Source organism: Sphingomonas crocodyli (assembly GCF_004005865.1).
GTDB lineage: Bacteria > Pseudomonadota > Alphaproteobacteria > Sphingomonadales > Sphingomonadaceae > Rhizorhabdus > Rhizorhabdus crocodyli.
Genome location: NZ_SACN01000001.1, coordinates 2,541,005 through 2,597,114, shown reverse-complemented (window position 1 = coordinate 2,597,114; position 56,110 = coordinate 2,541,005). Strand labels below are relative to the sequence as shown.

56 protein-coding genes and 1 tRNA gene (2 of these 57 cut by a window edge) are annotated in these 56,110 nt (G+C 65.1%); 38 read left to right on the top strand and 19 right to left on the bottom strand.

Annotated features, from left to right (window positions below):
- Positions 1-129: the 3' end of an EF-hand domain-containing protein gene (locus EOD43_RS12420; protein ID WP_127744170.1), read on the top strand. It extends 231 nt beyond the left edge of the window; 129 of the gene's 360 nt are visible here — the last part of the coding sequence; its start codon lies beyond the left edge, outside the window; its stop codon occupies positions 127-129.
- Here the strand turns inward: EOD43_RS12420 and EOD43_RS12415 are convergent.
- Positions 100-780, bottom strand: a complete 681-nt coding sequence (locus EOD43_RS12415; RefSeq protein ID WP_127744169.1) for a cistern family PEP-CTERM protein — start codon at positions 778-780, stop codon at positions 100-102. The genes EOD43_RS12420 and EOD43_RS12415 overlap by 30 nt on opposite strands.
- Positions 781-1,051: 271 nt before the next feature.
- A tRNA-Pro gene (locus tag EOD43_RS12410) sits at positions 1,052-1,128 on the bottom strand.
- 140 nt (positions 1,129-1,268) lie between these two features.
- Between EOD43_RS12410 and yajC the strand changes: the two genes are divergently transcribed.
- The 5 genes from yajC to EOD43_RS12385 are packed head-to-tail and all read left to right on the top strand — an operon-like array spanning position 1,269 to position 5,493.
- A complete protein-coding gene (gene yajC, locus EOD43_RS12405) occupies positions 1,269-1,607 on the top strand; it encodes a preprotein translocase subunit YajC (RefSeq protein ID WP_127744168.1) in 339 nt (112 codons plus the stop codon).
- A gap of 7 nt (positions 1,608-1,614) precedes the next feature.
- On the top strand, positions 1,615-3,216 hold the full coding sequence (gene secD, locus EOD43_RS12400) for a protein translocase subunit SecD (protein WP_127744167.1): 1,602 nt from the start codon (positions 1,615-1,617) through the stop codon (positions 3,214-3,216).
- 12 nt (positions 3,217-3,228) lie between these two features.
- Positions 3,229-4,194 (top strand): protein translocase subunit SecF, encoded by a 966-nt coding sequence (secF, locus tag EOD43_RS12395; protein WP_127744166.1) that lies wholly within the window; start codon positions 3,229-3,231, stop codon positions 4,192-4,194.
- A gap of 16 nt (positions 4,195-4,210) precedes the next feature.
- Complete coding sequence (locus EOD43_RS12390; protein ID WP_127744165.1) at positions 4,211-4,579, top strand: MTH938/NDUFAF3 family protein; 369 nt, start codon at positions 4,211-4,213, stop codon at positions 4,577-4,579.
- Between the two features lie 20 nt (positions 4,580-4,599).
- Positions 4,600-5,493, top strand: coding sequence for a DMT family transporter (locus tag EOD43_RS12385; RefSeq protein WP_127744164.1), 894 nt, complete (start codon positions 4,600-4,602; stop codon positions 5,491-5,493).
- Between the two features lie 87 nt (positions 5,494-5,580).
- Here the strand turns inward: EOD43_RS12385 and EOD43_RS12380 are convergent, their stop codons facing one another.
- On the bottom strand, positions 5,581-6,747 hold the full coding sequence (locus EOD43_RS12380) for a glycosyltransferase (protein WP_127744163.1): 1,167 nt from the start codon (positions 6,745-6,747) through the stop codon (positions 5,581-5,583).
- A gap of 46 nt (positions 6,748-6,793) precedes the next feature.
- Here EOD43_RS12380 and EOD43_RS12375 point away from each other — a divergent pair, with 46 nt between their 5' ends.
- The 4 genes from EOD43_RS12375 to EOD43_RS12360 all read left to right on the top strand — a co-directional run bounded on the left by EOD43_RS12375 (position 6,794) and on the right by EOD43_RS12360 (position 10,956).
- Positions 6,794-7,573 (top strand): outer membrane protein assembly factor BamD, encoded by a 780-nt coding sequence (locus EOD43_RS12375; RefSeq protein WP_127744162.1) that lies wholly within the window; start codon positions 6,794-6,796, stop codon positions 7,571-7,573.
- A 240-nt stretch (positions 7,574-7,813) separates the two neighbouring features.
- Entirely contained in the window at positions 7,814-8,101 is a 288-nt protein-coding gene (locus EOD43_RS12370) for a GIY-YIG nuclease family protein (protein WP_127744161.1), read from the top strand.
- Between the two features lie 247 nt (positions 8,102-8,348).
- Positions 8,349-10,010 (top strand): DNA repair protein RecN, encoded by a 1,662-nt coding sequence (recN, locus tag EOD43_RS12365; protein ID WP_127744160.1) that lies wholly within the window; start codon positions 8,349-8,351, stop codon positions 10,008-10,010.
- A 187-nt stretch (positions 10,011-10,197) separates the two neighbouring features.
- Positions 10,198-10,956 carry a hypothetical protein gene (locus EOD43_RS12360; protein WP_127744159.1) on the top strand — a complete coding sequence of 253 codons (759 nt, stop codon included), beginning with the start codon at positions 10,198-10,200 and terminating at the stop codon, positions 10,954-10,956.
- Between the two features lie 180 nt (positions 10,957-11,136).
- Here EOD43_RS12360 and radC read toward each other — a convergent pair whose 3' ends face one another.
- Positions 11,137-11,826: a RadC family protein gene (gene radC / locus EOD43_RS12355; protein ID WP_127744158.1), complete on the bottom strand. Its 690-nt coding sequence runs from the start codon at positions 11,824-11,826 to the stop codon at positions 11,137-11,139.
- 108 nt (positions 11,827-11,934) lie between these two features.
- Here radC and EOD43_RS12350 point away from each other — a divergent pair, with 108 nt between their 5' ends.
- The 9 genes from EOD43_RS12350 to EOD43_RS12305 all read left to right on the top strand — a co-directional run bounded on the left by EOD43_RS12350 (position 11,935) and on the right by EOD43_RS12305 (position 19,216).
- Positions 11,935-15,090, top strand: coding sequence for an intermembrane phospholipid transport YdbH family protein (locus EOD43_RS12350; protein WP_164857220.1), 3,156 nt, complete (start codon positions 11,935-11,937; stop codon positions 15,088-15,090).
- Positions 15,091-15,154: 64 nt separating this feature from the next.
- The gene (locus tag EOD43_RS12345) at positions 15,155-15,337 is read left to right on the top strand and encodes a YnbE family lipoprotein (RefSeq protein WP_127744156.1); all 183 of its coding nucleotides are present in this window, start codon (positions 15,155-15,157) and stop codon (positions 15,335-15,337) included.
- On the top strand, positions 15,334-15,705 hold the full coding sequence (locus EOD43_RS12340) for a YdbL family probable chaperone protein (RefSeq protein ID WP_127744155.1): 372 nt from the start codon (positions 15,334-15,336) through the stop codon (positions 15,703-15,705). The genes EOD43_RS12345 and EOD43_RS12340 overlap by 4 nt, the downstream gene beginning before the upstream one ends.
- A gap of 272 nt (positions 15,706-15,977) precedes the next feature.
- Positions 15,978-16,298 (top strand): AtpZ/AtpI family protein, encoded by a 321-nt coding sequence (locus EOD43_RS12330; protein ID WP_127744153.1) that lies wholly within the window; start codon positions 15,978-15,980, stop codon positions 16,296-16,298.
- A 39-nt stretch (positions 16,299-16,337) separates the two neighbouring features.
- Positions 16,338-17,123 carry a F0F1 ATP synthase subunit A gene (locus EOD43_RS12325; protein WP_127744152.1) on the top strand — a complete coding sequence of 262 codons (786 nt, stop codon included), beginning with the start codon at positions 16,338-16,340 and terminating at the stop codon, positions 17,121-17,123.
- 42 nt (positions 17,124-17,165) lie between these two features.
- A complete protein-coding gene (locus tag EOD43_RS12320; RefSeq protein WP_127744151.1) occupies positions 17,166-17,393 on the top strand; it encodes a F0F1 ATP synthase subunit C in 228 nt (75 codons plus the stop codon).
- A gap of 67 nt (positions 17,394-17,460) precedes the next feature.
- Positions 17,461-17,952, top strand: coding sequence for a F0F1 ATP synthase subunit B family protein (locus EOD43_RS12315; RefSeq protein ID WP_127744150.1), 492 nt, complete (start codon positions 17,461-17,463; stop codon positions 17,950-17,952).
- A 14-nt stretch (positions 17,953-17,966) separates the two neighbouring features.
- A complete protein-coding gene (locus tag EOD43_RS12310) occupies positions 17,967-18,527 on the top strand; it encodes a F0F1 ATP synthase subunit B family protein (RefSeq protein ID WP_127744149.1) in 561 nt (186 codons plus the stop codon).
- A 188-nt stretch (positions 18,528-18,715) separates the two neighbouring features.
- Positions 18,716-19,216, top strand: a complete 501-nt coding sequence (locus EOD43_RS12305; protein WP_127744148.1) for a GNAT family N-acetyltransferase — start codon at positions 18,716-18,718, stop codon at positions 19,214-19,216.
- A gap of 131 nt (positions 19,217-19,347) precedes the next feature.
- Here the strand turns inward: EOD43_RS12305 and EOD43_RS12300 are convergent, their stop codons facing one another.
- From EOD43_RS12300 to tyrS, 3 genes are all read right to left on the bottom strand, one after another.
- Complete coding sequence (locus EOD43_RS12300; protein WP_127744147.1) at positions 19,348-19,707, bottom strand: PilZ domain-containing protein; 360 nt, start codon at positions 19,705-19,707, stop codon at positions 19,348-19,350.
- A 128-nt stretch (positions 19,708-19,835) separates the two neighbouring features.
- Positions 19,836-21,113 (bottom strand): hypothetical protein, encoded by a 1,278-nt coding sequence (locus EOD43_RS12295; RefSeq protein ID WP_240653167.1) that lies wholly within the window; start codon positions 21,111-21,113, stop codon positions 19,836-19,838.
- Entirely contained in the window at positions 21,110-22,336 is a 1,227-nt protein-coding gene (tyrS, locus tag EOD43_RS12290) for a tyrosine--tRNA ligase (protein ID WP_127744146.1), read from the bottom strand. The genes EOD43_RS12295 and tyrS overlap by 4 nt, the downstream gene beginning before the upstream one ends.
- Before the next feature lie 41 nt (positions 22,337-22,377).
- Between tyrS and EOD43_RS12285 the strand changes: the two genes are divergently transcribed.
- From EOD43_RS12285 to EOD43_RS12275, 3 genes are all read left to right on the top strand, one after another.
- Complete coding sequence (locus EOD43_RS12285; RefSeq protein WP_164857219.1) at positions 22,378-22,917, top strand: DOMON-like domain-containing protein; 540 nt, start codon at positions 22,378-22,380, stop codon at positions 22,915-22,917.
- An 11-nt stretch (positions 22,918-22,928) separates the two neighbouring features.
- Positions 22,929-24,122 (top strand): exo-beta-N-acetylmuramidase NamZ family protein, encoded by a 1,194-nt coding sequence (locus EOD43_RS12280; protein WP_127744729.1) that lies wholly within the window; start codon positions 22,929-22,931, stop codon positions 24,120-24,122.
- Between the two features lie 265 nt (positions 24,123-24,387).
- The gene (locus EOD43_RS12275; RefSeq protein WP_127744144.1) at positions 24,388-25,983 is read left to right on the top strand and encodes an isocitrate lyase; all 1,596 of its coding nucleotides are present in this window, start codon (positions 24,388-24,390) and stop codon (positions 25,981-25,983) included.
- 99 nt (positions 25,984-26,082) lie between these two features.
- On the opposite strand, the gene EOD43_RS12270 is transcribed toward EOD43_RS12275, so the two are convergent.
- From EOD43_RS12270 to EOD43_RS12255, 4 genes are all read right to left on the bottom strand, one after another.
- Entirely contained in the window at positions 26,083-26,643 is a 561-nt protein-coding gene (locus EOD43_RS12270) for an OmpA family protein (RefSeq protein ID WP_164857218.1), read from the bottom strand.
- A 204-nt stretch (positions 26,644-26,847) separates the two neighbouring features.
- Positions 26,848-28,023 (bottom strand): vWA domain-containing protein, encoded by a 1,176-nt coding sequence (locus EOD43_RS12265; RefSeq protein ID WP_127744142.1) that lies wholly within the window; start codon positions 28,021-28,023, stop codon positions 26,848-26,850.
- Positions 28,023-29,300: an MFS transporter gene (locus EOD43_RS12260; RefSeq protein ID WP_127744141.1), complete on the bottom strand. Its 1,278-nt coding sequence runs from the start codon at positions 29,298-29,300 to the stop codon at positions 28,023-28,025. Before EOD43_RS12260 ends, EOD43_RS12265 begins: the two co-directional genes overlap by 1 nt.
- Positions 29,301-29,527: 227 nt before the next feature.
- Positions 29,528-29,956, bottom strand: coding sequence for a glycine zipper 2TM domain-containing protein (locus tag EOD43_RS12255; RefSeq protein ID WP_240653166.1), 429 nt, complete (start codon positions 29,954-29,956; stop codon positions 29,528-29,530).
- Between EOD43_RS12255 and EOD43_RS23670 the strand changes: the two genes are divergently transcribed.
- From EOD43_RS23670 to EOD43_RS12230, 6 genes are all read left to right on the top strand, one after another.
- Positions 29,943-30,176: a hypothetical protein gene (locus tag EOD43_RS23670; RefSeq protein ID WP_164857047.1), complete on the top strand. Its 234-nt coding sequence runs from the start codon at positions 29,943-29,945 to the stop codon at positions 30,174-30,176. The genes EOD43_RS12255 and EOD43_RS23670 overlap by 14 nt on opposite strands.
- A gap of 228 nt (positions 30,177-30,404) precedes the next feature.
- Positions 30,405-32,306 carry a ribonucleoside-diphosphate reductase subunit alpha gene (locus EOD43_RS12250; RefSeq protein WP_127744139.1) on the top strand — a complete coding sequence of 634 codons (1,902 nt, stop codon included), beginning with the start codon at positions 30,405-30,407 and terminating at the stop codon, positions 32,304-32,306.
- Positions 32,307-32,318: 12 nt separating this feature from the next.
- The gene (locus EOD43_RS12245) at positions 32,319-32,558 is read left to right on the top strand and encodes a hypothetical protein (RefSeq protein ID WP_127744138.1); all 240 of its coding nucleotides are present in this window, start codon (positions 32,319-32,321) and stop codon (positions 32,556-32,558) included.
- Between the two features lie 16 nt (positions 32,559-32,574).
- The gene (locus EOD43_RS12240; RefSeq protein WP_127744137.1) at positions 32,575-33,624 is read left to right on the top strand and encodes a ribonucleotide-diphosphate reductase subunit beta; all 1,050 of its coding nucleotides are present in this window, start codon (positions 32,575-32,577) and stop codon (positions 33,622-33,624) included.
- 18 nt (positions 33,625-33,642) lie between these two features.
- Positions 33,643-34,902, top strand: coding sequence for a hypothetical protein (locus EOD43_RS12235; protein ID WP_127744136.1), 1,260 nt, complete (start codon positions 33,643-33,645; stop codon positions 34,900-34,902).
- Between the two features lie 106 nt (positions 34,903-35,008).
- Positions 35,009-36,574: an alkaline phosphatase D family protein gene (locus EOD43_RS12230; protein WP_240653165.1), complete on the top strand. Its 1,566-nt coding sequence runs from the start codon at positions 35,009-35,011 to the stop codon at positions 36,572-36,574.
- On the opposite strand, the gene EOD43_RS12225 is transcribed toward EOD43_RS12230, so the two are convergent.
- On the bottom strand, positions 36,575-37,243 hold the full coding sequence (locus tag EOD43_RS12225; protein WP_127744135.1) for a TetR/AcrR family transcriptional regulator: 669 nt from the start codon (positions 37,241-37,243) through the stop codon (positions 36,575-36,577).
- 144 nt (positions 37,244-37,387) lie between these two features.
- On the opposite strand from EOD43_RS12225, the gene EOD43_RS12220 reads away from it, so the two are divergent.
- Entirely contained in the window at positions 37,388-38,107 is a 720-nt protein-coding gene (locus EOD43_RS12220) for a sterol desaturase family protein (protein WP_127744134.1), read from the top strand.
- On the opposite strand, the gene trmFO is transcribed toward EOD43_RS12220, so the two are convergent.
- Entirely contained in the window at positions 38,104-39,423 is a 1,320-nt protein-coding gene (gene trmFO, locus EOD43_RS12215) for a methylenetetrahydrofolate--tRNA-(uracil(54)-C(5))-methyltransferase (FADH(2)-oxidizing) TrmFO (RefSeq protein ID WP_127744133.1), read from the bottom strand. The genes EOD43_RS12220 and trmFO overlap by 4 nt on opposite strands.
- Positions 39,424-39,558: 135 nt before the next feature.
- On the opposite strand from trmFO, the gene EOD43_RS12210 reads away from it, so the two are divergent.
- Positions 39,559-41,178: a methyl-accepting chemotaxis protein gene (locus EOD43_RS12210; protein WP_164857217.1), complete on the top strand. Its 1,620-nt coding sequence runs from the start codon at positions 39,559-39,561 to the stop codon at positions 41,176-41,178.
- A gap of 148 nt (positions 41,179-41,326) precedes the next feature.
- Here EOD43_RS12210 and EOD43_RS12205 read toward each other — a convergent pair whose 3' ends face one another.
- Positions 41,327-42,742, bottom strand: coding sequence for a cytochrome P450 (locus EOD43_RS12205; RefSeq protein ID WP_127744131.1), 1,416 nt, complete (start codon positions 42,740-42,742; stop codon positions 41,327-41,329).
- Positions 42,735-43,862, bottom strand: coding sequence for a hypothetical protein (locus EOD43_RS12200; RefSeq protein ID WP_127744130.1), 1,128 nt, complete (start codon positions 43,860-43,862; stop codon positions 42,735-42,737). The genes EOD43_RS12205 and EOD43_RS12200 overlap by 8 nt, the downstream gene beginning before the upstream one ends.
- A 20-nt stretch (positions 43,863-43,882) precedes the next feature.
- On the opposite strand from EOD43_RS12200, the gene EOD43_RS12195 reads away from it, so the two are divergent.
- The 3 genes from EOD43_RS12195 to EOD43_RS12185 are packed head-to-tail and all read left to right on the top strand — an operon-like array spanning position 43,883 to position 45,037.
- On the top strand, positions 43,883-44,167 hold the full coding sequence (locus EOD43_RS12195; protein WP_127744129.1) for a hypothetical protein: 285 nt from the start codon (positions 43,883-43,885) through the stop codon (positions 44,165-44,167).
- Between the two features lie 58 nt (positions 44,168-44,225).
- The gene (locus EOD43_RS12190; protein ID WP_127744128.1) at positions 44,226-44,660 is read left to right on the top strand and encodes a host attachment family protein; all 435 of its coding nucleotides are present in this window, start codon (positions 44,226-44,228) and stop codon (positions 44,658-44,660) included.
- Positions 44,660-45,037, top strand: a complete 378-nt coding sequence (locus EOD43_RS12185) for a VOC family protein (RefSeq protein ID WP_127744127.1) — start codon at positions 44,660-44,662, stop codon at positions 45,035-45,037. The genes EOD43_RS12190 and EOD43_RS12185 overlap by 1 nt, the downstream gene beginning before the upstream one ends.
- Positions 45,038-45,185: 148 nt before the next feature.
- On the opposite strand, the gene EOD43_RS12180 is transcribed toward EOD43_RS12185, so the two are convergent.
- The 3 genes from EOD43_RS12180 to EOD43_RS12170 form a co-directional block, all read right to left on the bottom strand.
- On the bottom strand, positions 45,186-46,559 hold the full coding sequence (locus tag EOD43_RS12180) for a class II 3-deoxy-7-phosphoheptulonate synthase (RefSeq protein ID WP_127744126.1): 1,374 nt from the start codon (positions 46,557-46,559) through the stop codon (positions 45,186-45,188).
- A 263-nt stretch (positions 46,560-46,822) separates the two neighbouring features.
- Positions 46,823-47,938: an acyl-CoA dehydrogenase family protein gene (locus EOD43_RS12175; RefSeq protein WP_127744125.1), complete on the bottom strand. Its 1,116-nt coding sequence runs from the start codon at positions 47,936-47,938 to the stop codon at positions 46,823-46,825.
- A 14-nt stretch (positions 47,939-47,952) separates the two neighbouring features.
- Positions 47,953-49,155, bottom strand: coding sequence for an acyl-CoA dehydrogenase family protein (locus EOD43_RS12170; protein ID WP_127744124.1), 1,203 nt, complete (start codon positions 49,153-49,155; stop codon positions 47,953-47,955).
- Between the two features lie 131 nt (positions 49,156-49,286).
- On the opposite strand from EOD43_RS12170, the gene EOD43_RS12165 reads away from it, so the two are divergent.
- The 3 genes from EOD43_RS12165 to EOD43_RS12155 are packed head-to-tail and all read left to right on the top strand — an operon-like array spanning position 49,287 to position 53,925.
- Positions 49,287-50,894 (top strand): GMC family oxidoreductase, encoded by a 1,608-nt coding sequence (locus EOD43_RS12165; RefSeq protein ID WP_127744123.1) that lies wholly within the window; start codon positions 49,287-49,289, stop codon positions 50,892-50,894.
- 11 nt (positions 50,895-50,905) lie between these two features.
- Positions 50,906-52,738, top strand: a complete 1,833-nt coding sequence (locus tag EOD43_RS12160) for a class I adenylate-forming enzyme family protein (protein WP_127744122.1) — start codon at positions 50,906-50,908, stop codon at positions 52,736-52,738.
- Positions 52,739-52,755: 17 nt separating this feature from the next.
- On the top strand, positions 52,756-53,925 hold the full coding sequence (locus EOD43_RS12155; protein ID WP_127744121.1) for a glycosyltransferase family 87 protein: 1,170 nt from the start codon (positions 52,756-52,758) through the stop codon (positions 53,923-53,925).
- Here the strand turns inward: EOD43_RS12155 and EOD43_RS12150 are convergent.
- Positions 53,907-54,761, bottom strand: coding sequence for a helix-turn-helix domain-containing protein (locus EOD43_RS12150; RefSeq protein WP_164857216.1), 855 nt, complete (start codon positions 54,759-54,761; stop codon positions 53,907-53,909). The genes EOD43_RS12155 and EOD43_RS12150 overlap by 19 nt on opposite strands.
- 267 nt (positions 54,762-55,028) lie before the next feature.
- On the opposite strand from EOD43_RS12150, the gene EOD43_RS12145 reads away from it, so the two are divergent.
- Positions 55,029-55,895, top strand: coding sequence for a beta-keto acid cleavage family enzyme (locus tag EOD43_RS12145; RefSeq protein ID WP_164857215.1), 867 nt, complete (start codon positions 55,029-55,031; stop codon positions 55,893-55,895).
- A gap of 18 nt (positions 55,896-55,913) precedes the next feature.
- A protein-coding gene (locus tag EOD43_RS12140) for an N-acyl-D-amino-acid deacylase family protein (protein ID WP_127744118.1) crosses the window boundary here: on the top strand, positions 55,914-56,110 show its 5' portion. It continues 1,528 nt past the right edge of the window; the window shows 197 of its 1,725 coding nt (coding positions 1-197); the start codon lies at positions 55,914-55,916; the stop codon falls past the right edge of the window.

Here is a 56,110-nt window from a genome sequence, read left to right as displayed (position 1 = left end):
CGCACCGAATTGCTCAACCGCACCTCGGACGAGTTTCGGGAGGCCGATGCCGACGGCAATGGCCGCGTCTCGCCGGGCGAGATCGCCGATCTCCTCGCCTCACGCGCGGCGCGGATGAACCGGACGTAGCCCTCGCCGCATCGCCGCGCCGACCAGCGCGAAGCCCAGCAGCATCGTCAGCCACGTCGTCGGCTCGGGCGCGGCGGAGACTTGCCCGACCACCGATGTGATGTCGCCGGTGCCCGTCGCGCCATAAAGGCCCAGCACCCCGGTATAATTCACCCGGAAATCGTCGAGCGCGATCGATTCCATCGCATTGGCGAAGGTCAGCGCGAAGCTGCCCGTGCCCGTCTGCCCCATCGTCACGCTGCTATTGCCGACAAGCCCGCACGTGCCGAACGATGTCGGCGTGAAGCACAGGTCGCTGCCGATCAGCCCGGATAGCGGGTTGATGTAATTGGTCGCAAACGCGCCGGTCGACGTCACCGTCTGTACGGCCGCGCCCACCACGTCGAGCCCGAACGATCGCACTTGTGAGGCGACCGTGGAATCGTTGGTCAGCGCATAGGTGAAGTTATACGTCTTGCCCGCATTGCTCGCGCCAGCGAAGGTGAAGCGGCCCAGCGCGCCCAGATTGGGCTGGTTGATCAGCCCCAGTACCGCGCCGCCGAAATCGACCTCGAAACTCGTTCCCGCCTGCGCCTGGCTGATCACCAGCGCCGCCTCGCCCGGCACCGGCGCCAACGCCAGCCCGACCGCAATCGCCCACGAAGCACGCATCGCAACACACCCCGACAGTTTCGGAGATGGCAACGCGAACCCGCTGTGATGTTTCGTTTAAATCCGCGATCGGAGTCGATTCCGTCCAACCCCTCGCTCGTCCCGCTCCCTCGTCATTGCGAGGAGCCGTAGGCGACGCGGCAATCCAGGCCCGTATGTGAGTGGGTCGCGAGCCTCTCCAGTGCGGGCCTGGATTGCTTCGCTCCGCTCGCAATGACGAGCGGGTGAGGGATGTCAGATGGATCCGCTGGGGGTTCGGATCATTTAAGGCTGGTCGGGGCGACAGGATTCGAACCTGCGACCCCTTGACCCCCAGTCAAGTGCGCTACCAGGCTGCGCCACGCCCCGACCAAGGTGGCGGCCTCTAGAGGGGTGAATCGGTCTTGGCAAGCGCCCGGTTGCACCTGTCCCTGAGAACGTGATAGGCGGCGCGCCACTTTGAGGCCGCAGCGTTGCGGCTTTCGCTTATATCCCGGGACGCAAAAAACATGTTTTCGACCCCCGCTTATGCCGCCACGGGCGCTGCGCCCTCGGGCAGCGGCCTCGCGATGATCATGCAGTTCGCGCCGCTGATCTTCATCTTCGTGATCTTCTATTTCCTGCTCATCCGCCCGCAGCAGAAGCGCGCGGCCGATCATCGCAAGACGATCGAAGCGGTGAAGAAGGGCGATCTGGTCGTCACCGCCGGCGGCGTCCGCGGTAAGGTGACCAAGGTCGAAGACAATGAGGTCGAGGTCGAAATCGCGCCGAACGTGCGCGTGAAGATCGTCCGCGCGACCCTGTCGGACGTGACCCCGTCGGGTTCGTCCAAGCCCGCGAACGACTGATCGCGCGATGCTCGATTTCCCGCGCTGGAAGGTTCTGAGCATCGTCATCGCGCTGGCGATCGGCGTGCTGCTGGCGATTCCCAGCCTGATCCCCGAAGGTGACGCTGCCCGCTACGGCCTGGGCGGCATGCCGCGCATCAATCTGGGGCTCGATCTTTCGGGCGGCAGCCATCTGATGCTGGAGGCCGACACCGTCGATCTGGCGAAGAACAATGTCGCCCGCATGGAGGAGCAGGTTCGCGCCGAAATGCGCCGGGGCGACACCAAGATCGCGATCGGCGACATTTCGACCACCGGCGGCCGTCTCTCCTTCTTCGTGCGCGATGGCGCGCAGGTCGATGCGGCGGTGGAACGGCTGCGCACGCTCACCCAGCCTGCGGGCATGACCGGGCAGCGCGACTGGAACGTCGCGGTCGTCGATTCGACCCGCATCGTGCTGACGCCCACCGATTCCGGCCTCAAGGCCGCCACCAACAGCGCGATGGACGTCGCGACCGAGGTGGTTCGTAAGCGCATCGACGAACTGGGCACCAAGGAACCGACGATCATCCGCCAGGGCGCGGATCGCATCATCGTGCAGGTGCCGGGCCTTCAGGATCCCTCCGCGCTCAAGGCGCTGCTGGGCAAGACCGCGAAGCTCGAATTCAAGCTGGTCGATCAATCGGCTTCGCCCGAACAGCTCGCATCGGGCCGTGCGCCGGTGGGCAGCGAAATCGTGCCCTATCCGGACAATCCCGGCGGCACCCCCGTCATCGCGCTCAAGCGTCGCGTGCTGATCAGCGGCGATGAACTGATCAATGCCCAGCAGGGCTTCGATCAGCAGACTAACGAAGCGATCGTCAATATCACCTTCAACAGCGAAGGCGGCCGCAAGTTCGCGCGCGTGACGCAGGAAAATACCGGCAAGCCGTTCGCGATGGTGTTGGACGGCAAGGTCATTTCCGCGCCGAACATCAACGAACCGATCCTGGGCGGGCAGGCGCGCATTTCGGGCCGCTTCACCGTGGAGAGCGCCAATCAGCTCGCGATCGCGCTGCGTTCGGGCAAGCTGCCCGTCGCGCTGAAGGTGGTCGAGGAACGCACGGTCGGCCCCGAAATGGGCGCCGATTCGATCAAGGCGGGCACGGTCGCCTCGGCGATCGCGGTTCTTGCGGTCGTGCTGTTCATGTGGGCCGCTTATGGCCGCTTCGGCATCTACGCGAACCTCGCGGTGATCATTAACGTGTTCGTGATCGTCGGCGTGATGGCGCTGCTCAACGCGACGCTGACGCTGCCGGGCATCGCCGGCTTCGTGCTGACGATCGGCGCTGCGGTCGACGCCAACGTGCTGATCAACGAACGCATGCGTGAGGAATATCGCCGTGGCCGCACCCCGGTCCAGGCGGTCGAACTCGGCTATAAGGAAGCGTCGCGCACGATTTTCGAAGCGAACGTGACCCACGCGATCGTCGGCCTGATCATGTTCGTGCTCGGCTCGGGCCAGATCAAGGGCTTCGCGATCGTGCTGCTGATCGGCATCGCGACCTCGGTGTTCACCGCCGTGGTCTTCACGCGGATGCTCGTCGCCCTCTGGCTGCGCAAGGCGCGGCCGACCACGCTGAACGTGTAAGGGGCTGCTCAGATGCCTTTTCTCAAGCTCGTCCCCGACAACACCAATATCGGCTTCGTCCGGGTCCGCCACATCGCCTTCATCCTGACGGCTTTGCTCACGGTCGCGTCGATCGCCGCGGTCGGCCTGCGCGGCCTCAATCTGGGCGTCGACTTCGTCGGCGGCCTGATGGTCGAGGCGAAATTCACCGGGCCGCCGCCGCTCGAAGCCGTCCGTGCGAATGTCGACAGCCTCGGCGTTGGGCAGACCACGCTGCAGCAGTTCGGCGATCCCAAGAGCGTTTCGATCCGCCTGCCGCTTCCCGAATCGAGTGATGAGGGCGCCACCAACAAGGTCGTCGCCAAAGTCTCGGATTCGCTGAAGAAGGAATATCCCGGCGTCACCTTCCCCCGCTACGACACCGTCTCGGGCAAGGTTTCGGACGAACTGATCCAAAACGGCCTGCTCGCCGTGGTGCTCGCGGTGCTCGGCATGGCCGTCTTTTCGTGGTTCCGCTACGAATGGCAGTTCGGCGTGTCGACCGCGGTCGCCGTCGTCCACGACGTGCTGATGACGCTCGGCTTCTTCGCGATCACGCAGATGGAGTTCGATCTCAACATCGTCGCCGCCGTCCTCACGATCATCGGCTATTCGATCAACGACAAGATGGTGATCGACGATCGTATCCGCGAAAACATGCGCAAATATCGGCAGATGGATATGAAATCGCTCATCGATCTGTCGGTGAACGAAACGCTGCCGCGCACGGTGATGACCTCGGTCACGATCATGCTGGCGCTCGGCGCGCTGCTGATCTTCGGCGGGCACGTGCTGCGCGGCTTCACCGCCGCCATGCTGCTCGGCATCATCGTCGGCACCTATTCGTCGGTCTATGTGTCGTCGTCGCTGCTGATCTCGCTGGGGCTGGAGCCGCAGAAGTTCGACAAGAAGGCGTCGTCCAAGTCGGCGGGCGCCGAACGCGTGGGGCCGCGCTCCTAAGGGCGCGGACCTTCAGATGGTCAGCTTCGAACGCGAACAGCCCTCAACCGGGCCGATCATCCGCGGCTTTTCGGGGACGGCGTTTCGGATCGAGGATCGCATCGTTCCCGGCGGGGTGCTGCTGACCCCGACCAGCGCGGTCGACTGGAATCCGGCGGGCGTCGATACGCTCAGCGTCGATGATCTGCAGGGCGTCCTCTCGGGCGATCCGACCCCCGAATTCCTCCTGCTCGGCACCGGGCCGACCCTGCGCCGCCCGTCGCCCATATTCATCGATGCGGTCGGCATCGGTGTCGAGGTGATGGACAGCCGCGCCGCTGCGCGCATGTGGAATGTCCTGCGTGCCGAAGGCCGCTGGTTCGTTGCTGCGTTGATGGGGCTCTGACGGGCCTTCGCCCGGCCGTGATGGAACAGACCTCTCCGCTGCGCACCTATGCGATGCTGGTGCTCGTCACCCTGCTCTGGGCGGGCAATTCGATCGTCGCGCGCGCGATCCACGCCGATATCCCGCCCTTCACGCTGGCGTTCTGCCGCTGGACCGGGGCCTGCCTAATCCTGCTCGCGATCGGCCATCGCCGTCTGGTGGCGGACTGGCCGGCGGCGCGGCGTCACTGGCGGCCGATCTTGCTGCTGGGCACGATCGGCGTCGCCTCGTTCAACGCCTTTCTCTATTCGGGCCTGCGCTACACCACCGCCACCAATGCATTGCTGATACAGGCGGCGATCCCGGCACTGGTGCTGCTGTTCGATCTGATGTTGTTCCGCGTGCGCCCGCGCCTTGCCCAGATCGTCGGGGTGACGCTGGCGGCGGCGGGCGTAATGCTGATCATCATCCGCGCCGATCTGGCCGCGCTGCTGGCGCTCAGCTTCGGGCGCGGCGACGTGCTGGTGCTGGGCGGCGTGGTCGCCTGGGCGCTCTACACTGCCTTGCTGCGCAAACGCCCGCCGATCGATCCGGTCAGCCTCGTCATCCTCACCTTCGTGATCGGCGCGATCTGCATGCTGCCCTTCGCGATCGTGGAGTGGCGGACGGAAATCGTGCGGCTGACCCCGGCGGTGCTGGGCGGGATCACCTATGTCGCGATCTTCCCCTCGGTGATCGCCTATTTCCTGTTCAACCGCGCCGTCGCCGAAATCGGCCCCGCGGCCGCCGGCCAGACGATCAGCCTGCAGCCCCTGTTCGGCGCCGTTCTGGCCGCGATCCTGCTGGGCGAGGCGCTCCACGGCTTTCACTTCGCCGGCATGGTCCTGATCCTCGCGGGGATCATCATCCCCCTGCTGGGCGCGCGGCGCACCTAATTCGTCATTGCGAGGAGCCGTCGGCGACGAAGCAATCCACTCCGCAGTTCGGAATGGATTGCTTCGCTTCGCTCGCAATGACGAGGATTAGGGGAGGGCCACCAACCCCCGCAAATGCGCCTCCAGCGCCTCGCCATTGCGCTCCCACGTAAAACGCCGCGCCGCCTCCGCCACGTCCGCCTGCGCCGGTGGCTCTGCGATCAGCGCGCGGATCGCCGCCGCCACCGCATCGGGCCCGCGCGCCACGATCCGGCCCGCCGCCGCCCGATCGACCACTTCGTCCGCACCGCCGATATCGCCCACGACGATCGGCGTCCCGCACGCCAGCGCCTCGACCCACACGTTCGCCAGGCCCTCAGACGCGGAGGGCAGGGCCATCACGTCCGCCGCCGCCAAAATGCCAGGCAAAGCCTCATGCGGCTTCGGCCCGACCAGATGGACGCGTCCCTCCAGCCCCAGCGCCGCAATCTCGGCGCGCAGCTTCGCCTCGTCCGGCCCTTGCCCCACGATCCAGCAGGTCGCGCCCGGCACCTGCGCCATCGCCGCGATCGTCAGGCTCTGCGCCTTGCGCGGGATCAGGTGGCCGATCGTCACCACGAACGGGCCGGACACGCCCAGCGCCGCCTTCGCCGCCGCACGATCCACCGGCCGGAACGCACTCTGATCGACCCCCGTATGATGCACCCGGATCCGGTCCCCCGGCATCCCCAGCGCGATCATCTCGTCGCGCAGCGCGCCCGACACCGCCAGCATCCCGCCTGCCGCACGCCCCGCCGCCAGCACCTGCCCGCCGCAGCCGCGCCGATGCCCCCAATAGGAAATGTCCGCCCCGCGCGCCTTGATCGACACCGGCACGCCGAAACGCCGCCCCAGCGCCACCGCCGCCGGCCCGTCAGGATAGAAGAACTCGGCATCGATCACGTCGAACGCGAAATCGCGCCGAATCTCTGCCAGCAAAGGCGCGATCGCGCGGGCCATAACCCACGGATTGATCGCCCCGCCGACGATCGGCAGCGCGGTGAATCGCGGCCGCCAGACCTCCAGCCCCTTCCAGCTTTCGCGGGCGGGCAGGGCGGCCAGCGCCTTGTAGGCCGCATCGCGCATCGGCGCGGGCGGCAGGCCGATCGGCGCGACCACTTTCACCTCCACGCCCCCGCGCGCCGCCAGCCCCATAGTCTGCCGCTCGACGAACACGCCGAAGGTCGGCCGGGTGGCATCGGGAAACAGCGTCGAAAGCGTCAGTACTTTCAGCATCCATCCCCCATTGGACTTCCCCAAACGCTCGGCTAAGACAGCGCGCATGTTGCGCAAAGCCCACCGTCCGATCGCCCTTCTGATCGCAGCCGCCCTTATCGCTCCTTTGGCCGGTTGCGCCACGGGGAAGAACAAGGGTGACACCAAATATGTCGCCCGCGATGTGGACACGCTCTACAATGCGGCGAAGGAACGGCTCGACAAGCGCCAGTACAAGCTGGCGGCGGCCTTGTTCGATGAAGTCGAGCGCCAGCATCCCTATTCGCCGTGGGCGCGCCGTGCGCAGCTGATGAGCGCGTTCAGCTATTATCTCGCCCGCGAATATACGGATTCGATCAGCTCGGCGCAGCGCTTCATCTCGATCCACCCGGGCAACCGCGACGCACCTTACGCGCTCTATCTGATCGCGATGGATTATTACGAACAGATCCAGGATGTGACGCGCGACCAGAAGCTGACCCAGCAGGCGCTCGACGCGATGCAGGAACTGATGCGCCGATATCCCGATTCGCGTTACGCGGCCGATGCGCGCGTGAAGGTCGATCTGATCAACGATCACCTTGCGGGCAAGGAGATGGAGGTCGGCCGCTTCTATCAGCGCCGCGCCGACTGGCTCGCCGCCACCCTGCGCTTCCGCGTCGTGGTCGATAAGTACCAGACGACCAGCCACGCGCCCGAGGCGCTGATGCGCCTGACGGAAAGCTACCTGGCCCTCGGCGTCCCGCAGGAAGCGGAAAAGGCGGCCGCCGTCCTGGGCGCCAACTATCCGGGCTCGAAGTGGTACGAGCACGCCTACGAACTGCTCCGCAAGAAGCGGGCGGCGTAAGGGGGCGTTCGCCCTTCTCCCCACCGCGTCATTGCGAGGAGCCGCAGGCGACGCGGCAATCCACCGCGAGAGTCGCCGAACCTCGCCCCAAATACCTCGTCATTGCGAGCGTAGCGAAGCAATCCATCTCCCGCGCAGGAGATGGATTGCCGCGTCGCCTGCGGCTCCTCGCAATGACGAGTTCTGGCTTGACAATGTTCTCGGTTTGTTCTAATGGCGAATTCCAGCTCGGAGTCCGTCATGATCGAACCCGCCGTCTATATCATGGACAACCGTCGCCAAGGCACTTTGTACACCGGCGTCACCTCCAACCTCCCGCAACGCGCCTGGCAGCATCGTGAAGGCGTCGTCGAAGGCTTCACCACCCGTCACGACTGCAAACGCCTCGTCTGGTACGAACTCCACGCTACGATGGAATATGCCATCACTCGCGAGAGGCAGCTGAAAGGCGGCTCGCGTACTTGCGAACTTCGCCTGATCGAATCCACGAACCCGGTCTGGGATGACCTCTTCCCGTCTCTCGTCTGAAGCGTCGCAACTGGATTGCTTCGCTACGCTCGCAATGACGAGTGGGAGGAATGAAGTCGTCTCCATTACCTCGTCATTGCGAGGAGCCGCAGGCGACGAAGCAATCCAGGCCCGCACTGGAGAAAAATGGGCATCGAACGCCCCAAATTCCGAAAGCCACAAAAGCCACGACCATTGTGGCCTTCGCCTCCCCACTGAATACGAAGCCCCCTCGCACCCCGCCGCATCTCCCGTTAAGCAGGGCGCGATGCTGACCGCTCTGGCCATTCGTGATGTCGTCCTGATCGAGGCGCTCGATCTCGAATTCGGCCCGGGCCTCGGCACGCTGACGGGGGAGACGGGCGCGGGCAAATCGATCCTGCTCGACGCGCTCGGGCTCGCATTGGGCGTGCGCGCCGATAGCGGGCTGGTCCGCAACGGCGCCGATCAGGCGGTCGTGACCGCTAGTTTCGATCTCCCCGCCGATCATCCCGCCCACATTTTGCTCGCCGAAAACGGGCTGGATGGCGAACCCGGCGAACCGCTCGTCATCCGCCGCATCGTCAAAGCCGATGGCGGCAGCCGCGCCGCGATCAACGGACAGCCCGCGCCCGCCGCCACCTTGCGCGAACTGGGTGCGATGCTGATCGAGATTCACGGCCAGCATGACGATCGCGGCCTGCTCAACCCGCGCGGTCACCGCGCCCTGCTCGACGCCTTCGGCCGCATCGACACCCGCCCCGCGGCTGATGCCTTCCGCACCTGGCGCGACGCACAGACCGCGCTCGTCACGGCGCGCGAGGATCTGGATGCCGCCGCGCGCGATCGCGAATGGCTCGATCATGCCGTCGCCGAACTCGACGCCTTCGCCCCCGAACCGGGCGAGGAAGCGACCCTGGCCGGCGAACGATCGGACATGCAGAAGGGCGCGAAGCTCGCCGAGGATCTGACCGCTGTCGGTGCGCATCTCGACGGCTCCGAAGGCGCCTTCGCCCAGTTGCGGCAGGCCGCGCGCCGGCTCGATCGGATCGGTGCCGAACATCCCTTGCTCGCCGACGCGCTCGCCGCGCTCGATCGCGCGATCATCGAGGCGGGGGAGGCGGAGGATCGTCTTGCCGCCGCCGGCAACGCGCTGTCATTCGATCCCGCACGGCTCGAAACGGTCGAAGCGCGGCTGTTCGATCTGCGCGCTCTCGCCCGCAAGCATCGCGTTGAACCCGACGGCCTCGCCGCGCTGCGCGACGAATTGTCTGCCCGCCTCAACCGGATCGAGGCAGGGGAGGGCGGCATCGCCGCGCTCGAAAAACAGGCCGCCGCCGCCCGCGCGACCTATGCCGCCGCCGCAGAGGCGCTCACTACTGCGCGCACCGCCGCCGCCGCCCGGCTCGATGCGGCGGTCGCGGGCGAACTCACGCCTCTCAAGCTCGATGCCGCGCGGTTCAAGACCGTCGTCGACGCGCAGGACGAGGGCGGGTGGAGCGCCGCCGGCCGCGATCGGGTCGAGTTCGAAATCTCCACCAATCCCGGCGCGCCCTTCGCGTCGCTGATGAAGATCGCGAGCGGCGGCGAACTCTCGCGCTTCATCCTCGCGCTCAAGGTCGCGCTCGCCGAAGAGGGGGGGGCGGCGACGATGATCTTCGACGAGATCGATCGCGGCGTCGGCGGCGCGGTCGCCAGCGCGATCGGCGAGCGTCTGTCGCGCCTCGCCAAGAAAGCGCAACTCCTTGTCGTCACGCACAGTCCGCAGGTCGCGGCGCGCGGGGACAGTCATTGGTTGATTGCCAAGAGCCACGACGGCCTCGTCACCCGCACCGGCGTCCGCCCGCTCGATTCGGACGAACGGCGCGAAGAGATCGCCCGCATGCTTTCGGGCGCTGAAATCACCCAAGAAGCGCGCGCGCAGGCGGCAAGATTGCTCGAAGTCGTCTGAAGTCGTTCGGCTCGGCTGGTCGCTATAATCCTTCGGTTCGCATTGTTACGCCGCCGGAATCGCAACTTCATACAAGGTCATCGGTTTGATCGACAGTTCCGGCCATTTGGTCGGCGACGCAACGATATTCAAACCCCTCGCGGGTCAGGCCTCGAAACGCATCTGACCCCGGCCGAAGGAGAGACAGATGACCAAGATCATGCTTCTGGGCGGTGCCGCCCTGCTGGCCCTTTCGGGCGCCGCCGTCGCGCAGGAGGCCGCCCCGGCCGCCGTGCCCGCGCCCGAAATGACGACGCCGGCCCCGGCCGAAACCCCGGCTCCGGCCGCCGCCCCGACGACGGAAACCCCAGCGACTACCACGGCCGCAGCGACGCCCACGCCGCAGACGACCGCACCTGCCTCCGATGCCGCCGCAACCGCCAGCGCGGCACCCGCGCCCGCCGCTGCGGCCCCGGCTGCGGAGACCACCGCCACCGCCAATGCTGCACCGGCCCCGGCTGCTCCTGCTGCTGATGCGACCGCCACGGCCAATGCCGCGCCCGCGCCTGCTGCAGCCGCTCCGACAGATGCCGCCCCGGCCGCGACCGCCAGTGCGGCTCCGGCGCCTACTCCCGCCCCTGCGGCTGCGCCGACCGCGACGGCCGATGCCGCCGCCGGCACGCCGACCCCGGTCAACGCGGACGCTGCGGCCAAGGTCAATGCCGAGTGGGCGAAATATGACGCCGGCAACAAGGGCAAGCTGACCGCGCTCGAATTCGGCAACTGGATCATGGCGTCGAAGGGCCAGGATCAGACTGCCGAGGTCGACAAGACCAAGGCCAGCAAGAAGGCCGATCTCCCCGCGATCAAGGTGCTGAACGCGACCGCGGGCGACTTCGCCAAGGCCGATACCGACAAGGACAAGGCGATCTCGCCGAACGAACTCGCCGCATTCCTGTCGGCCTAAGTTCCCAGGCTCTCACGCGAGAGGAGAGGCGGTCCCGCTCGGGGCCGCCTCTTTCCTTTCCTCGTCATTGCGAGAAGCCGCAGGCGACGAAGCAATCCAGGCCCGCAATGGAGTTGGGTCGCGAGCCTCTCTCATGCGGGCCTGGATTGCTTCGCTACGCTCGCAATGACGAAGGGGGAGCTAGATCAGTCCCTGCGCCCGCAGACTCGTCTGGCCGGACGTGCCGACGATGATGTGATCGTGGACAATGATGCCCAGCGGCTTGCCCGCCTGCGCGATCTCCTTGGTCAGCGCGATATCCTGCCGGCTCGGCTGCGGATCGCCCGACGGGTGGTTGTGGACGAGGATCAGCGCGGAGGAACTGAGTTCGAGCGCGCGTTTGATCACCTCGCGCACATGCACCGCCGCCTGATCGACTGATCCTTCGGACACCAGCTCGTCGCGGATCAGCATATTCTTCGAATTGAGGTGCAGCACGCGCACCCGCTCGACCGCGCGATGCGCCATGTCGGCATGGAGATAATCGGTCAGCGCCTGCCAGCTCGACAGTAGAGGACGATCAGTGATTTGCGTGCGGAGTAGGCGCAGCGCGGAAGCTTCGGCGATCTTGATTGCTGCTATGGCAGCTTCAGACACGCCGGCGCGATTCAAGGATTCGACATCGGCTGACAACAATCTGCCGAGGCCACCAAATTCCGCGAGCAGTCTGCGCGCTATGGGCTTGGTGTCGATGCGTCGAATGGTGAGCATGAGCAGATATTCGACCAGCTCATGATCGAGCAAAGCCTCGGGGCCACCTTCGAACAGCCGCTTGCGCAGGCGGGCGCGGTGGCCGCTGGCGTCGGTGCCGGGATCGGGTGCATCGCTCATCGTCGCGCAGCCTAGCGTATCGGTTCGGCTCCGCAACCGATCCGCCTGTCGCGTCGTTGATGATAGGTGCCGTTCCCTTCCCGAAAAGAGACGCTAAGAATCCCGCCGATGGCACGCCCCTCCAGATTGATAATTGTTGGCGGGGCGAGCGGCGCGGTGATCGCCGCCGCACTGGGCTGGCTGTGGATCGAGCGTATGCCGATCGCGCAAAGCTATATCGACGATGCGCTCAGGGCGAAGAACGTGCCCGCCAGCTATCGCATCACGCAGATCGGCTTCCGCACCCAGCGGATCGAAAATATCCGCATCGGCGATCCGAAGAACCCCGATCTCGTCGCCGACTGGGCCGAGATCGCGATCGGCATGGGGCTGACGGGTCCGTATGTCCGCGCGGTCGATGCGGCCGGCGTGCGGCTGAAGGGGCGGATCGTCGGCGGCAAATTGTCGCTGGGCGCTATCGATCGGCTGCTGCCGACGACGGCCAGCGACGAGCCTTTTGCGTTGCCCGATATCGCACTTGCCGCGCGCGACATGCGCTTCGATCTCGATACGCCGGCGGGCGCGCTCGGCCTGCGGCTGACGGGCGGCGGCGGGCTGAAGGACGGGTTCAAGGGCATTGCGCAACTGGCCTCGAACAAGCTCGCCGCGGGCGGTTGCGCGGTCGACGGCGCTCAGGCGAAGCTGCGGATCGCGGTGACGAACGGCAAGCCGCGAATCGACGGGCCGCTATCCGCGACGCGAATCGACTGCGGTGCGCAGGGGCGGCTGACCGCGCCGTTGATCGATTTCGACATCACCGGCGATGCGGATCTCGCGCGCTGGCGCGGTGCGGCGGTGGTGCAGCGCGGGGCGGTTGCGGCCGGCGACGCACGGGCGGCGCGGATTGGCGGACGCATCACGATCGACGCGACGATGAAGGAGGTGCGCGGCGGCGGCACCCTCTTCGCTGATGGCGCGACCGCGGCCGGGTTCAGCGCGGCGCGGGCCGGCTTCGAAGGCGATTATCGCTATGCCATCGGCAGCAGCAGAGCGTCGCTGACGGGCGAAGTCGCGCTGACCGAGGCGAGTGTCGATGGAGGCCGGATCGATCAGGTCCGCGCGATGCTCGCATCGACCGATTCGACGCCGATCGGCCCCGTTGCCCAGGCATGGGGCAGGGCGGTCGCGGCGGCGGCGCGCGGCGTGGACGCGCGCGCCAGCCTGTCGGTGAACGCCGATTCGCGCGGTGTGGAGGCGCGGATCGACCGGCTCGATGCCGATGCCGAAAGCGGCGCGCGCCTGCTCGTCCGTGCCGAACGGGCGGAGGGGCTGGGCTGGCGCTCCGGGGGATCGGGCGCATCGGTGAACGCCAGTATCGAATTGGGAGGCGGCGGCCTGCCCGATGTGCGCGCCAGCCTGCGTCAGGCGGTGCCGGGCGGCCCCGTCGGCGGATCGGCGACGATCGCGCCCTATCGCGCCGACAATGCCCGCGCGGCCTTCGATCCGGTCAGCTTCGGCCCCGCGCGCGGCGGCGGCACCGCGATTTCGACGCGCGCGCATCTCGATGGTCCGCTGGCCGACGGGCGGATCCAGGGGCTCGACGTGCCGATCAACGTCGCGATCGATCGGCGCGGCGGCTTCACCGTCAACCGGGAGTGCGCGACGCTCGGCTTCACCCTGTTGGAGGCGGCGGGGACGCGAATCGGCAAATCGCGCCTGCCGGTCTGCCCGGTCGGCGGCGCGATGGTCGGTCGAACGGCGGGCGGGGCGCTTTATGGCGGCGCTGCGATCACGGCGCCCCGTCTGCGCGGCGCGATCGGCGATCAGCCGCTGGCGATGGAGGCGCGCCGCCTGTCGGTTTCGGTCGGCAAGCCCGGCTTCGCGCTCGATGCCCTGCGGGTGCGTTTGGGCACGGGCGAATCGCCAACGCGGCTCGATGCGGAGACAATCGCGGGCCGGATCGACAATCAGGGGATCGGCGGCACTTTCGCGGGCACCAGCGGACAGATCGGCGTGGTGCCGCTATTGTTGAGCGGTGCTGCGGGCGACTGGACGCTGCGCGGCGGCATCCTCGACCTGAAGGGCGCGCTGGCGATCGACGATGCGCAGACCGCCTCGCCGCGCTTCCACACGCTGCGCATGCCCGACGCGAAGCTCACGCTCCACGGCGGCTATATCACGGCGGACGGCACGCTGGCCGAGCCGGCGACGGGCAAGTCGGTCGCACATGTCGAGATCCGCCATTCGCTGCAGAGCGGGCGCGGCGACGCGAATCTCGACGTCGGCGGCCTGCGCTTCGGCAAGGGGTTCCAGCCCGAACGGATCACGCCGCTGACCGTCGGCATCATCGCCAATGTCGAAGGCGAGATTGCGGGGCAGGGGCGCATCGTGTGGGCGGGCGGCAACGTCACCAGTTCGGGCGTGTTCAAGACCGAGAGCATGAATTTCGCCGCCGCCTTCGGCCCCGTCACCGGGCTGAGCGGCACGATCCATTTCACCGATCTGCTCGCGATGATCACGGCGCCGGGGCAGGAGGTTCGGATCGCGGAGATCAATCCGGGCATCGCGGTGAATGACGGCGTGATCCGCTATCATCTCGACGCGGGGCAGGTGGTCACGATCGAGGACGGTCACTGGCCGTTTGCGGGCGGCACGCTCACGCTCGAGCCGACCGAGATGGACTTCGGCCGCCCGGTCGAGCGGCGGATGCTGTTCCGGATCGACGGGCTCGATGCGGGCGTGTTCCTGCAGCAGCTTGAGTTCAAGAATCTCGACGTCACCGGCAAGTTCGACGGTGTGCTGCCGATCGTCTTCAGCAACGAAGGCGGCCGGATCGAAGGCGGCGAGCTGAAGGTGCGGCCCGAAGGCGGCACGCTCTCTTACGTCGGCGACGTCACCAATGCGGCGCTCGGCCCGATGGCGCGGATCGCGTTCGATGCGCTCAAATCGATGCGCTACAACCGGCTTGCGATCGACCTGAATGGCTCGCTGGATGGCGAGGTGGTCAGCAAGGTCCGTTTCGACGGCACGCAGAATCTGGAGAAGAAGGCGGAAAAGCCGAAAGGTCTGCTTGCCCGCTTCATCGCGCCGATCACGCGGCTGCCCTTCCGTTTCAACATCACGATCACCGCGCCATTCCGCGGCCTCGTCAATTCGGCGCAGACCTTCGTCGATCCGGCGTCGGCGCTGCGCAATGTCGAGATTCGGCCGGAAGCGCCGCCGCCCCCCAATCCGTTGCCGGACAAGCCCGTGGCTTCCGCTCCGGCCCCCATTCAGCCCCAGTAAAGCGAGGTCGTGCGATGAACGACATCAGATTGACGATGAAACGATGCGATGCGAGCCTGATGCCATGAAGAGGACGATCCTTTCGATGGCGATGCTCGCGCCGCTCGGCGGTTGCATCAACGTGACGGCGCCCGAAAAGCCGATCGAGATCAACCTCAACGTCAATGTGAAGCAGGAGGTGGTCGTCAAACTCCAGAAGGACGCAGACGACTTCATCGCCAATAATCCGGAGCTGTTTCCGCAATGAAGACGGTATCGAAGATTGTCGTGGGGCTGATGGTGGCGGGAATCGCGCTATCGCCTGTGCTCGCCGCCGAACCGGTGGTCGAAGCCGCGCTCTCGTCGGGCGCGATCGGCGAACAGTGGGATGGCTATCTGGGCTTCGTGAAGGCGCCGTCGCCCGATCTGAAGGCCGCGGTGGACGCGATCAACATCAAGCGGCGCGCGGGCTATACCAGCATCGCCGCGCAGCGGAACGTCACGGTCGATCAGTTCGCCCAGACCACCGCTTGCTCCACGCTGCGCGCCGTGAAGCCGGGCCAGGCCTATAAGCTGCAGGACGGCGCATGGCGCACCCGCGGCGGCGAAAATGTTGCACCCGATTATTGCGGGTAAGGTTTTTGTTTTAACCCCTCTTCGCACGCCCATCGGAACGGGATTTCGATGGGCGTGTCCGATGTTGCGCAGGGGGCGTTCGCCCGCGCAATAAGCCCGTCCGCGCCTTCGTCTTTGCGGACGATGGGGGCGTCCGTTGCGGTGTACTTTGGGTCGGCGATGCTGAAACCCATTGTGACAATGATTGACTCACCCCCACCCCCTTCCTAAAGGGGCCTCGCCTTGGCGGGGTTGCTCGTCGGCATGGGCGAAACCGTACAAGGGTTAAGGCCATGACGCAGAACGATCCCGGGCAGGACCCAGCCAGCGGAGGGGACGATCGCCTGGCATCGCTCGATGAGCGGTTGCAGGCGGCGCGTGACGCTGAAACGGTCAGGACGGCGCCGCAGCATAGGAAGCCCGAAAAGGGTTATTCCCAAGGCAATCGCGTGCTTTCCGAACTGATCGCGGGTCCGGCTGGTGGTGCATTGTTGGGCTGGCTGTTCGACCGCTGGCTTGGCACGGCCCCGTGGCTCCTATTGGGGATGATGGTCCTTGGGATCGTGATCGCCTTCAGGAACATCATTCGGATTTCCAACGAGCGCCCGGAATAGCTTCCGGACGCTTTTGGCATAGACAGGGGTAGAGCGAGCGTGGCAGCCGAATCCGGCAGGATCGATCCGATGCACCAGTTCCAGATCGAACCGATGTTCGGTCAGGGGTGGGAGATCGCCGGCCATAATATCGCCTTCACCAATTCCGCGCTGTGGATGGTGCTGACGCTGGTCGCCTTCTGGCTGTTCATGCTGGGCGGGATGAAGCGCGAACTGATCCCCGGCCGCTGGCAGGTGATGGTCGAAGGCGCGGTGAGCTTCATCGGCGATCTGATGAAGGCGAACATCGGGCCGGAAGGCAAGAAGTTCACGCCCTACGTCTTCTCGCTGTTCATGTTCATCCTGATCGCGAACCTGATGGGCATGCTGCCGGTCGGCTTCGGCGGGGTGCATCCATTCACGATCACCAGCCACCTGACCGTCACCGGCGTTCTGGCAGTGCTCAGCTTCGCGATCGTGCTGATCGTCGGCTTCGCGCGGCATGGCTTCCATTTCTTCTCGCTGTTCATTCCGCACGGCACGCCTGGCTACATGGTGCCGCTGATCTTCGTGATCGAGCTGTTCTCCTTCATGATCCGTCCCTTCTCGCTGGGTCTGCGACTGTTCGTCGCGATGACCGCGGGCCACATCCTGATGAAGGTGCTGGCGGGCTTCGTGATCAACGGGATGAACGCCGGCGCCGGCATCGCCGCGATCGTCAGCCTGCCCAGCCTGATCCTGATGGTCGGCATCAGCGTGCTGGAACTGCTGGTGTGCGCGATCCAGGCCTATGTGTTCGCGCTGCTCACGTCGCTCTATCTGAACGACGCGGTCAACCTGCACTGATTTTTAGCCCACCCATTCAACGGTTTAACTAGGGAGTTTATCATGGATCCTGTTGCAGCCAAGTATATCGGCGCTGGTCTCGCTGCCGTCGGTCTCGGCCTCGCCGCGCTCGGCGTGGGCAACGTGTTCGCGCAGTTCCTGTCGTCGGCGCTCCGCAATCCTTCGGCCGCTGACAGCCAGCAGGGCCGTCTCTTCATCGGCTTCGCCGCTGCCGAACTTCTCGGCCTGCTGGCGTTCGTCGTCGCGATGATCCTGCTGTTCGTCGCCTAACAGACTGAATCGGGGCCGGGCATTTGCGTCCGGCCCCGTCGATATTGCCCTGACTAGGGATTCTTCGATGCCTCAGATCGCACAAATCGCAGCGACCTATGCTTCGCAGATCTTCTGGCTGCTGATCACTTTCGGCCTGATCTATTTCGTGATCGGGCGGGGAATGATGCCGAAGATCGAGGCGACCGTCGATGCGCGCGAGCGCAAGATCGCCGACGACCTCGCCGCCGCCCAGGCAGCCCATGCCCGCGCCGACGAACTCGAAGCGGCGCATCGGGCGAAGATGGAGGAGGCGAAGGCCACCGTGCTCGCCGCCACCAACGAGGCGAAGAAGCTCGCCACGCAGGAAACCGAAAAGAGCGTGAAGGCGGCTGACGCCGTGCTCGCCGAAAAGGCGATCGCAGCCCAGGCTTCACTGAACGCGGCCAAGACCGAAGCACTCGGTTCGGTCGAGACCGTTGCCGCGGAAGCGGCGCAGGATCTCGTCGCCAAGGTTGCCGGTCTCACCATCGATGCGTCGGACGCCAAGAAGGCTGTCGGCGCCGTGATGGCGGCGTGAGGGAGATCTAGACGATGGCTCACACCGCGCATACCGCAACCACCGAGGCGCCCGGCGCCGAGGAACATCACGTCGATCCCACCGCGCTGGGCCTGAACGCCACGGCGTGGGTGTCGATCGCGATGCTGATCGTCATCCTGATCATGCTGTGGAAGAAGGTGCCCGCCGTGATCGGCAAGGCGCTCGATTCCAAGATCGCCGCGATCCGCGCCCAGCTCGACGAAGCGACGCAGCTTCGCGCCGACGCCGAAAAGCTGAAGGCCGAATATGAGGCCAAGCAGAAGGCGGTCGAAGGCGAAACCGCCGACATGCTCGCCCATGCCAAGGCCGAAGCCGAGGCGATCGTCGCGCAGGCCCGCGTCGATGCGGCCACGCTGATCGAGCGTCGCGGCAAGATGGCCGAGGACAAGATCGCCGCCGCCGAGCGCGCAGCGATCGCCGAGGTCCGCACCCGCGCGGCCGATGCCGCCGCGGCTGCCGCCGCCAAGCTGATCGCCGAACGCCACGATGCGGGTTCGGACAAGGCGCTTGTCGACAAGGCGATCGGATCGCTGGGCCTTTCCGGCCGCGCCTGATCGGTCTCGATAGAGTAGAAGAAGGCCCGGGGAGTGATCCTCGGGCCTTTTCGTATCTGCTCGTCATTGCGAGGAGCCGAAGGCGACGAAGCAATCCAAGCCCGCATAAGAGATGGTCGCGAGCTTCTCTGGTGCGGGCCTGGATTGCTTCGCTATGCTCGCAATGACGAGTTTTGGGGGATGACCGAATGAGCCTGACGATCGCGACCGATACCGACCTTGCCGAAGTCGTGGCGCTGGCGAACCTCGCCTATCGCGGCGGCGATCATGCGGGCTGGACGCGTGAGGACTATATCGGCGGCGATCGGACGACCGTGGACGAACTGCGCGCCGATATCGCCGCCAAGCCCGAGGCGCGGCTCATGCTGCTGCGCGACGGCGGCACATTGCTCGGCACCGTGTGGATCGAGCCGGCGGGTGAGGGGGCCTGGTATCTCGGCCTGCTGACCGTGCGGCCCGATCTGCAGGCGGGCGGCATCGGCCGCCGGTTACTGGAGGGCGCCGAGGATGCGGCACGCGCGCTGGGCGGTAGGACAATGCGGATGACGGTGGTCCACATCCGCGACACGCTGATCGCCTGGTATCAGCGGCGCGGCTATGCGCTGACGGGCGAAACCTTGCCCTTTCCCTATGGCGATCCGCCGCGGGACGACCTCAGCTTCGTGGTGCTGGAGAAGGCGCTGATCTGATCCTCCCCCGCCAGGGGGAGGTGGCGCTGAAAGCGACGGAGGGGGAGGACGACGACCAACTTGAGTTAGCCGCGTCCTCCCCCTCCGTCAGCTGCGCTGACACCTCCCCCTGGCGGGGGAGGATTGATTTGTCAGCCCATCGGCCAACGCTGGCGGCGCGCTTTCGCGGCGTTCAGCATGGCGGTGTAGGCATATTGATCGATCGGCGTCAGGAACTCGGCGCCGATCCGGCCGCCCAGCGACCAGACCACCTTCGCGGGCACATCGCCCAGGCGCGGAAGCTGCAGCTTCACGATCGAACCCTTTTCGGTCGATCCATATTCGCGGACCATGAAGCCCAGCGGGGAAACGTTGACCAGCAGCACGTCCGCCGCGCGATTCTGCGCGTCGATCATGCGGGTCGGGAGAGCCACCTCGTCACGGGGCGCGCGACGCAGTTCGGCGGGGTCGGCGGCTGGCGTCTGCATCGGCTTCGGCAAGGGCTGGGTCATTCGGGTCATGTCCTTGTGTTAAGGACAGAATCCTTTCGCCGACTTACCAAATGGTAAATCGTTACGCTTAAAACCTACCTAACATCATCTTTTGCGGCCGGCCGTTGGCCAAAGGTCGTAAACCGGTGTCAGTGGCGGAGATCCGCCGGCGTCGTCGGCTCCGATATAATGGCCTCCATCCGCTTCCACCGCGCCTTTCCGGCGCGATTCAGGCTGGCGGCGACCATATCCTGCCCCAGGCCGTAGTTAATGACGTAGCTACGGTAAGAATCGGTGAAGCTGAGGCTCTGTTTGGCCCGTTCGGGGCTGAGCAACTGGTAATTCTGAATCAGGTCGATCGCCTTCGCGCGGTCGATCTTTCCGTCCAGATACATTTCCGCGATCGTCAGCCGCGCGCCCGTCAGCTTGTGGAGCAGGCCCAGCAGCCGATCATAAGGCGCGGCGCTGGCCGGATCGAGGCCGGCGAGCGGATAGAGCTTCGCTGCTTCGAACGCGGCCTTCTGCGCGCCGGGGAAGGCGAGATCGATCCCCGCATTGGCCGATCCTTCGGCGATGAAGCTTTGCGGCGAATAGAGCGGATAGACGGTAAACTCGGTCCAGCCCTTGGCCAGTGCCAGCTTGCGCTCCAGCAGCATGTTGAGCGCGTGATGCCCCGGATAGCCCTCATGGCACCCCAGATCGATCGCGCGATCGATGCGGACGGGCAGATCGGTGTTGATCTGGATCAGGCTGTGCGCGTCGCCCTTATACCAGTTGTAGCCGCTCCACGGTTTGCCGGTGACGAGTTCGAGGTCGAACCGCTCCTGATCGGGCAACGCGATATGCGCGGCGGTGCGCGCACGACATTCGGCGATCGCGGCGCGCATGACGGGCTCCAGCCGATCGGCGGGCACGACGTAGCGATTCTGGAAGGCGTCGACCCGCTTCCACAGAGGCCCTTCGCCGGGCACCAGCTTCTCGATCTCGGCGATGACCGGATCATAAGCCGACAGCGGCTTGAGTTTCGGGCGCACCGAAAACAGCCCCTTAGCCTCGTCGGCGAAGCTGAACTTGGTGCCGGTGAGCATCGCGAGCCGCGTGGTCGCGGCGTGGACCTGCCCCTTCAGGAAGGTCAGGCGACGGCGATCGTCGGGGGTGAGGCCGGTCGGCTTCACCGCCGCCAGCTTCGCCTCGATCGCCTGCGCGCGGGCGAGCAGTTCGGCGGGCGTACCGGGCTTGGCCTTCGCCTCCTCGGCCCAGATCTTCGGGCCATAATAAGCGTCGACATAGCCGGGCTCGCGTTCGCCCGCTTCCAGGCTCAGGTGGACATAATCGGCCGCCAGCCCGTCGAGCGGGGAGGGCGCGCGCTTGGCGGAAATGCTCAGCGCGGCGACCCCGATCAATGCGAGCAGCCGAACCGCCTTCACAGCGTCAGCACCCCATGCGCCTTCTTGCCCGCCGACAGCTTCACGCCGTCGCCGCTGACGGTCACGACCGCATTCTCGTCCGACACCTTCTCGCCGTCGATGCGCGCGCCGCCGCCCTTGATCAGGCGCTTGGCCTCGCCCTTCGATGCGACGAGGCCGAGGTTGACGAGCGCGTCGAGGATGCCGATCGATCCGCCTGGCACCGCGAAGGCCGGCAGGTCGCCGCCCGCCGAACCTTCCTCGAAGGTGCGACGCGCGGTCTCGGCCGCCGCAGCCGCCGCTTCGGCGCCACGGCACATCGCGGTCGCTTCGTTGGCGAGGACGATCTTGGCCTGGTTGATCTCCTGCCCGCCCAGGGCCTCGAGCCGCACGATCTCGTCGAGCGGAAGGTCGGTGAACAGGCGCAGGAAGCGGCCGACATCCTTGTCGTGCGTGTTCCGCCAGAACTGCCAGTAATCATAAGCGGGCAGGGCATCTTCGTTCAGCCAGATCGCGCCCGACATCGTCTTGCCCATCTTGCCGCCATCGGCGGTGGTGATGAGCGGCGTGGTGATGCCGTACACCTCGGTCCCATCCATGCGGCGGGCGAGTTCGATGCCGTTGACGATATTGCCCCACTGATCGGAGCCGCCCATCTGCAGCCGCACGCCCGAACGGCGCGACAGCTCCATGAAGTCGTACGCCTGCAGGATCATGTAGTTGAACTCGAGGAAGCTCAGCGATTGCTCGCGATCGAGCCGCAGCTTCACCGAATCGAAGCTCAGCATCCGGTTGATCGAGAAATGCTGCCCCACTTCGCGCAGGAAGGGGATGTACTCCAGCTTGTCGAGCCAGTCGGCATTGTCGACCATCACCGCGTCGGTGGGGCCGTCGCCGAAGGTCAGGAAGCGTTCGAAGATGCGCTTGATCGACGCGACATTGCTCGCGATCAGATCGGTGGTCAGCAGCTTGCGCGCCTCGTCCTTGAAGCTGGGATCGCCGATCTTGCCTGTGCCGCCGCCCATCAGGACGATCGGCTTGTGCCCCGCCTGCTGCAGCCGCCGCAGCAGCATGATCTGCACGAGGCTACCGACGTGCAGCGAGGGCGCGGTCGGATCGAAGCCGATATAGCCGGGGACGATCCCCTTGGCCGCGAGCGCATCGAGCGCGCTGGCGTCGGTCACCTGATGGATATAGCCTCGCGCGTCCAGAAGGCGCAGCAGATCGGATTTATGTTCGGTCATAGCGCGCGGGCGATTAGCATGGGGTTCGACGATTGAGTAGGGTGCTGGCGAAACGGGCGTTGATCGCGCATCCGGCGTGCGAGGCGCCCGACATCACCGTCGGCGCCAAGGCGACCCTGATGGGCCGCGACGTGCTGAAGATCGAATATGTGATCATCGGCCGGATCGCCCAGTTGCGCCTGCCGCCGCCTGGCGAGCCGGCACGCGCCGACGGCCTGTGGCAGCATAGCTGTTTCGAAGCGTTCGTGGGGCTGGGCGAGGGCTATGCCGAGTTCAACTTCGCGCCGTCGCGCTGCTGGGCCGCCTATCGGTTCGATCGCTATCGCGAGGGGATGGCGATGATGCTGCGCCAGCCCGCGCCCGACATCTTCGTGGACAATGAAGGCAGCCGCTTCGTCCAGGCGGTGTTCGTCGATTGCGCGGCGCTCAGCGGCGACTGGCGGCGGATCGGCCTGTCGGCGGTGATCGAGGATGTGGAGGGGCGCAAATCCTATTGGGCGCTCGCGCATCCGCCGGGCAAGCCCGACTTCCACGATGCCGCTTGCTTCGCGATCGAACTCCCGGCACCCAGCCTCCCATGATTTCTGGCCCCATGAACTTCGGTATCGACCGGCTCCTCGCCGACCCCACGCTCCGCAAACCCCTCGAAGGCAAGCGTGTCGCCCTGCTCGCGCATCCCGCTTCGGTGACGGCGGATCTGACGCACAGCCTCGACGCGCTGGTGGCGAGCGGGCTCAACGTCTCGGCGGTGTTCGGGCCGCAGCATGGCGTGCGCGGCGACCTGCAGGACAATATGATGGAGTCGCCCGACTTCACCGACCCGACCTACGGCATGCCGGTGTTCAGCCTCTATGGCGAGGTGCGCCGCCCGACCGGCCAGTCGATGAACACGTTCGATGTGATGCTGGTCGATCTGCAGGATGTCGGCTGCCGCATCTACACCTTCGTCACGACGCTCCTCTACGTCCTCGAAGCCGCCGCGATGCACGGCAAGAGCGTGTGGGTGCTCGATCGCCCCAATCCCGCGGGCCGCCCGGTCGAGGGGCTGACCCTGCGTCCGGGTTGGGAGAGTTTCGTCGGGGCGGGGCCGATGCCGATGCGCCACGGCATGACGCTGGGCGAGATGGGGCATTGGTTCATCCGCCACTTCAAGCTGGACGTCGATTATCGCGTGATCGCAATGGAGGGCTGGGCGCCCGAGGCCGCGGGCTTCGGTTGGCCGGTCGATCGCCCCTGGATCAATCCCAGTCCCAATGCCGCCAACGTCAATATGGCGCGGGCCTATGCGGGCACGGTGATGCTGGAGGGGACCAACCTGTCCGAAGCGCGCGGCACCACGCGCCCGCTGGAAATGTTCGGCGCGCCCGATCTCGATGCCCGCGCGATCATCGCCGAAATGCGCCGGATCGCGCCGCACTGGCTGGAAGGCTGCACGCTGCGCGATGTCTGGTTTCAGCCGACTTTTCACAAGCATGTCGGGCAATTGTGCGCGGGCGTGTTCATCCATGCCGAGGGCGCGGCTTATGATCACGCGGCCTTCCGCCCGTGGCGGCTCCAGACGCTGGCGTTCAAGGCGATCCGGTCGCTCCACCCCGGTTATGATCTGTGGCGCGATTTCCCGTACGAATATGTGTTCGACAAGCTCGCGATCGACGTGATCAACGGCGGCCCCGCGCTGCGCGAATGGGTCGACGATGCGGGTGCGGAGCCGGGCGATCTCGACGCGCTGACCATTCCCGACGAACAGGCGTGGATCGAGGAACGGCGCGGGCACCTGCTCTACTGACCAAAATTCTCGTCATTGCGAGCGTAGCGAAGCAATCCAGGCCCGCATGAGAGAGGCTCGCGACTAACTCTAGTACGGGCCTGGATTGCCGCGTCGCCTACGGCTCCTCGCAATGACGAAGAAGGGGTGTAAGGACTTTACAACTCTACACCCCTAACCCCGCCCAAATTTTCATCGCTACGCCTTTTTCGCCGCAGCGCACATGCATCGGCGGGCGCTCTCCCGTTATCGGCCCTCGCAGTTCTTAAGCGTCCACGAGGATCCGATGACCTATCAAGACAAGATCGCGCACCACGCCCAGCTCATCAGCGGCTTCAACGGCACCTGGGATGGGATCAGCGCCGAATCGGTCGCGCGGATGCAGCTGCAGAACCGGTTCAAGACCGGCCTCGACATCGCCCGCTACACCGCGAAGATCATGCGCGAGGATATGGCGGCCTATGATCTGAACCCGGCCGACTACACCCAGTCGCTCGGTTGCTGGCACGGCTTCATCGGTCAGCAGAAGCTGATCAGCATCAAGAAGCATTTCGGCACCACCAAGCGCCGTTACCTCTATCTGTCGGGCTGGATGGTCGCAGCACTCCGTTCGGACTTCGGCCCGCTGCCCGATCAGTCGATGCATGAGAAGACCAGCGTTCCCGCGCTGATCGAGGAGCTTTACACCTTCCTCAAGCAGGCCGACGCCCGCGAACTCGGCGGCATGTTCCGCGAACTCGACAAGGCACGTGAGACCGGCAACGAGGTCGAGGCGCAGCGCCTGATTCACGCGATCGACAATTACGAGACGCACGTCGTGCCGATCATCGCGGATATCGACGCGGGCTTCGGCAATGCCGAGGCGACCTATCTTCTCGCCAAGAAGATGATCGAGGCGGGCGCCTGCGCGCTCCAGATCGAAAATCAGGTGTCCGACGAAAAGCAGTGCGGCCACCAGGACGGCAAGGTCACCGTGCCGCATGAGGACTTCCTCGCGAAGGTCCGCGCCTGCCGTTACGCCTTCCTCGAAATGGGTGTCGAGGACGGCATCATCGTCACGCGCACCGACTCGCTGGGCGCCGGCCTCACCAAGCAGATCGCCGTCAGCAATGCGCCGGGCGACATTGGCGACCAGTATAACAGCTTCCTCGATTGCGAAGAGATCGATCCCGCGACCGCGCGCAACGGCGACGTGATCATCAACCGCAACGGCAAGCTGCTGCGCCCGAAGCGCCTGCCGTCGAACCTGTTCCAGTTCCGCGAAGGCACCGGGGCGGATCGCTGCGTGCTCGACTGCATCACCTCGCTCCAGAACGGCGCGGACCTGCTGTGGATCGAGACCGAAAAGCCGCATATCGAGCAGATCGCGTCGATGGTCGATCGCATCCGCGAAGTGATCCCGAACGCCAAGCTGGTCTACAACAACTCGCCGTCGTTCAACTGGACGCTGAACTTCCGCCAGCAGGTGTTCGATGCCTGGGCGCAGGCTGGCAAGGACGTGTCGGCTTATGATCGCGCCAAGCTGATGTCGGTCGACTATGACGCGACCGATCTGGCCGCCGAGGCCGATGAGAAGATCCGCACCTTCCAGAAGGATGCGGCGGCGCGCGCCGGCATCTTCCATCACCTGATCACCCTGCCGACCTATCACACGGCGGCGCTGAGCACCGACAACCTCGCCAAGGAATATTTCGGCGACGCGGGCATGCTCGGCTACGTCAAGGGCGTGCAGCGCAAGGAAATCCGCGAAGGGATCGCCTGCGTGAAGCATCAGAACATGTCGGGCTCCGACATCGGCGACGACCACAAGGAATATTTCGCCGGTGAAGCCGCGCTTAAGGCCGGCGGCGTCCACAACACGATGAACCAGTTTGCGGCGTAAAGCCGCACATGAGTTTCGCGGGCTTAGCCCGCGAATTTCCGGGAGCCTCATGGCCCGGGGGAGCAATCCTCCGGGCCAATTTTTGTCAGTGCCAATTAATCAGTGCTGGTGGCGGAGGATCATCGCGACGCGTTCATTCTTCGCGCGGCCCTCGGCCGTTGCATTGTCACCGATCGGGTCCGCGCCGCCGCGGCTGTGGGCGGTCATGCGGCTCGATGCGATGCCGCCGTCGTGGAGCGCGTTGACCACCCAGTCGGCGCGCGCCTGCCCCAGCTTCAGGTCGGCCGCAGCATCGGCGGTGGCGGCGGTATAGCCGATCACCTCTAGCGAGACTTTGGGATTGGCCTTGAGGATCGCGACGCCGCGTTCGATCCGCACCTTCGATTCCATCGTCGGTTCGATCGACCGCCCGTCAAATTCGCGCCCGCCCAGTTCGAAGCGGCGCTCGGTATCGTCATCGGACGCCAGCCAGTCGACCATGTCGCGGCCTACGCTCCCCTTAGGCGCGGTCAGCACCGATCCGTTGGGCAGCGCCACCACGGCGGAAAGATCGGCGGGCGGTGTCGTTTCCACCGCGGGCGTATCGCTCCACGAATTGATCAGCATCACCAGCGCCACGACCAGCAATAAAGGCAGTGCGAATACGGCAAATCGCGCCATCGGAACCCCCATCCGCAGGCCCGCCGATCGCCCCCGATCGCCGCCTGTCCGCGACAATATGACCCAAAGTCGTCATTGCGAGAAGCCGAAGGCGACGAAGCAATCCAGGCCCGTAGAGGAGGGGTTCGCGACCTTCTCCAGTGCGGGCCTGGATTGCTTCGCTACGCTCGCAATGACGAGTGGGGGGGCGGGAGGCTAGGGCGCCTACTTCTTCCGCCCGAGCGACCGCATCGCGTCGTCGAGGCCGCTCAGCGTCAGCGGGAACATCCGGTTGTCCATCAACTCGCGGATCATCCGGGTCGATTGCGAGGAGGGCCAGTAGCGTTCCTCGACCGGGTTGAGCCACGCCGCCGACGAATAGACGTTGGTCAGCCGCTGGAGCCACAGCGCCCCCGGCTCCTCGTTCATATGTTCGACCGATCCGCCCGCGTGCGAAATCTCATACGGGCTCATCTGCGCGTCGCCCACCAGCACCAGCTTATAATCGTGCCCGAATTTGTGGAGCACGTCCCAGGTAGGCGTCCGCTCGGCGAAGCGGCGGCGATTGTCCTTCCATAGCCCTTCGTAAACGCAATTGTGGAAGTAGAAGAATTCGAGATGCTTGAACTCGGTCGTCGCGGCCGAAAACAGCTCCTCGACCATCTTGATATACGGGTCCATCGATCCGCCGACGTCGAGGAACAGCAGCAGCTTCACCGCATTGCGCCGCTCGGGCCGCATCTGGATATCCAGGAAGCCGCGCCGCGCGGTGCCGTCGATCGTGCCATCGATGTCCAGTTCGTCGGCTGCGCCCTGCCGCGCGAAGCGGCGCAGGCGGCGCAGCGCGACCTTGATGTTGCGCGTGCCCAGCTCGACATCATTGTCGAGATTCTTGAACTCGCGCTTCTCCCACACCTTGATCGCGCGCTTGTGCCGGCTCTCGCCGCCGATGCGTATGCCTTCGGGATTATAGCCCGAATTGCCGAAGGGCGATGTGCCGCCGGTGCCGATCCACTTGTTGCCGCCTTCGTGCCGGCCCTGCTGTTCCTCGAGCCGCTTCTTGAGCGTCTCCATGATCTCGTCCCAGTCGCCCAGCGACTTGATCTCTTCCATCTGCTCCGGCGTCAGGAATTTCTCGGCAACCGCCTTCAGCCAGTCCTCGGGCAGTTCAGCGCCTTCGCCCGCTTCGTCGAGCAAGCCCTTGAAGACCTTGGCGAAGACCCGGTCGAACCGGTCGAGCAGCCCTTCGTCCTTCACATAGGTCGCGCGGGCGAGATAATAGAATTCCTCCGCGCTCCACCCGATCACGTCGCGATCCATCGCCTCGAGCAGCGTCAGATGCTCCTTGAGGCTCGCGGGGATGCCCGCGCTGCGCAATTCGTCGAGGAAGCCGAAGAACATCAGGCGTGCTTACCATCATGGTGGCGCGTCCACCACAGCGCCGCGAGGCTGACGATGGCGGACGCCGACAGATAATAGCCCACGTAGGACAGGCCACCGCGCTCGGCGAGATATTGGGCGACGGCGGGCACCGGCGCGGCGCCCAGGATGCCCGCGATGTTGAAGGTCATCGACGCGCCCGTATAGCGCACGCGCGGCGGGAACAGCGAGGGCAGGAAGGCGCCCAGCGGCCCATAGACGAAGCCCATCATGAACAGGGCCAACGCCAGCCAGAGAAAGATCGGCGTCAGATGCCCGCCCGCGAACAGCGGCCCGAGCAATACGCCGGTCGCAATCGTGCCGATGCAGCCCGCGATCAACACGTAGCGCGGGCTTTTCACGTCGGACCACCAGCCCGCCAGCGCGATGCCACCCGCCATGAACAGGATCGTGGTCAGCTGCACGCCCAGGAACGTCTCCTTGGGAATGCTCAGATTCTTGGTCGCGTAACCCAGCGCAAAGGCGGTCGCGAGATAATAGGTCGCGAAGCACGCGACCGCGGCGAAGGTGCCCGCGATCGTCGGCACCATATGCTCGCGAAACAGTTCGGCGATCGGCACCTTGGCAGGCTCGGCCTCTTCCAGCGCGGCCTTGAACGCCGGCGTTTCGGTCAGCTTCAGCCGCACCCACAGCCCGACGCCGACCAGCACGGCGGAACCGAGGAAGGGCAGGCGCCAGCCCCACGCCATGAACTGCTCCTGCGTCATGGCGACGCCCAGGATCAGGAACAGGCCGTTCGCCGCGATGAAGCCGACGGGCGCGCCCAGCTGCGGGAACATGCCGTATCGCCCGCGCTTGTTCGGCGGCGCATTCTCGACCGCGAGCAGCGCCGCACCGCCCCATTCGCCGCCCAGACCAAAGCCCTGCCCGAAGCGCAGCACCGCGAGCAGGAAGGCGCCCAGCCAGCCGGCGGCCTCATAAGAGGGGAGGAAGGCGATCAGCAAAGTCGATCCGCCCATCACCATCAGCGACGCGACCAATGTGGACTTGCGCCCGATCCGGTCGCCGAAATGGCCGAACGCCCACGCGCCCAGCGGCCGCGACAGGAAGGCGAGGCCGAGCAAGGTGTAGGACCAGATCAGCTGGGTGGAGGGCGCGAAGCCGCCGAAGAAGGTCGGCCCGAACACCAGGCTGGCGGCGGTCGCGAAGATATAGAAGTCGTAGAATTCGACCGACGTGCCCGTCAGGCTCGCCAGCAGGATGCGCCTTGGTGACGGCGGCGCGATGGTGTCGGTCATAATCCCCTCCGGTATGTCGCCGGATTGGCGCGCGGAGGGGCGGGGGTCAAGCTAACGGAACTTCCTTCCGTTAAACCTCTTCCCCCAAAGCTCGTCATTGCGAGGAGCCGGAGGCGACGCGGCAATCCAGGCCCGCACTGGAGATGGTCACGAACCTCTTCTGGTTCGGGCCTGGATTGCTTCCCCCGGATCAAGTTCGGGGTCGCAATGACGAGGAAGGGCTAGGTTTACCGGCAGCGCGCCTCGCCGCGGTCGATCGAGCGGCCGAGCAGGCCGCCGCCCGCTGCACCGATCACAGTGCCCAGCAGCGACGAATTGCCGTTGGTGATGACGTTGCCCAGCACGCCGCCCGCCAGCGCGCCGACGATCAGGCCGGTCGTGCCGTCGTTGCGGCGGCAATAATAGCGGCCATCATCGCCGCGATAGATGCGGTCGTTGCGGGTCAGGCGCCGTTCCTTGTAGCGGCGATCGTCGCGATAATAGCGCGATGCGTCATAATGATCGCGGCCGCCACGACGGTCATAACGGTTCCAGTCGTAATTGCGGCCGTTGCGCCAATCATTGTCCCGGCGGCCATTGTCGCGCCAGTCGCGGCGATCCTGCGCAGCGGCAGAATCGACGGCCACCACAGCGGGGGCGGCGGTGATCACGATCATCGCGGCGAGCACAAACTTACGGATGATTCTTTTTCTCCGTCGGTTGGACGAAGCGAGAACCGTGGAATGTTCACAAGGTTGCATTAAGGAAAAATTACGGCGCGTTCAGCTGTTTGAAAGCTGCGGCTCGCACGCGATGCCCGGTTTTCCGCGTCAAGCGAAACATCTGTGGAAAGAGGAATTTTCCATCTTGCGCCTGCCCGTGGATGCGGCACTATAGATGGTGTTGGCATACAGGGGCTGACGCAAATTGTGGTGGTTCGATCGGGATGGGCGGGGGCCCTCGCGAATCGCTGCAACGAGCCGGAACATGACAGGATTCGTCGATGGACGGGGGTGATATCCCGTCCGGACACCCTATCTATGTCCCACTGCCTCTGCTATGAACGTAACAGGAACAAACCCCGCGAGCGCCTATGCGCTACGGTGTGTGGACGGAGTAAGGGCGGTGGATCTTTCTGGTAGCAGCGAAGTGAGCTCGAACGACGTGGCGACGATGGTGGAAGCAGCGGTGAAGGCCGCCAAGAAGGAAGCGATCGATTCGACCGCGATCCTGCCGCAGCCCTATCCCGTCGAGGTCGATCATGGCCGCGATGCTCTCCTGACCGATTTCGGTAAGGAGACGCTGAAGGATCGCTATCTCCTGCCCGGCGAAAGCTATCAGGATCTCTTCGTCCGCGTGGCGTCGGCCTATGCCGATGATCAGGCGCATGCCCAGCGGCTCTACGACTATATCTCGAAGCTGTGGTTCATGCCGGCCACCCCGGTGCTGTCGAATGGCGGCACGGGCCGGGGCCTGCCGATCAGCTGCTATCTCAACTCGGTCGACGACAGCCTTGAGGGCATCGTCAACACCTGGAACGAGAATGTGTGGCTCGCGGCGCGCGGCGGCGGCATCGGCACCTATTGGGGTTCGGTGCGCGGCATCGGCGAGCCGGTCGGCCTGAACGGCAAGACCAGCGGCATCATTCCCTTCGTCCGCGTGATGGACTCGCTGACGCTCGCGATCTCGCAAGGGTCGCTGCGCCGCGGTTCGGCCGCTTGCTATCTCGACGTCTCGCATCCGGAGATCGAGGAATTCCTCGAAATCCGTAAGCCGTCGGGCGATTTCAACCGCAAGGCGCTCAACCTGCACCACGGCGTGCTGCTGAGCGACGCCTTCATGGAGGCGGTGCGCGACGGGGCGGAATGGGAGCTCAAGAGCCCCAAGGACGGATCGAAGCGCGGTTCGGTCGATGCGCGCGCGCTGTTCCAGAAGCTGGTCGAAACCCGTCTGGCGACCGGCGAGCCGTACATCGTCTTCTCGGACACCGTGAACCGCACGATGCCCAAGCATCACCGCGATCTGGGCCTCAAGGTTTCGACCTCGAACCTGTGCTCGGAAATCACGCTGCCCACCGGGCGCGACCATCTCGGCATGGATCGCACCGCGGTCTGCTGCCTCAGCTCGCTCAACCTCGAAACCTGGGATGAGTGGAACGGCGACAAGCGCTTCATCGAAGACGTGATGCGCTTCCTCGACAACGTCCTGCAGGACTATATCGATCGCGCGCCCGACGAGATGGCCCGCGCCAAGTATAGCGCCAGCCGCGAACGTTCGGTGGGCCTGGGCGTCATGGGCTTCCACAGCTTCCTCCAGGCGCGGGGCCTCGGCTTCGAAGGCGCGATGGCGAAGAGCTGGAATCTCAAGATTTTCAAGCATGTGAACGCCGGCGTTAACGAAGCGTCGATGCTGTTGGCGACCGAGCGTGGCCCGTGCCCCGACGCCGCCGATCAGGGCGTGATGGAGCGTTTCAGCTGCAAGATGGCGATCGCGCCGACCGCGTCGATCAGCATCATCTGCGGCGGCACCTCGGCCTGCATCGAGCCGATCCCGGCGAATATCTACACCCACAAGACGCTGTCGGGCAGCTTCTCGATCAAGAACGTCTATCTGCAGAAGCTGCTCGCCGAAAAGTCGAAGGACAGCGATGCGGTGTGGAGCTCGATCCTCGAACGCGGCGGTTCGGTCCAGCATCTCGATTTCCTGACGCAGGACGAAAAGGACGTGTTCAAGACCAGCTTCGAAATCGACCAGCGCTGGCTGATCGAGCTCGCGGCCGATCGCACGCCCTATATCGATCAGGCGCAGTCGCTGAACCTGTTCATCCCGGCCGACGTGGAAAAGTGGGATCTGCTGATGCTCCACTTCCGCGCATGGGAACTGGGCATCAAGTCGCTCTATTATCTGCGGTCCAAGTCGATCCAGCGCGCGGGCTTCGCCGGCGGCGTCGAGGCCGACAACACGATCGACCTTCGCCAGATCGAGGTCGAGGTGAAGGATTACGACGAATGTCTGGCGTGCCAGTAAAGGCCGGCTGACGTGGACGACCTCAACCTGCCCCTGATCATCGCGGCCGTGACCGCGCTGGTCGGCCTGCTGTGCCTCGGCCTCGCCTTCGCGGCGTACGGCCGGGCGCGCAAGGCCGCCCGCGCGCCGGCGGGCGCGGTGCTGGGGGAGGGTGAGGAAACGCCCGCCCAGCTTCGCGCCTTCGGCGCCCGCAATCTCCTGTCGGCAGCGGTCATGTTCGCGCTCGCCGTCGTCATCATCCTGTTCAGCTGAACGGAAGGCTCACCCCATGTCGCTCCTCTCCGCATCGCGCGCCTACAAGCCCTTCGAATTTCCGTGGGCCTTCGAATATTGGAAGCGCCAGCAGCAGCTCCACTGGCTGCCGGAAGAAGTGCCGCTGGGCGAGGATTGCCGCGATTGGGCGCAGAAGCTCACCGATCATGAGCGCAACCTGCTGACGCAGATCTTCCGCTTCTTCACCCAGGCCGATGTCGAGGTGCAGGATTGCTACCACGACAAATATGGCCGCGTGTTCAAGCCGACCGAGATCAAGATGATGCTGACCGCGTTCAGCAACATGGAAACGGTCCACATCGCGGCCTACAGCCACCTGCTCGACACGATCGGCATGCCCGAGACGGAGTATAGCGCGTTCCTTCAGTATAAGGAGATGCGCGACAAGCACGATTATCTGGCGACCTTCGGCGTCGACAGCGATGAGGATATCGCCCGCACACTCGCCATGTTCGGCGGCTTCACCGAAGGGCTGCAGCTGTTCGCGTCCTTCGCGATGCTGATGAACTTCCCGCGCTTCAACAAGATGAAGGGCATGGGGCAGATCGTCACCTGGTCGATCCGCGACGAGACGCTGCACTGCGAAGGCATCATCCGCCTGTTCCACGCCTTCGTGAAGGAGCGCAACTGCCTGACCCCGGCGGTCAAGGACGACATTCTCGACATGTGCCAGAAGACGGTGCGGATCGAGGACGCGTTCATCGATCTCGTGTTCGAAATGGGCCCGGTCAACGGCATGACGCCCAAGGACATCAAGAAATATGTCCGCTACATCGCCGACTGGCGCCTGGGCCAGCTGGGCCTCAAGCCGATCTACATGATCGAGGAGCATCCGCTCCCCTGGCTCGCCCCGCTGCTCAACGGCGTCGAACACGCCAACTTCTTTGAAACCCGCGCGACCGAATATTCGAAGGCCGCCACCCGCGGCCAGTGGAACGACGTGTGGGACGCCTTCGACAAGCGCAAGGCGGCCAAGGCGGTTCCGGCCGCGAACGAGGACGCGCTCGAGGCGGGCCTGTTCGGGGATGGCGTCGCGGCCGAGTAAATATTTGGACATTCGAGCATGGATCGACAGGTAGTCGACGATATTTTGATCGTTCTTGCTTCTATGAAGCAAAGCATCGATTTGAATATTGTTCGATCAGGCCAGAGTGATGTTCGAAACCGTGTTCGTGCCCTTTACTTGACGCTAGAAGAAATTAGCTTTGATTTCCGTCAGGCTGCATATACTGGAGATGATGATCCTTTAGATGTCCTGTATCAGGAGCTAAGGGATTTAATAGATAGCCCGATATTCCGACAATTCTCTCCTATCCGCTATCATAGCGGTAGGGCGATGAGGGTAAGGCAGACTAGGCTTGACCCTAAATTGGCTGGAGGCACCATTTCTCTAGGAGAGGCCCTTGGATTGCTCCTGCAGTCCATCGAGCGTTTTCTGCCGCAGGCATCGTTTTTCGATAACGCAGACACTTTTTCAGCCAGGCGTATTAAAGCGGTGGTTCCTAGGGAGCAGTATGTTGCTCCCGCGAAATTTGACGTGGTTGATGGCATCCTTCTTGTGGTCAAGCAGCCAGCTTGTCCGCTTGAACAAGATGAGAACAATGTTTTTCAAGCTAAAGAAGAGATAACGTCTAGGGGTGACGAGATAATTCGTCACCTCGAAATGACAAATTGTGACAAGCGCCTGCTTGATAGTATTAAGGATATTCAAGATAAGGTTAATTCGAACTCGGACATTGTCCGGTTAGGGATGGCTAATGTTGGATTTGAGATAATATGTCAGAGATTTGAAAAAGAGCTGCCGGACATTGTGGCGGCTATGCTTAAGTCTCATGCGCTACATATAAATATGTATGTGGCTCAATTCCCTGAGTGGCATCGTTTTGTCACTCAAGCCGCTGAGGCTAAAACCTCTACGGATGATATTGTAAAAATATCAGGTGTTCTTCAAAGAATAATTGAAGAAGTTAATAAAAATACAGAACATGTTAATGAAAATGTTCCTAGAACACTTTTTGCGTTAAATCGTTTGATCGCTAATCCTGCAGAGGCATCTGTGAAGGCTGTTTATGCCGTTTGGCGATCAATTGAGAATATGATCATAAGTGTTTTTAATTACGGAGCGGATTTATTTGAAAAATCTGCTCGGAAAACATCGGATTCTTTATCGACTGCTGTGTCGAAAGTTGCAGTTGCGGCCCTGCTTGCTCTTGCTCTTAGCAGCGCTGCGGGCATGGCCCCCTTAGCGGCGCATTTCCCAGATAGCGCTTGGATAAGCACAGCGATGAATGTCGTAAAAAATCAGCTTCAAAAGCTCGATTGACTGTTCGCGAGTCATTTTTGCTGGCGTCATCGTCTCGCCGCTGCCGACACATCTCCGTCACGGAACGTCCGCATAGCCCGCGCATTCCCGCATTCGGAGTGCTCGCTTGACCCATTTCATCACCCGTCGCGGCCTGCTGGTCGGTGCGGCGGCCGCCACGGCGGCGGCGCCTGCGATCCTCAAGGCGCAGATGCTGTTTCGGGATTATCCCTTCCGGCTGGGCGTCGCGGCGGGGGAGCCGGCGGCGGATGGGTTCGTGATCTGGACGCGGCTCGCGCCTGATCCGCTCGATCGGCACGGCGGGATGCCGATGGCGAAGGTCGATGTCGACTGGGAGGTCGCGGCCGACGAGGGCTTCAAGCAGATCATCCAGAAGGGCACCGCCGCCGCCCGCCCCGAAATCGGCCATTCGGTCCATGTCGAACTGGCTGGCCTCCAGCCCGCGCGGCCCTACTTCTACCGCTTCAGGATCGGGCGCGAGGTCAGCCCGATCGGCCGTGCGAAGACGCTGCCCGCCATTGGCGTGCGCACCGATCGGATGCGCTTCGCGGTCGCGGGCTGTCAGGCGTGGGAGGACGGCCTCTACACCGCTTTTGCCGACATCGCCGATCAGGAGATCGACTTCCTCTACCATTATGGCGACTATATCTACGAAGGCCGCCGCAAGCTGATGAGCAAGCCCGGCCATGACGGTCGATCGATCCCGGTCGTGCGCGATCATTTGGGCGATGAACTCTACAGCCTCGACGATTATCGCCTGCGTTACGCCCAGTACCGGATGGATCCGAACCTGCAGGCCGCGCACCGCGCCGCCGCCTGGTTCGCCACCTTCGACGATCACGAAGTCTCGAACGACTGGGTCAGCGATCACAGCGCGCAGGGCACCCCGCCCGAACTGTTCCTGCTCCGCCGACAGGCCGCGTTTCAGGCCTATTACGAATATATGCCGCTGCGCCGCGCCTCGATCCCGATGGGCGCGTCGATCCAGGCCTATCGCCGCGCGCGCTTCGGCGATCTCGCCGACATCCACCTGCTCGACACTCGCCAGTTCCGCACGTCCCGGCCGTGCGGCGAAAACTTCACGGCGGAATGCGACGCCGTGCGCGATCCGAAGGCGCAGGTGCTGGGATCGGCGCAGGAGGCGTGGCTGACCAGCGAATTGCGGCAGAAGGCCGGCCGCTGGAACGTGCTGGCGCAACAGGTGATGATGATGAACCTCGCGCGCGATCGGGACGGCGTGGCGGGGCCGAAGCCGACGCGCAACTTCGACAGCTGGGCCGGCTATCTCGCCCCGCGCGATCGGCTGCTCCGCAATCTCGACGGCCTCGGCAATGTCGTGGTGCTGACCGGCGACGAGCATCAGAATTTCGCGGGCGAGCTTGCGCCCGGCGACGGCGCGGGCAAGCCCGTCGCGGTCGAGTTCGTCTCCACATCGATCAGTTCGGGCGGATCGGGCAGCGATGCGCGCTACGATCAGGCGCAGGTGATGGCCGCTAACCCGACGCTAAAGTTCAAGCAGGACCAGCGCGGCTATCTGCTGTGCGATGTCGCGCCCGACCTGTGGACCAGCCGCTTCCGCACCGTCGACAAGGTCCACGAACCCGGCGGCGTGGTCAGCACCCGCGCGACCTTCGCGATTGAGCACGGCAATCCGAAGCTGGTTCAGGCCTGATCAGCGCCCGCCGAACAGCAATTTCACATGATCGTGAAGCAGCCGCATCTGCCGCCCGATGATCGCCTTGTCGCCCAGCGCGCGTGACGTGATGATCCCGCCATCGGCGACGACCGTGAAATGGTCGGCCAGCGCGGTCAGATCGGCGGGGATGGCGGGCGGATAAAGTTCGGCGATCTCGGACAGCCAGTCGTGGAAGCGCGTGCGCCATCCGATCGCGGTCTCGCGGATCAGCCGCGTCACCTCGCGATCGAAGAAGCGCTCCTGATAGGTGATCGATGCCGCGAGGCAGCCGGGGTGCAGTTCGGGCAGGTCGTCCATCGTCTCGGCGAACAGGCGGATGAAGATCAGGAAGCTTTGCAGCGGATCGTCCGACAGTGATCGCGCGCGCTCGGTCAGTTGATCGAGGATGCGGTTGTCGCGCTCGCTGAAGCGGGCGACGATCTGCCGCGCCAGATCGTTCTTGTCGTGGAAATGATAGAAGAAGCCGCTCTTGGTGATCCCGGCGGCCTCGACCAGTTCGTCGATCGAAGTCGCGGCAAAGCCTTTGTGCAGGATCGCCTCCTCGGCGATGTCCATGATCCGCTCGCGCGTGCGCACGCCCTTGGACGGCGCGTCGCCGTCCGACTGTACTCCCGGTATGGTTTTGTCGATCACACCTTCGGCCATCGGCCAGTCCCCCGCGCGCCGGACAGTGAAACAGTAACGAATTTAACGGTTTCTATGGCTTGGGCCGAACCGACCCTGCGCCTTCTAGAGCGCGCTCGTCGTCCGGCCTAATTGGTCTGCCATCATCGAATCATCGGGATGGGCATGACTATATTTCACTATATCGCATTGGGGATGTTCGCGACATTCGTGATCGTCGACCTGATCTTTCGCGCGCGGGACTTTCCCCGCATCGGTCTGTGGCCCGTCATGGGCGCCGCATCGGCCGTCCTCTACTTCGCGATCGGCACCTATGCGCCATTCCTGTGGGATGCGTGGCTGGGCGAACGGCAATTGTTCGATGGCCGCGCCTTGCCCTTTGTGGTGCAGGTGGTGGGCGGGCTGCTGCTGCTCGAACTCGGTGTCTATGTCTGGCACCGCACGATGCACCGCTTCGATCCGCTGTGGCGCGCCTTCCATCAGATGCATCACAGCGCCGAACGGGTCGACATCTGGGGCGCCTTCTATTTCCACCCGCTCGATATGCTGGGATGGGCGCTGCTCAGCTCGCTCTGTCTCGTCGGGATCGTAGGCTTGTCGCCGGAGGCCACGTTGATCGTCGCGCTCGCCGCGACCTTCCTCGCGATGTTCCAGCACGCCAATATCCGCACGCCGCACTGGCTGGGCTACATCGTCCAGCGCCCCGAAAGCCACGCGCTCCACCATCAGCGCGGCGTCCACGGCCACAATTATTCGGACCTTCCGATCTGGGACATCGTCCTCGGCACCTTCCGCAACCCGCGCGCATGGGCGGACGATGCGGGCCTCCACGCCGGCTCGACGATGCGCGTGCTGCCGCTGCTGGTGGGGCGCAAGCTGGCCTAAGCCGCCATCCAGTCCTTCAGCGCTTCGCCCGCGCGTTCGGCGTACATCGCTTTGCGGTCGCTCTTGCTCTTGCGGCCGCCCTTGGCGTCGACGAGCGGGGGGAACAGGCCGAAATTGACGTTCATCGGCTGATAGGAGTCAATCTCCGCCCCGCCGGTGATGTGGCCCAGCAGCGCGCCCAGCGCGGTCGTGGGGGGCGGGGGCGCCATTTCGGTGCCAAGGATCTCGGCGGCGGCGAAGCGGCCCGCGAGCAGGCCGATCGCGGCGCTTTCGACATAGCCCTCGCATCCCGTAATCTGCCCCGCAAAGCGGATGTTCGGCCGCGACTTCAGGCGCAGCGTCCCGTCCAGCAGGCGCGGCGATTGGATGAAGGTGTTGCGGTGCAGCCCGCCCAGCCGCGCGAACTCGGCATTTTCCAGGCCGGGGATCGTGCGGAAGATGCGCACCTGCTCGCCATGCTTCAGCTTGGTCTGGAAGCCGACGATGTTCCAAAGCGTGCCCAGCGCATTGTCCTGCCGCAGCTGGACGACCGCATAGGGCCAACGCCCGGTCTTCGGATTATCCAGCCCCACCGGCTTCATCGGCCCGTAACGCAGCGTATCGACGCCGCGCTCGGCCATCACCTCGATCGGCATGCAGCCGTCGAAATAGGGCGTGTTCTTCTCCCACTCCTTGAACTCGCCCTTCTCGCCGTCGATCAGGGCCTGGTGGAAGGCCAGATACTGCTCCTTCGTCATCGGGCAGTTGATATAGTCCTTGGTCTCGCCCTTATCCCAGCGCGAGGCCATCCATGCGACGTCCATATCGATCGAATGGTGGTGGACGATCGGCGCGATCGCATCGAAGAAGGCCAGGGCATCCTCGCCGGTCGCGCTGCCGATCTGCCCGGCCAGCGCCTCGGCCGTCAGCGGCCCGGTGGCGATGATCACGCGGCCGTCGGGCAGGGCGTCGACGCGCTCGCGCACCAGTTCGATATTCGGATGGCTCGCGATCGCCTCGGTCACGCCCTCGGCATAGCCCTCGCGATCGACCGCCAGCGCGGAGCCGGCGGGCACGCGATGCTTGTCGGCCTTAGCCATGATCAGCGAACCCAGCGCGCGCATCTCGTGATGGAGCAGGCCGACCGCATTGGCGGGATCGTCCGACCGGAAGCTGTTCGAACAGACGAGTTCGGCCAGGCTGTCGGTCTGGTGCGCGGGGGTGCCCTCCACCCCGCGCATCTCCGACAGGCGCACCTTGATGCCCGCCTGCGCCAGCTGCCACGCGGCTTCCGAACCGGCGAGGCCGCCGCCGATGATGTGAACCTGATATGTCATATGCGCACGCCTTTAGAGGCTTTCATCGCGCGGGGGAACAGGAGGAGGCAATTGGTCCGCTATCGGACCGGTGCGACCAAAGTCTAAGCCCTGTCGCACGGCTTTCTTAACCATTTCCGCGCCATGCGGGACGGCATGATCAGCGCGGAAACCGTCCTCAGCAAAATCGGGATATTGACCCGCGATGTGACGCGCGCGGGGGAGATTGGCGATCTCGATCTGATCCGCATCAACGGCATCCGGCTCCTATGCGCCTGCGGGTGGGCAAGCCTGTTCGTGATGGCGATCTGCGGCCTCGTGATCGGGGCGGACGATCTGACGATCGCTTTGCTGATGGGCGTTGCGATCAACATCGTACCCACCCAGTGCGCGCTACGCGGCCGCCACGATCTGCCCGCGATGCTCAGCGTCGCGATGATGATCGCGCTGCACCCCGCACTCTTCCTCTACGTGTTCACCGGCCATGCGTGGCAGATGGACCTGCACATGTATTTCTTCGTCGGGCTCGGCGCGCTGGTCGTGCTGTGCGACTGGCGCCCGCTGGTGCTGGCGACCGGGATCATCGCGGTTCACCATCTGATGCTGGAAATGGTTCGCCCGCAATGGGTGTTCCTCTCCACCGACAGCGGCGATATCGGCCGCGTCTTCCTGCACGGCGCGGTCGTGCTGCTCCAGTGCACCTTTCTGGGCTTCGCCGCCCAACGCCTCGCCGGCCTGCTCCGCGCGCAGCAGGCGGCCCGCGCCACCGCGCAGCACCTGCTCGTCGAAAGCCAGGAGGCGACCGAGCGTGCGATCAAGGCGCGCGCCTATGCCGAACAGGCTTATGCCGCGCAGATCGAGGCCGAACGGATCGCCGATCGCGAACGCACCGCCCGCGTCGAGGAACAGCGCGCTGCCGCCGAACGCCGCCGCGTGACGTTGCTCGATCTGGCCGACCGCTTCGAACATTCGGTGGCGGGCGTGGTCCGCTCGGTCCTGTCCTCGTCGGGCGAACTCGAAGGCTCTTCGCGCGAACTCAATGCTCTGGCGGTGGAGGCCAGCCGCAAGGCGGGCGACGTCGCGCTGACCGCGCATGCCGTCACCGAACGATCACGCGAAGTCGCCGCCGATATGGGCGCGGTCGCACATTCGGTCGCGCGCATCGCCAGCCAGGTCAACGAACAGGGCGCGCTCACCGCGGTTGCGCAGCGCAGCTCCGAACAGGGTGACGATTCGCTCGCAGCCCTTGCGGAGCGGACCACCGACATCGTCGGTTTCGCCGACATCATCGCCGACATCGCTTCGCGCACCAATCTCCTCGCGCTCAACGCCTCGATCGAGGCTGCGCGCGCAGGCGAGGCGGGGCGCGGCTTCGCGGTGGTGGCGGATGAGGTGAAGCTGCTCTCGCGCCAGGCCAAGGACGCGACCGGCAAGATCACCGCTCTGGTCGCCACGGTCGACGAGCGTGCAAGCGCGGTCGAAGGCGCGCTGGCCGAGGTTGCGGATGTGGTCGGTTCATTGGGGGTCACGTCCGACCGGATCGTCGCCGAGATCGCCGAACAGCTGGCCGTGTCTAACAGCGTCGGCGGCCATGCCGACGGCACCGCGCAGGACGCCGCCGACATGGCGGACCGGATGAGCGAAGTCGCCCACGCCGCCGACGCCGCCGGCGCGCTCTCGGGCAACGTTCAGACCGCCGCCACCCGCCTGTCCGCCGACGCGCTCAGCCTCAAGGCCGCCACCGAAACGTTCGTGGCGCAGTTGCGAGCGGCGTGACGCCCCCATTGATCCTCCCCCGCCAGGGGGAGGTGTCAGCGTAGCTGACGGAGGGGGAGGGCGGCGGCTAACGGGAGGTTTCGTATCCTCCCCCTCCGTCGCCTTCGGCGCCACCTCCCCCTGGCGGGGGAGGATTAGAGAGGGGCAACTAACCCCGATCGTCGAAGAACAATTTCACGACATGCTTGGGCCGCAGCGTCAGGCGGCTGATCGGTTCGGGCTTGGGCGCATCCGGGTAGCGCAAGCGGAAGGCGTGGATCACCGAGGCGAGCGTCAAGATGCCCTCCTGCTGCGCGAAGCCCGCGCCGATGCAGATGCGTGGTCCCTTGCCGAACGGCATGTAGGCGCGCTTGGCGGCTTCGGCTTCGGCCGGATCGTCGAAGCGATCGGGCGCGAAGGCGTGCGGGCATTTCCAATTGTCGCGGTTGCGCTGGATCAGCCACGGCGAGACGACCAACATCGCGCCGTTCTGCAGCAATTTGTCGCGCATCGTCGTCGGCGCAGTGATCTCGCGGACGAAGAAGCTGACCGGCGGGTAGAGGCGCAGTGTTTCCTTGAACAGGTTGCGCACCCCGTCCAGCCCGCGCAGATGTTCGAAGCCCAGCGGCGCATCGCCCGCCACGCGCTCTATCTCGGCGGCCAGCGCCTCCTGCAGATGCGGGCATTCGGACAGCAGGTAGAGCGCCCACGTCATCGTGCTCGCCGCCGTCTCATGCCCCGCCAGGAAGATGGTGGAGACCTGTTCCATGATCTGTTCGTAGGTGAAGGGCGCGCCCGTCACCGGATGCCGCGCCTCCATCAGCGACTGGAGGATGTCCTTCTGCGCCTCGCCCGTGCCGCTGTGGAAGGCGTCGTGGCGCGCCTTCACGATCGGGCCGAACACCGCATGGATATCGGCCGCCGCCTTCTTTGCGCGGCGGCGATAGCCGAAGGTCGGCAGGCCGTAGAGGCGCAGCATCGCGCCCGGCTGAATATTCTCCTGATAGCGATGGAAGGCGCGGTAGATCGCGTCCGCGCTCGCCCCGTCCAGCTTCACCGAGAAGATCGTGCGATAGATGATGTCGGCCGCGACATGCGTCATCAGCGGATCGACGCCGATCGGCTTGCTGCGATCGAGCGCGGTGATCTGCGCCATCAGATCGTCCACCGCGCCCTGCATCGCGGGATAGACGCGCTTGAGGTTGGTGTGCGCAAAGGCGGGGTTCACCATCGCGCGCTGCTGTTCCCAATCTTCGCCATTGGCCGAAAAGACGCTGTTGCCGATCAGCGGGTCGAGCAGGTCGTTCAGGAACGGATGCTTGGGGAACGCCTTTTCGCGATCGTCCATCACCCGATCGACGACCTCCAGATCGTTGGCGATGTAGAAATCGAGCCGGGGCAGGCGGATCTCGCCCATCCGCATCGTATAGCTTTTTTCGAACAGCGTGTGGATCCAGCTGCTCCATCCGGTCAGGAACCGTTTGAACAGCGACGCCTTGCTCTTGTGCGGAACGGGATAGGGCGGGGTGAAGATCGGCGCGTCGCCATCATGCCGCTCACCGGTTACGGGGCATTGATCAGCCATTTTCGGCCTCGAATGCGGCGATCGACTGCGCCAGCGGGCGCGCGCCCGAACTCAGCGCGATATAATCGAGCGGGGACAGGCGATCGAACGTCCGCAGATAATCGAAATGCGTCTCATACTTGTTGCGGCGGCGCGCCTGATAGGTGGCGGGGTCGCAATATTTGAACCAGCGCGGGCTCGTCTGGAACAGGCGGGCGCGGCGTGGTTCGCGGGTGCTGATGCACGGATCGATGCCGGCGATGCACGCGCCGTCGGTGATCGATCCGATGTCGAGCCAGCGGAAATCGCCCCGGCCGACCTGTGCGAGCATCTCGTGGAAACGATGGCTGTCCTTGCGATTGCCGATCAGCGCGATGCACGATCCCAAAGTCACGAAGCCGAAGCGATCGGGCAGCGCGCCGCCGAAGCGATCGAGCAGCCGCGCCATCATCGGCACGCCCATGATCGATCCGTTGCTGTGCGTGACGAACAGGATCTCGTCCCAATCCTCGTCGAAGCTGGCGGCGATCTGATCGGCGAATTCGTTCATCCGCGCCTCGACATCGGGCGGCAGCCGATCGTTGGCCAGCGTATCGTTGAAGATGATGAAGCGCAGCAGCCAGAAGCCCTGGATCTTCTTCACGATGAACATCGACACCGCGACCGCCACGATCGCCGTCACCGCCAATCCCCAGCCCCAGCCGAGCAGCGCGATCGCCGGCAGGCACAGCAGCAGCCCCAGCAGGATCGGCAGCGCGATCGCGGAGACGCCCGGATAATAGAAGGCGAAGCGGACGCCGAACGGAAACGTCTTCACGATCGGCCAGTCGAGCAGCCGGGTAAAGTTCCAATAGGCGGCGGCCGATCGTTTGAGCAGCGCCAGCGGGTTCTTCACCCAATGGGTGCGCACCACATCGTCCCAGCCCAGAAAGACATAGTCGGTGCGCGTATCGGGATCGCGATCCTCGATCGTCCACGCCACCGAATGCGGCGGTTCGCGGCGGCGCTTGCCGACGGTGACGTGGCGGCCCGCCATCGCGTTGAACAGCGTAGCCTGTTCGCCGAACATCTGGTGATAATATCGGGCGCCGCGTGGATCGAAGCCGCTGAGATAGAAGATTTTGCGCTTGAAAGCCTGCATCGCGGCTGTCTACTCGGTCCATGCCCGATGGGAAACGCCAATATTGCCTGTTCATGGACGGGCGCAAATATGATCGTAACGAAGGCTGCCACGCCCACGATCTCGCCTACGGAATCCACGGCGGCGGGAGCGAGAAGGATCGCCGCGCCGCCGATCTGACCCTCTATCGCCGGATGCGGGAAAAGGGCGATCCGATGGCCTTCGCCGCCCTGTTCTTCACCACCGTCTATGGCTGGTTCTTCTTCAATTATCACGGCACCCCGTGGCAGGGGCAGCTCGTCCGGAAGATATTCCCGCGATATTGAACCGCTTGAGGGGCAGGGCGTTGGTTCGGCATCAAAACCGAACAAGGAGATCGCCCCCATGCTTATCGTTCACGGCGCAATGGTCCTCGTCGCCGATGGCCGCAAGAGCCTGTTCCTGCGCAACGAAGGCGATGCTCAATATCCCAACCTCGTCGTGGAGGATCAGGCGGCCCACGCCGACCTTGCCGATCGCGAGATGAAGACCGACGCGGCCGGCCGCGCCATGTCGCCGGTCGGCGGCCGCCAGAGCGCTATGGAGGAACCGGATTATCACCAGATCGAGGAAGATCGCTTCGCCGCCGATACCGCGCTGATGCTCAAGCAGAAGGTCGACGATTTCGAAAAGCTGATCATCATCGCCCCGCCGCGCACGCTGGGCGAACTGCGCAAACATTATGACAAGGCGGTCGCCGAAAAGATCGTCGCGGAGATCGACAAGGATCTCACCCGCCACCCGACCGACAAGATCGAAAAGGCGCTGCTGGCCCTCTGATGATCCACCACGTCTCCTTCGGGACGGACGACGTCGCGCGTGCCCGAGCCTTCTATGATCCGGTCATGGAGGTGCTCGGGATGCGGCGGCTGATGCTCGACGATTATGGCGTCCATTACGGCACCGGCGACATCGAGTTCAGCCTGATCCGCCCGTCGGACGAGCGGGCGGCGAGCGCGGGCAACGGCGCCCACGTCGCCTTCACGGCGCGCGATCGCGCAATGGTCGATCGCTTCCACAACGTCGCGATGGCGCATGGCGGCCACAGCGACGGCGCCCCCGGCATCCGCACCGATTACGACGCCAACTATTACGCCGCCTTCGTCCACGATCCCGATGGCAACAAGATCGAGGCGGTGACGATGTCCGCCGCCTAATTCGTCATTGCGAGCGTAGCGAAGCAATCCAGGCCCGAATGTGAGTGGGCCACGAGCCTCTCAAGTGCGGAACTGGATTGCCGCGTCGCCTGCGGCTCCTCGCAATGACGAGGAGTTTGTGGCGAGGATTGGGTGACGAGGACGCGGCTTATGCCGCGTCCTTCGCGCGGTCCTTCATTTCCTGGTTGAGCATTTCGGCCAGCAGGAAGGCGAGTTCGATCGACTGGCCTGCGTTCAGGCGGGGGTCGCAGTGGGTGTGGTAGCGATCGGCGAGGTTCTCGTCGGTCACCGCCATCGCCCCGCCGGTGCATTCGGTGACGTTCTGGCCGGTCATCTCGGCATGGATGCCGCCGCCATGCGTGCCTTCGGCCCGGTGCACCGCGAAGAAGCCGCGCACTTCGGCCAGGATGCGCTCGAACGGGCGCGTCTTGTAGCCGTTGGCGGCCTTCACGACGTTGCCGTGCATCGGATCGCACGACCACACGACCTGACGCCCTTCGCGCTTCACCGCGCGGACGAGGCTGGGCAGGTGCTTTTCGATCTTGTCGTGGCCGTAGCGCGTGATCAGAGTGACGCGGCCGGGCTGGCGCGCGGGATCGACCGTGTCGAGCATGCGCAGCAGCGCGTCCGGCTCTAGGCTCGGGCCGCACTTGAGGCCGATCGGATTGCCCACGCCGCGCAGATATTCGACATGCGCCGATCCTTCGAAGCGGGTGCGATCGCCGATCCACAGCATATGGGCGGAGGTGTCGTACCAGTCGCCGGTGGTGCTGTCGCGGCGGGTCAGCGCCTGCTCGTAGGGGAGCAGCAGCGCCTCATGGCTGGTGTAGAAGCTGGTGCCGGCAAGCTGCGGCACCGTTTCCGGGTTGATCCCGCACGCGGCCATGAAGTCGAGCGCGTCGCCGATCCGCTGCGCGACCTGCGCATATTGCGATGCCCAGGGACTCCGGCCCATGAAATCGAGCATCCAATTGTGAACGCGGTGCAGGTTCGCATAGCCGCCCTGCGAGAAGGCGCGCAGCAGATTGAGCGTCGCGGCCGACTGGTTGTAGGCGCGGATCATCCGCTGCGGATCGGGCGAGCGACCGGCTTCGGCGAACTCGATATCGTTGATGATATCGCCGCGATAGCTGGGCAGCGAGACACCGCCGATTTCCTCGTTCGGGGCCGAACGCGGCTTGGCGAACTGGCCCGCCATGCGGCCGACCTTCACGATCGGCAGCTTGGACGAATAGGTCAGCACGACCGCCATCTGCAGCAGCACGCGGAACGTGTCGCGGATATTGTCCGGATGGAATTCGGCGAAGCTTTCGGCGCAGTCGCCGCCCTGGAGCAGGAAAGCCTTGCCCTCGGCGACCTTGGCGAGATCCGCGGTCAGCGCGCGCGCCTCGCCCGCAAACACCAGCGGCGGATAGCTCGACAGCTCCTTTTCCGCCGAGGCGAGCGCCCCCGCGTCGGGATAGACGGGCATCTGCACCGCTTCGTGATTGCGCCAGCTGTCGGGCGTCCAGTTCGTCGCCATTGGTCCTGATATCCTTTCGAGCCGGCGCATGTGCGCTCGGGACGGGGGAAAGGCAAGGGGAGGGTGGCTTGGGGGCAGGGAAGCGGGGCTTTTGCGCCACACTCCTCTCCGTGGTTCGTCGCCTCTTATCCTCCCCCGCCAGGGGGAGGTGGCGCCGAAGGCGACGGAGGGGGAGGGCGGCGACCAGCCCGGAGTTAGCCGTGTCCTCCCCCTCCGTCAGCTACGCTGACACCTCCCCCTGGCGGGGGAGGATTTTGCGTGCCTCAGTGGTGCGCCGCTGCCAGCCGCGCCACATGATACTCGATATCCCCGTAAGCCTTCTCCAGCGACAGCAGCCGCCGGTAATGATGGCTGATCGCATATTCATCGGTCACGCCGTAGCCGCCGTGGATCTGGACGCCGTGGCGCATGACGAGCTGGCTCGCCTCGCCCATCACCACCTTGGCGGCGGAGATGGCGCGGATGCGCGCCTGCGCTTCGCCGTCGAGCGAGGCGAGCGCGCCGTAGAGGGCGGAGCGCGACTGGTGGGTCGCCACCAGCATGTCGACGATCATATGCTGGAGCGACTGGAAATTGCCGATCGGCTGCCCGAACTGCTTGCGCTCCTTCATGTACGCCGAGCAGAGATCGAGGCACGCCTCCATCGATCCCACCGCCTGCGCGACCGCGGCGATCGCAGCGCGATCGGTCGCGGCGAAGAGGAGGTCGGTCGCCTCGGCGCCGGACGCCAGCAGCGCGTCGGCATCGACCGTCACGCCCTCGAAGCGTAGGTCTGCCGCGCGGGTGCCATCGACCAGCGGATAGCTGGAGAGGCCGAGGCCCGCAGCACCCGCATCGACCACGAACAGCGATGTGCCCGCATCGGCGAGATCGGCGCTGACGATGAAGTGGGTGGCGGACGGCGCGTCGAAGATCACCGACTTGGCGCCGTCGATCCGATAGCCGTTGCCGTCATGCACCGCCGTGGTCGCGCGCGGCGTATCGATATCGTAGCGGTCGCCGATCTCGGCATGGGCAAGCGCGACCAAAGCCTCGCCGCCCGCAATCCCGCCCAGCAGAGCCTCCTGCGCGCCGCCCGCCTGCGCGAGGATGTGGGCACACAGGACCACGCTGTTGATATAGGGTTCGGTCGCCAGCCCCTTGCCCAGCGCGATGTTAAGCAGGGCGACGTCCTCCATCGTGCCGCCCAGGCCTCCGGCTTCCTCGGGTATCGGCAGCATCAGCCAGCCAAGCTCGGCGAACTGCGCCCAGCCATCGGCGTCGAGGCCGTTGTCGATATGGCGGCGTTCGCGCCATTTTTCGACCTGCCCGCGCTCCTTCATCAGCCGCTCGGCGCTGTCGAGCAGCATCTGCTGCATCTCGCTATAATCGAAGTTCATCTGGGCGTTTCCGTTCAGAGGCCGAAGGCGAGCTTGGCGAGGATGTTCTTCTGCACCTGCTTGGTGCCGCCGTAGAGAGTGGCGGCGCGCATGATCGTGGCGATCGCGGTGCGGCCCGGCACATATTCGGGCCAGTCGGGCAGGCTGGGCGCGGGCTGATCGCGGCCGGGCACATAAGCGCGCAGGCCGCGGGTGGCGAGCAGATCGACCTGAATCTCGGTCGTCGCCTGCTGCATCTCCGATCCGCGCAGCTTCAGGATCGACGAGGCGACCGAGGCATCGAAGCCGTGCGATTCGTTCGCCAGCACGCGCAGCACCGACCATTCGAGCGCGGCCAGATCGGCCTCCAGCCGTGCCAGGCGACCGGCAAAGGCGGGCGACTGCGACAGCGGGCGGCCATCGTGCACGATATCGTCGGCGATCATCCGCGCGCGGCGCAGTTCGCGCTTGTTCCAGAAGATGAAGGCGCTCGATGTCCGCTCATGCTCCAGCAGGAACTTGGCCGAGGTCCATCCCTTGCCGGGCGTGCCGACGAGGTTTTCGGCGGGCACTTCCACGTTATCGAGGAACACCTCGCACAGATGCTCCTCATCGTTGATCTGCGGGATGCGGCGCACGGTGATGCCGGGGGATTTCATGTCGATCAGCAGGAAGCTGATCCCCGCCTGCGGCTTCACGGTCAGATCGGTCTTGACCAGGAAGAAGCCCCAGTCGGCCTCGTAAGCCGTGCTGGTCCAGATCTTCTGGCCGTTGACGATATATTTGTCGCCTTCGAGCTTCGCGTGGGTGCGCAGCGAGGCGAGGTCGGAGCCGGAGCCGGGTTCGGAGAAGCCTTGACACCAGATATGGGTGCCGCGCCGGATTTCGGGCAGGAAGCGCGCCTTCTGCGCATCGTTGCCGAAGGTGTAGATGACCGGGCCGACCATGTGGGTGCCGGTCCACTGGAATTCGGGCGCGCTCGCCAGATACATCTCGTCTTCGAAGATGTATTTGCGGATCGCGCTCCAGCCGGTGCCGCCATATTCGACCGGCCAGGCGGGGACCGACCAGCCCTTGTCGTCGAGCAGCTTGAACCAGTCACGCTGATCGTGCGTGTCCGAATTCATCGTCGTCGTCAGCCGCTGGCGCTCGCGAATGTCGGCGGGAAGGATGGCGCGCAGCCCGGCGCGCACGTCCTGCCGGAAGATTTCATCTTCTTCTGTGTAGCGGAAATCCATGTCGCCTAAACGCCTCTGACCATTGTCCCGAGTAAAAGAGTTTGCTCTTTTACCGTTGAGCCGCTTCCACCGTCCCGCGACCGCGATGTCAAGGGGGTGGCGGCGACGAGAAAACAATAAGGGAGAGGCCGGTGACGGCGGGATATGATCATATCGTGGTCGGCGGGGGCAGCAGCGGCTGCATCGTCGCATCGCGCCTGTCTGACGATCCCGACGTCCGCGTGCTGCTGGTCGAGGCGGGGCGGCGCGATGCGGGGCTGCTGTCGACGATCCCCGGCATGATCTTCCGCGTCGCTTATGATCCGCGCAACGGCTGGGGCTATATGACCGAGCCGCAGGCGGCGCTGAACGGACGTGCCTTGTCGATGACGCAGGCGCGGGTGCTGGGCGGCGGGAGTGCGATCAACGGCATGTGCTATTCGCGCGGCTTTGCGCATGAGTTCGACCATTGGCGCGCGCTCGGCGCCGATGGCTGGAGCTATGACGAGGTCTTGCCGTGGTTCCGCAAGCTGGAGCGCAGCGCGCGGGGCGGCGGGCGCTGGCACGGGAATGGTGGCCCGATGTCGGTGGTGCGCGGCGGATCGCGGCTGGGGATCATCCACGCGGCGGCCGAGGCGATGGCGCAGGCGGGCTATGCGCGGCTGGACGATCTGTCGGTGCCCGAACCCGACGGCATGGGCCATTATGACTGGTTCATCGCCAGGGGCCGCCGCGCCAGCACCGCGAGCGCCTATCCGGGCATATTGAGCCATCGCCCCAATCTGACGGTGATGGCCGACGCGACCGTGCTGCGCGTGATCGTCGAGGGCGATCGGGCGGTCGGGATCGAGGTGGCGCGCGACCGCCGGATCGAGACGATCCGCGCGGAGGGCGAAGTGATCCTGTCGGGCGGGGCGATCAACAGCCCGAAGCTGCTGCTGCAATCGGGGATCGGCGATGGCGATGCGCTCAAGGCGCTGGGCATTCCCGTGGTGCTCGATCGCCCGCAGGTGGGGCGCAATCTGCAGAACCACACGGCCTATGTCCTGACCTACACGGTCAACGCGCCGGTCACCGCCTATAACTATCTGAAGCCGGTGCAGGGCGCGATCGAGGTTGCGCATTATCTGTTCGGGCGGGGCGGTTTCCTGGCGGAGGGGACCGGCAATTATGGCGGCTTCTTCCGCAGCGATCCGGCGCTCAGCCATCCCGATTTCCAGCTGTTCGTCGCGGGCATGCTGCGCGGCGAACGGCGCGGGCCGCTGGGGCTGCTGCCCGATCGGCACGGTTTCGCGCTGGGGATCAACGAAGGGCGGCCCAAGAGCCGGGGCGAAGTGCGGCTGCGTTCGGCCGATCCGTTCGCGCCGCCGGTGATCGATCCGCGCTATTTCGAGGATGCGCGCGATATGGAGGCGCTGATCGACGCGACGCTGCGGATGCGCGAACTGGCCGCGCAGCCGGCGCTCGCGACGTTGATCGAGGCGGAGGTCGGGCCGGGACCGGCGGTGACGAGCCGCGCGCAGATCGCCAAACATATCCGCGCGACCGTGGGCAATCACTACCACGTCTGCGGCACCTGCCGGATGGGCAGCGACGCCGATGCCGTCACCGATCCACAGCTGCGCGTGAAGGGGATCGGCGGCTTGCGCGTCGCGGACATGAGCGTCGCGCCCGAACTGGTGAACGGCAATACGGGCGCGGCCGCGATGATGATCGGCGAGCGGGCGGCGGCGCTGGTCGCCGGGCGCGGGATCGAATAGGGAGACGGGGCATGAGCGGAGCGATCGACAGGGCCGAGGCGATACGCCGCGTGATGGCGCCCGGCAGCGATTGGGAAATGGTGACCGAAATGGTCGATGGCCAGCCGCTGCGCCTGTTCCGCGGCTTCGCGCGCACGCTGCCCGATTTCTACCAACAGGCGCTCGACACCTATGGCGATCGCATCCTGTTCGTCGATGGCGACACGACCTTCACCTATGCCGACATCTTTGCCGAATCCGCGCGGCTGGCGGTGGCGTTGCGCGATCGTTTCGGGGTGGGGGCGGGCAGCCGCGTCGGAATCGTGATGCAGAATTGCCGCGAATATCTGACCAGCTTTACGGCGGTCACGATGCTGGGCGGCGTCGGCGTGCTGATCAACAGCCGGGGGACGGGCGGCGAGATCGCCCGCGCGATCGAGGATACCGACTGCGCGCTCGTGATCGCTGACGGCAAGCGGATCGCGCGGCTGTTGGCTTCCTCTAATCCTCCCCCGCCAGGGGGAGGTGGCAGCGTAGCTGACGGAGGGGGAGGACACGAAACCTCTGGATCATCGCCGTCCTCCCCCTCCGTCGCCTCCGGCGACACCTCCCCCTGGCGGGGGAGGATGAATGTGCCTCTCATCGCTACGGACGGCGATCTGCCCGGCGTCGCATCCTATGCCGATCTGATCGCGGCCATTCCCGAAACCCCCTTCTTCGCGCGGCCCGCCGATCCGGGTGAGCTGGCGGCGATGATGTTCACGTCGGGCACGACCGGCCGGCCCAAGGGCGCGGCGCTCGCGCATCGCAGCATGCTCGCGGGGCTGTCGGTCAGCGTGTTCGCCAATGCGGTGGGGACCGAGATGATCCGCGCGGCGATGGGGCCGGCGGCGGACGCGATGCTCGCGCGGCAGAGCGCGAACCTGATGATCGCCCCGCTGTTCCACGTCAGCGGGCTGCACAATGTCTATCTGCGCGCGCTGGCGCAGGGCGGGCGTATCCACCGCCTGTCGCGCTGGGATCCGGAAGAAGCGATCCGCCTGATCGCCGAGCATCGGATCGAATCGATCGGCTGCGTGCCGACGATGATGTGGGACATTCTCCGCTCCCCGATCTTCGCCGATCATGACCTGAGCTGCTTGCGGTCGATCGGCGCGGGCGGCGCGCCTTTCCCCGACAATCTGGTGCGCGAGATGAAGGAAAAGCTGCCTGGCTGCACGATCGGCATGGGCTATGGCATGACCGAGAGCAACGGCGCCGGCACCAATATCGGCGGCCCCGATCTGGCCGCGCGGCCGGGCGCCGTCGGGCGGCCCAACCCGCTGACCGACATCCGCATCGTTGATGATCAGGCGCAGCCGCTGCCGCAGGGCGAAACGGGCGAGATCGCGATGCGCGGATCGGTCGTCATGCAGGGCTATTTCGGCAATGCGGAGGCGACCGCCGCGAAGATCGTCGACGGCTGGCTGCTGACCGGCGATGTCGGGCGCTTCGATGCGGAGGGCTATCTCCACCTCGTCGACCGCAAGACGCAGATGATCATCACCGGCGGCGAGAATGTCTATTGCGCCGAGGTGGAGGCCGCCTTGTCGACCCACCCGGACGTGCGTGAGGTTGTCGCGGTCGGCGTGCCGGACGATCGGCTGGGCGAACGCGTGGTCGCGGCCATCGCGGCGCAGCCGGGGGTGGCGATCGATACGCAGGCGCTCGACGCGCATGTCCGCGCGCGGCTGGCCGATTATAAGGCACCGCGCGATTATGTGGTGCAGCCCGATCCGTTCGATCGCACTGCCAATGCGAAGATCGACCGCCGCGCCGTGACCGAGGCGGTCCGCGCGCGCTTTGCTGCGGGGGCAGGCGCCTGATCGAGCCGCACGCACAGGTGTCGGACGCACGGGGGCCGGACGCCGCGCCGACGGGGGCGGTCGCGGTGCTGTGGTTTGCGGGCACCGTCTCCACTCTGCTGCTGTTCGCGTTCGATATCGGGCATCTGCGGGGGCTTCTCGTGCCCGAACATGGCGTCCTGATCGGGCGCGATTTCGTGAACATTTGGGTGGGTGGCAAGCTCGCCTGGGGCGGGCGGCTCGACATCCTTTACGATCCGCAAGCCTATTGGGCAGCGGCGCGGGGGATGTTTGCGGGGCTGTTGCCGCACAATTATTCCTATCCGCCGCAGAGCCTGATCCCGGCCGCCCTGCTGTCGCTGCTGCCCTATCCGGCGGCACTGGCGACGTGGCTGGTGGCGACGACGGGCCTGTTCCTGATCGCCGCGCGGCCGTTCATGCGCGGGCTGCCGCTCTGGATGGCGGCGCTGACGCCCGGCGCGCTGATCAACATCTGGGCGGGGCAATATGGGCTGCTGGCGGGGGCTTTGTGGCTGTTCGCCTTCGCCGCGATGGACCGGCGGCAGGGGCAAGCGGGGCTCTCCGCCGCTTTGCTGACGGTGAAACCGCATCTGGGGCTGCTGATCCCGATCATCTGGATCGCGCGGCGGCGGTGGACCGCTTTGGGCGTGGCGGTGGCGGGCACGCTGGCGATCGTGGCGGTGAGCGCGGCTTTGTTTGGGACCGGCATCTGGATCGATTATCTGACCAAGGCGCCCGAGACGCAGCGCGCGATCCTGGAGGCGCCGGGGGATCAGCTCTATTTCCGGATGATGCCGACCACCCTCGTCGCTTTGCGCGGTTATCCGGCGATGCTGGGTATCGCGGTGCAGGCGGCGACGGCGCTCGCGGCGCTGGCGCTGCTATGGCGGGCGCGCAAGGCGGGGGCGGGGGATCTGGCGTTCATCGCGGCGACCGCGACCTTCCTGATACTGCCTTATGCGTTCGATTATGACATGACGGTCGCGACGCTCGGTTTCGGGCTGACGCTGGCGACGCGCTGGCGGCGGCTGGCGGCGTGGGAGGCGCCGGTGCTGTGCGTTGCTTATCTGCTGCCCGGAAGGATGATCGCGTTCGGGGCGATCCCGGTGGGGGTGGCGCCGCTGGTTCTGCTGGGCGCCTTATGGGTGCAGGTGCGCCATGCCAGCCCTCAGGAGAGCGCGGTGTAGCCCTTGCGGGTGCGGCGGCGATAGTCGGCCGGGGTTTGAGAGGTCGATTTGCGGAAGGCGGCGTTGAAGCTGCTCGTGTGCGTGAAGCCCAGCCGGAACGCGACTTCCTTCAGCGGAAGATCGGTGCTGTCGAGGAAGGCGCGCGCGCGGGCGATCTGGAGCCGGCGGGCATAGCTCGACACGCTTTCGCCGGTGCTGGCCTTGAACAGCCGCTGCAGGTTGCGCGTGCCCATGCCGCAGAGCTGCGCCAGTTCGTCGAGCGCGACGGCGGGATCATCCTCCAGCCGATCGCGGATCAGGCCCAGCTGGCGGCTCGAAAGCCCGCCGCTCGCCTCGACCGGCACGCGCTCCTTCAACAGGTAGCGGCACAGTTCGTAGATCATCACGGTCGACAGGGCATCGGTGACGGCGGCGCTGCCGAGGCCGGGCTGGGTCACTTCGTCGAGCATGTGGAGCATCAGCGGGGTCAGCCGCGATCCGGCGAGATCGAGCCCGCGCTCCAGCTGTTCGTCGGTCCAGCCGAAATCGCGCTCGACCGCCTGATGCATGCGATCGTTCGAAAAGCCGTGGATCAGGACGCGGGTGTGCCCGTGCAGGTTGCGCCATTCATAGGTGACGCCGGCGGGGCGGAAACGGATCGATCCGCCCTGCACATAATCGGTGATCCCGAACTCCGGGCAGCGCGCCTGGCCGGGATCGATCCGGCTGAGCGGCAGGAACAGGACCAGATGATTGTCGGGCGTGCGGATCACCGAGCTCACCGGCTGCTCCGTGAAGAAGCGGGTGACCTTGACCGAATAATCGTCGGCCTCGTGATATGCCTGGGTCTGCGCCATCTCTAAGCCCGGATTATGGACCCTGGCGGCCTTTGGGTCAAATCGGCGCGGCTTCCACCACTTCGCATATCGCGTTCGCGCCATAAGTTGCGCGCGAACGACAATGACGGGCGCCGATCTGAGCTAAAACCCAGCATAATCAAATCGCTATGGCCGATTTCCGCCAAAGTGCGCGATCTGCGCCCGGCTTGCACCCCGATCCGTCGCTGTGAGACAAAGGGGCGTCGGAAAAGACGGCCGTAAAGCCGCCCGAGAGAGAGGATGTTGATGGCCAAGGTCATGATCGAGGCCGCGATCAACGGGATGAACCTGCGGGATCAGAACCGGAATATCGCGTATAGCAATGAAGAGGTGATCGCCGATGCGGTCGCCACCACGCGCGCGGGCGCATCGATGATCCATTTCCACGCCAAGCAGCCCGATGGCGGCTGGAATGACGAGGTCGACGATCTGGCCGCGATCATGCGCGGCATCCGCGCCGAGGGCGTGTCGCCGATCCTGTGGCCGACCTTTTCGGGCGGGGCCGACGTGCCGCAGCGTTTCCGCCATTATACCGCCTTGTCGGCCGATCCGGCGACCAAGCCCGATGTCGGCGCGTGCGACATGGGTTCGGTGAACCTGGCGTGGTGGGACGAGGCGAACAAACGCTACATCCGCACGCACCTCTACCAGAACCTGATCGACACGACCCGCGAGGTGATCGAGCATCATACGTCGCTGGGCCTCACCCGGCCGACGCTGCAGATCTTCGAGCCGGGCCATCTGCGCACCGCGCTCAAGTTCCTGGAGATGGGCGTGCTGGGTGAGCCGCTGCTGGTGAAATTCTATCTGGGCGGCCCCGAACAGCCCTTCGGCCTGCCGCCGACGCCCGCCAGCCTGGAGGCTTATGCCGACATGCTGAAGGGGGTGCGGGCCTCCTGGTTCGCGAGCTGCTTCGGCGGCGATATCATCCCGCTGCTGCCCTACGCGATCGCGATGGGCGGGCACTGCCGGATCGGGCTGGAAGATCATGATTACAAGCATGAAGGGCAGCCGACGAACGTCGAGCTGGTGAAGCGCTGCGTCGCGATCATCGAGGCGATGGGCCACGAGGTCGCGACCCCCGAAGACGCCCGCGCGCTGCTCGAAATCTGATTGTTGGAAGGAAGAGAGATGGCGACATCTGACATCATCATCCGCGGCGGCACGGTCGTCGACGGCACCGGCGCCGAACCCTATCAGGCCGATGTCGCGATCCGCGACGGCGTGATCGCCGCGGTCGGCCAGAACCTTGGCAGCGCGCGCGAGGAGATCGACGCGACGGGGTGCATCGTCACCCCCGGCTTCGTCGACATCCACACCCATTATGA

Coding starts and splice junctions, on each gene's coding strand:
- EOD43_RS12415 (WP_127744169.1), bottom strand. CDS start 780: ATGCGTGCTTCGTGGGCGATTGCGGTCGGGCTGGCGTTGGCGCCGGTG.
- yajC (WP_127744168.1), top strand. CDS start 1,269: ATGTTTTCGACCCCCGCTTATGCCGCCACGGGCGCTGCGCCCTCGGGC.
- secD (WP_127744167.1), top strand. CDS start 1,615: ATGCTCGATTTCCCGCGCTGGAAGGTTCTGAGCATCGTCATCGCGCTG.
- secF (WP_127744166.1), top strand. CDS start 3,229: ATGCCTTTTCTCAAGCTCGTCCCCGACAACACCAATATCGGCTTCGTC.
- EOD43_RS12390 (WP_127744165.1), top strand. CDS start 4,211: ATGGTCAGCTTCGAACGCGAACAGCCCTCAACCGGGCCGATCATCCGC.
- EOD43_RS12385 (WP_127744164.1), top strand. CDS start 4,600: ATGGAACAGACCTCTCCGCTGCGCACCTATGCGATGCTGGTGCTCGTC.
- EOD43_RS12380 (WP_127744163.1), bottom strand. CDS start 6,747: ATGCTGAAAGTACTGACGCTTTCGACGCTGTTTCCCGATGCCACCCGG.
- EOD43_RS12375 (WP_127744162.1), top strand. CDS start 6,794: ATGTTGCGCAAAGCCCACCGTCCGATCGCCCTTCTGATCGCAGCCGCC.
- EOD43_RS12370 (WP_127744161.1), top strand. CDS start 7,814: ATGATCGAACCCGCCGTCTATATCATGGACAACCGTCGCCAAGGCACT.
- recN (WP_127744160.1), top strand. CDS start 8,349: ATGCTGACCGCTCTGGCCATTCGTGATGTCGTCCTGATCGAGGCGCTC.
- EOD43_RS12360 (WP_127744159.1), top strand. CDS start 10,198: ATGACCAAGATCATGCTTCTGGGCGGTGCCGCCCTGCTGGCCCTTTCG.
- radC (WP_127744158.1), bottom strand. CDS start 11,826: ATGAGCGATGCACCCGATCCCGGCACCGACGCCAGCGGCCACCGCGCC.
- EOD43_RS12350 (WP_164857220.1), top strand. CDS start 11,935: ATGGCACGCCCCTCCAGATTGATAATTGTTGGCGGGGCGAGCGGCGCG.
- EOD43_RS12345 (WP_127744156.1), top strand. CDS start 15,155: ATGAAGAGGACGATCCTTTCGATGGCGATGCTCGCGCCGCTCGGCGGT.
- EOD43_RS12340 (WP_127744155.1), top strand. CDS start 15,334: ATGAAGACGGTATCGAAGATTGTCGTGGGGCTGATGGTGGCGGGAATC.
- EOD43_RS12330 (WP_127744153.1), top strand. CDS start 15,978: ATGACGCAGAACGATCCCGGGCAGGACCCAGCCAGCGGAGGGGACGAT.
- EOD43_RS12320 (WP_127744151.1), top strand. CDS start 17,166: ATGGATCCTGTTGCAGCCAAGTATATCGGCGCTGGTCTCGCTGCCGTC.
- EOD43_RS12315 (WP_127744150.1), top strand. CDS start 17,461: ATGCCTCAGATCGCACAAATCGCAGCGACCTATGCTTCGCAGATCTTC.
- EOD43_RS12310 (WP_127744149.1), top strand. CDS start 17,967: ATGGCTCACACCGCGCATACCGCAACCACCGAGGCGCCCGGCGCCGAG.
- EOD43_RS12305 (WP_127744148.1), top strand. CDS start 18,716: ATGAGCCTGACGATCGCGACCGATACCGACCTTGCCGAAGTCGTGGCG.
- EOD43_RS12300 (WP_127744147.1), bottom strand. CDS start 19,707: ATGACCCAGCCCTTGCCGAAGCCGATGCAGACGCCAGCCGCCGACCCC.
- tyrS (WP_127744146.1), bottom strand. CDS start 22,336: ATGACCGAACATAAATCCGATCTGCTGCGCCTTCTGGACGCGCGAGGC.
- EOD43_RS12280 (WP_127744729.1), top strand. CDS start 22,929: ATGAACTTCGGTATCGACCGGCTCCTCGCCGACCCCACGCTCCGCAAA.
- EOD43_RS12275 (WP_127744144.1), top strand. CDS start 24,388: ATGACCTATCAAGACAAGATCGCGCACCACGCCCAGCTCATCAGCGGC.
- EOD43_RS12270 (WP_164857218.1), bottom strand. CDS start 26,643: ATGGCGCGATTTGCCGTATTCGCACTGCCTTTATTGCTGGTCGTGGCG.
- EOD43_RS12265 (WP_127744142.1), bottom strand. CDS start 28,023: ATGTTCTTCGGCTTCCTCGACGAATTGCGCAGCGCGGGCATCCCCGCG.
- EOD43_RS12260 (WP_127744141.1), bottom strand. CDS start 29,300: ATGACCGACACCATCGCGCCGCCGTCACCAAGGCGCATCCTGCTGGCG.
- EOD43_RS12255 (WP_240653166.1), bottom strand. CDS start 29,956: ATGATCGTGATCACCGCCGCCCCCGCTGTGGTGGCCGTCGATTCTGCC.
- EOD43_RS12240 (WP_127744137.1), top strand. CDS start 32,575: ATGTCGCTCCTCTCCGCATCGCGCGCCTACAAGCCCTTCGAATTTCCG.
- EOD43_RS12235 (WP_127744136.1), top strand. CDS start 33,643: ATGGATCGACAGGTAGTCGACGATATTTTGATCGTTCTTGCTTCTATG.
- EOD43_RS12225 (WP_127744135.1), bottom strand. CDS start 37,243: ATGGCCGAAGGTGTGATCGACAAAACCATACCGGGAGTACAGTCGGAC.
- EOD43_RS12220 (WP_127744134.1), top strand. CDS start 37,388: ATGACTATATTTCACTATATCGCATTGGGGATGTTCGCGACATTCGTG.
- trmFO (WP_127744133.1), bottom strand. CDS start 39,423: ATGACATATCAGGTTCACATCATCGGCGGCGGCCTCGCCGGTTCGGAA.
- EOD43_RS12210 (WP_164857217.1), top strand. CDS start 39,559: ATGATCAGCGCGGAAACCGTCCTCAGCAAAATCGGGATATTGACCCGC.
- EOD43_RS12205 (WP_127744131.1), bottom strand. CDS start 42,742: ATGGCTGATCAATGCCCCGTAACCGGTGAGCGGCATGATGGCGACGCG.
- EOD43_RS12200 (WP_127744130.1), bottom strand. CDS start 43,862: ATGCAGGCTTTCAAGCGCAAAATCTTCTATCTCAGCGGCTTCGATCCA.
- EOD43_RS12195 (WP_127744129.1), top strand. CDS start 43,883: ATGCCCGATGGGAAACGCCAATATTGCCTGTTCATGGACGGGCGCAAA.
- EOD43_RS12190 (WP_127744128.1), top strand. CDS start 44,226: ATGCTTATCGTTCACGGCGCAATGGTCCTCGTCGCCGATGGCCGCAAG.
- EOD43_RS12185 (WP_127744127.1), top strand. CDS start 44,660: ATGATCCACCACGTCTCCTTCGGGACGGACGACGTCGCGCGTGCCCGA.
- EOD43_RS12180 (WP_127744126.1), bottom strand. CDS start 46,559: ATGGCGACGAACTGGACGCCCGACAGCTGGCGCAATCACGAAGCGGTG.
- EOD43_RS12175 (WP_127744125.1), bottom strand. CDS start 47,938: ATGAACTTCGATTATAGCGAGATGCAGCAGATGCTGCTCGACAGCGCC.
- EOD43_RS12170 (WP_127744124.1), bottom strand. CDS start 49,155: ATGGATTTCCGCTACACAGAAGAAGATGAAATCTTCCGGCAGGACGTG.
- EOD43_RS12160 (WP_127744122.1), top strand. CDS start 50,906: ATGAGCGGAGCGATCGACAGGGCCGAGGCGATACGCCGCGTGATGGCG.
- EOD43_RS12150 (WP_164857216.1), bottom strand. CDS start 54,761: ATGGCGCAGACCCAGGCATATCACGAGGCCGACGATTATTCGGTCAAG.
- EOD43_RS12145 (WP_164857215.1), top strand. CDS start 55,029: ATGGCCAAGGTCATGATCGAGGCCGCGATCAACGGGATGAACCTGCGG.